Origin of the sequence: Streptomyces sp. NPDC058284, from assembly GCF_042881135.1 — a bacterium.
GTDB lineage: Bacteria > Actinomycetota > Actinomycetes > Streptomycetales > Streptomycetaceae > Streptomyces.
Genome location: NZ_JBHVYE010000009.1, coordinates 1 through 57,671 on the forward strand (window position 1 = coordinate 1; position 57,671 = coordinate 57,671).

The following is a 57,671-nucleotide window of genomic DNA, read 5'->3' on the forward strand; positions in this document are numbered from 1 at the left end:
TTTGGGGTCGCGCTGGTCAAGGGGCCCCCCCGCCGCCCCCGCCTGTCCCGCAATTTACTCCCGGCCCGGAACCGCCACACTCCGCAAAACCCCGGACGCCCCCGCCCACCCCCAACGGCACCGCCCCACCGAAACGCAGGGAGCAGGGGCGAAGCGAAGACCCGCTACTTCGACATGTTCGGCTGAGCCGGCGGTATCGGAGACGCCGCAAGCGACTGCGGGGAGGTCGCGGAGGCGTACGCGGAGGGCGCCGCGACCCCAGCCGCCGGGTCCGGGGCGTCGGCATCGGCCGGCTGGAGCGGAACGCCGCCCACGATGCGGATGCCCGCCTCGTCGAAGGCCCGCTTGATGCGCCAGCGCAGCTCCCGCTCGACGCCCAGAGCAACGCCCGGCATCGTCTTGGCGGACACGCTGAGCACCATCGAGTCGAGCAGCACGCTGTCCAGGCCGAGGATCTCCACCGGGCCCCACAGCCGCTCGTTCCACGGCTCGTCCTTGGCCATGGTCTCGCCGACCGCCGCGAGCGTCGCCCGCACCTTGTCGAGGTCCTCGTCGGGGCGGACCGTCACGTCGACGCGCGCCGTGGACCAGCCCTGGGAGAGGTTGCCTATGCGCTTGACCTCGCCGTTGCGGACGTACCAGATCGCGCCGTTCTCGCCGCGCAGCTTGGTGACGCGCAGGCCGACCTCGATGACCTCGCCGGAGGCCACGCCCGCGTCGATGGAGTCACCGACGCCGTACTGGTCCTCAAGGATCATGAAGACGCCGGAGAGGAAGTCCGTGACGAGGTTGCGCGCGCCGAAGCCGATCGCGACGCCCGCCACACCGGCGGAGGCGAGCAGCGGCGCCAGATTGATGTCGAAGGTGCCGAGGATCATGAGCCCGGCGGTGCCGAGGATCAGGAACGAGGCCACCGAGCGCAGGACCGAGCCGATCGCCTGCGAGCGCTGGCGGCGGCGCTCGACGTTCACCAGGAGGCCGCCGAGGGCCGTGCCGTCGACGGCCTGCGCCGTGCGGTTCATGCGGTCGATCAGCTTGGTTATGGCGCGGCGCACCAGAACCCGCAGGACGAGGGCTATCGCGACGATGAGCACGATGCGCAGGCCGATACCGAGCCACGTGGACCAGTTCTGCTCGACCCAGCTCGCCGCGTTCGTGGCGCTCTCCTGAGCGTCCTCGAGCGTGGGCGGCTTCGTCGTCGGCTTCGGTGTCGGCTTGTCGTCCGGGTCCGTTCCGGCGGCCGAAAGGACGGACAAGAGCACTGCGGGTACCTCCAGGTATCGCGACCTGCCCGGGGAGGAAAACGACTCGACGGAGACGAACCGGGGGAACCGGGCAGACCCACCACACTAACGGGGCAGCGTGTGTGGACCGTTGTCGTGTGCGAGGGAGAGACCGGGCTCACCTGGGGAGGAGCCGGATGATGTCCCGGTACCGCGCCCGCTGTGGTCGAAAACACTTCAAGGCCGTTACGGGGACATGCTGGCGCTACGACCAGGCATGAGGGGAGACTGACAGCCAGATCGTCCCGGCGCGAGCCACGCGCCGCCGGCGTACAAGGAGGCATCCGCCGTGCCGCATGTCTTGGTCCTCAACGCGTCGTACGAGCCCCTCGGCGTCGTACCGCTCCGCCGCGCGCTCGTCCTCGTCCTGGAGAACAAGGCTCTCTGCCTCGAGGAATCCGGCGCCTTCATGCACAGCGCAACGCGCACCGTCCCCGCACCCAGCGTGGTCCGCCTCAAGCGGTTCGTCCGGGTCCCCTACCGCGGCCCCGTCCCGCTGACCAGGCGGGCGCTGTTCGCCCGCGACGGCGGCCGGTGCATGTACTGCGGTGGCGTCGCAACCAGCGTCGACCACGTCATCCCCAAGAGCCGAGGCGGCCAGCACGCCTGGGACAACGTGGTGGCCTCGTGCCGCCGCTGCAACCACGTCAAGGCCGACCGGCACCTCATGGAGCTGGGCTGGAGGCTGCGGCACAAACCCGCGCCGCCCTCGGGCCTCGCGTGGCGCATCATCGGGACCGGACACAGGGATCCGCGCTGGCTGCCGTACTTGCAGCCGTTCGGCGCGGACGACGCGATGGCCCGGATCGACGGCATATCCGCCTAGCTCTCGATCCGGGCCTCTTCGTACGCGGAGACCGTCCTGCGGCACCTGGAGATCTTCCCGAGGGGATCGGGCGTCGCAGACGGTTTCTCCGGGCTTCGCCCACCCCCGGAGAAACACCTCCCGCGACGGGGAACCCATGTGACCCAGGACACGTTGAGGCAACGTATACGTCTGCGACCCCGCGCATTGGGTAGGGCTGCCGAGACCTGCCCCCTGACAAGGAGCTCCCACGTGGCCGCTTCCGCCAGCCTTCTGCTCTCCGCACTCTCCAAACAGGTCTCCCACCCCGACTCGGGCCTCGACGGCTCCTGCTCCTGCGGCTGCGTCGAGCCGCCCCTCACCAGCGAGCCCCCGCTCGCCGACACCGCGCCGCTGACCAGCGAGCCGCCCCTCGCCGCCGCCGCCCCGCTGACGAGCGAGCCCACCTCCGCGGGCATGGCCTCGGGCCTGGACTTCATGGGGGTCTGATGACCCTTTCCCGGCTGGCCGCCTCGTACGGAGTGGCCACCTCCTACTCCCCGTCCCCCGGGCGCACCGTCCCGGCCGTCGACGCCGCGGTGATCGCCGCGCTCGCCGCGCTGGACGTGGACGCGAGCACCCCGGAAGCGGTCGGGTCGGCCCTGGCCGCGCGCGAGGCGGAACTGTCCGGGCGCCTGCTGCCACCGACGGTGGTGACCTGGACGGACGAGCCCCCGGCCGAGCCGGACGGCCCCGCCGCCGCGCGGACCCCCACGGACCGGGCCGCACCCCTCGCCGACCTGCCGCCCGGGTCACACGTACGGGTGGAGTGGGAGGGCGGGGGCGTCGAGGAATGGGAGACGGGGGCGTCGACCGGTGGGGGTCCCCGGACCCGGATGCCGCACGGCGTGCACCGGATGCGCGTGCGCGGTCCCGACGGGCGCGAGGCGCATACCCACCTCATCGTCGCCCCCCGCCGGGTCAAGACCCCCGAGGGCCGCTCGCACGGCCTGCTCGTCCAGCTGTACTCCCTGTTGTCCCGCCGCTCCTGGGGCATGGGCGACCTCGGTGACCTCGCCGAGCTCGCCGCCTGGTCCGGCCGCGACCTGGGCACCGGCTTCGTCCAGGTCAACCCGCTCCACGCCGCCGTGCCCAACCCGCCCCACGGCCCCGGCAGCGACCCCTCGCCGTACCGCCCCTCGTCCCGCCGCTTCCCCGACCCCGTGCACCTGCGCGTCGAGGCGGTGCCGGAGTTCGCGTATCTGCGGGGCGAGGCCCGCGACCGGGTCGACGAGCTGGGCCGCCGGGCCGCCCGGCTGCGCGAAGCGGTCCTCGACGAGGGCGGGTTGATCGACCGCGACGCCGTCTGGGCCCTCAAGCGCGAAGCCCTCGAACTGCTCCATGAAGTGCCCCTCGGCCCCGGCCGCCGCGCCGCCTACAGCGACTTCCTCGCCGAACAGGGCGCCGCCCTGGACGACCACGCCACCTGGTCCGCCCTCGCCGAGGCCTACGGCCCCGACTGGCACTCCTGGCCCGCCGCCCTGCGCGACCCGTCCTCGCCGGGCACGGCCCGCGCCCGGCGCGAGCTGATGGACCGCGTCGACTTCCACAGCCGCCTCGCCTGGCTCACCGACACCCAGCTGGCCGCCGCCCAGCGCGCCGCGCGCGAGGCAGGCATGGGCATCGGCCTCGTCCACGACCTCGCGGTCGGCGTGCACCCCGGCGGCGCCGACGCCTGGGCCCAGCAGCGGCATTTCGCCCCGCGGATGAGCGTCGGGGCCCCGCCGGACGCCTTCAACGCGCGCGGCCAGGACTGGGGTCTGCCGCCCTGGCGCCCCGACCGCCTCGCCGAGTCCGGCTACGCGCCCTACCGAACCCTCCTGCGCGGCCTCCTGCGGAACGCGGGCGCGCTCCGCATCGACCACGTCATGGGCCTGTTCCGGCTCTGGTGGGTCCCGCAGGGCCGTGAGCCCACCGAGGGGACGTACGTCCATTACGACGCCGAGGCGATGCTCGCCGTCCTCGCCCTGGAAGCGCGCCGCGCGGACGCCCTCGTCATCGGCGAGGACCTCGGCACCGTCGAGCCGGGCGTCCGCGAGACCCTGCGCGAGCACGGCGTGCTCGGCACCTCGGTCCTCTGGTTCGAGCGGGACTGGACGAGCGCGGACGGGGGCGAGGGCACCGGGCGCCCGCTGGCCCCCGCCGACTGGCGCGCCGACTGCGTGGCCACCGCCACCACGCACGACCTGCCGCCGACCGCCGCCCGCCTCACCGGCGAGCACGTCCAACTCCGGTATGACCTGGGCCTGTTGACCCGCCCGCTGACCGAGGAGCGGTCCGCGGCAGCCGCCGACGTACGGGAGTGGCTCGGGCTGCTCTCCCGGCTCGGCATGCTGCCCGGCGGCATGGGCTCCGAGGAGGACGAGATCCGCGCCGTGCACCGCTTCCTGCTTGCCACCCCGGCCCGCATGATCGGCGTCTGGCTCCCGGACGCCGTCGGCGACCGCCGCCCGCAGAACCTCCCCGGCACCTGGGACCAGTACCCCAACTGGCGGCTGCCCGTCGCCGACGCCACCGGACGCCCCGTCACCCTGGAGGAACTCGCCGCATCCCCGCGCCTGCACGGGCTCATGGCCGTGTTCCGGGAAGTGGCGGTGCGGGGCGAAGGCGCCCGTACGGCACCCCCGGGCGCGCACCCCGTTTAGGAGTTCGCTACGTTGGCACCGTGGACAAGAAGAACGCACTGCGCGCCGGCGCCCTGGCCTCCGGCACGACGCTGATGATGCTGCTCATGTCGTCCCCCGCCCTCGCGGTCGTGCGTGACGACGGTGACGACCCGGGCCCCGGCCTGAGCGTCATCGACACGCTCGGCCTCTATGTCGCCGCGCCCATCGTGCTGTTCCTGGTGATCGCGGGCCTGGTGATGGTCGGCGACAAGTCCCGCAAGCAGCAGAAGCAGGGCTGACGCAGGGCTGACATAGGCCTTACGTAGGTCTGTCGCAGGGCCGAGGGCGCCCTTCGGCGACGTAACCCCGTATCGCGCGTACCACGCGTACCGGATACGGACGTCGCCGAAGGGCGCCCTCGGCGTGCTCCCACTCATGCGCCCCTCTCGCTCGCGCTCACGGCTTCTCGGCCGTCAGATAGCGCTGGAGCGTCGGCGCCAGCCAGTCCGTGACCTCCTCGCGCGTCAGCGCGGCCGACGGCGGGAACCGCAGGACGTAGCGGGTCAGGGCGAGCCCCAGTATCTGGGCGGCGCAGAGCGCGGCCCGCGCCGGTGCCTCGGCCGGATCGGGGCAGACCTCCCGCGCGACCGGCAGCATCTGCTCCTCGAAGACGCCCCGCATGCGCTCGGCCCCCGCCTGATTGGTGATGCCCACCCGGAGCAGCGCGGTGAGCACCTCGCCGCCCTCCCAGACGGCGAGGAAATGCGTCACGAGCACCCGTCCGACCTCGTCCCGCGGCACCCGGGTGAAGTCCGGAAGGCGCAGGTCGACGGAGGTCGCGGCGGCGAAGAGGCCCTCCTTGTTGCCGTAGTAGCGCATCACCATCGACGGGTCGATGCGGGCGTCCTTGGCGATGGCGCGGATCGTGGCGCGTTCGTACCCGTCCGCGGCGAACCGCTCGCGGGCCGCGGCGAGGATGCCGGCGCGGGTGGCGTCGGAGCGGCGTGCCGCCGCGTCCGCAGGTCTTTCGGTCATGTCAACAAACGTAGGCCAACAGGCGTTGACAGTCCATGGCCGCGGTTCTACGTTGGCCAACAAGCGTTGACCAACAGGTGTTGGCATCAGGAGGCAGCCATGAACGGTACGACCGGCAACATGGGCGACACGACCGGGAACATGGGCGACAGGACCGGAAGCGCGGGCGACACGGGCGCCACCGGAGACGCGGGCGAGGCCACCGCCACCACCGTCGCGGTCGTCGGCGCCGGGCCCACCGGGCTGCTCCTCGCCGGGGACCTGGCCACCGCGGGCGTCCCCGTCACGCTCGTCGAGAAGCGGGAGCACGGCATCAGCAACCTGTCGCGCGCCATGGTCCTGCACGCCCGCACCCTGGAGCAGCTGGACGCCAGGGGCCTCGCCGACGAGCTCGAGGCCAAGGGCGAGCCGCTCGACAGGCTGCGCCTCTTCGGCCGCCTCTCGCTCGACCTCGCACGGCTGCCCTCCCGCTTCCGGCACGTCCTCGTCCTCCCGCAGTACGAGGTCGAGCGGGCCCTTGAGCGGCGCGCGGTCGACGCGGGGGTGCGCTTCTCGTACGGGAGCGAGGTGAGCGGACTCACTCAGGACGCGGACGGCGTGACGCTCGAACTCCGCGGCCCCGGCGGCGAGCCGGGCTCTCTGCGCGCCGCCTACGTGGTCGGCGCCGACGGGCTGCGCAGCAAGGTGCGCGAGGCGGTCGGGCTGCCCTTCCCCGGCAGGTCCGTCATCCGCTCGCTCGTCCTCGCCGACGTCAGGCTCGCCGAGCGGCCGCAGGCGCTGCTCACCGTCAACGCCGTCGGCGACGCCTTCGCCTTCATCGCGCCCTTCGCCGACGGCTACCACCGCGTCATCGGCTGGGACCGCCGCCGCGACGTCCCCGACAGCGAGCCCCTCGGTCTCGACGAGGTCAAGGAGATCGTCCGGCAGGCGCTCGGCCGCGACTTCGGCATGCACGACGCCCGCTGGATGTCCCGCTTCCACAGCGACGAACGGCAGGCGCCCGCCTACCGGGTGGACCGTGTCTTCCTCGCCGGGGACGCCGCGCACGTCCACTCCCCGGCGGGCGGCCAGGGCATGAACACCGGCCTTCAGGACGCCGCGAACCTGAGCTGGAAACTGGCCGCGGCCGTCGAAGGGCGTGCGCCGCAGGGGCTGCTGGACAGCTACCAGGCCGAGCGGCATCCGGTCGGCAAGGCGGTGCTCCGCAGCAGCGGCGGCATCGTCAGGATGGCGATGGCCAAGCGGCCCTGGACGCGTGCGGCGCGCGCCGCGGTCGCCACCGCCGTGAACAGCGTGCCCGCGGTGCGCAGGAAGGCGGTCGGCCAGGTCACCGGCGTCGGCATCGCCTACCCGGCCCCGAAGGGCGCCCACCGCCTCGTCGGCCGCCGCGCCCCCGACATCGCACTCAAGGAGGGAAGGCTCCACGAGCTCCTGCGCGCGGGCGAGTTCGTCCTCGTCGCCCCGGTGGGTGAGGGCTTCGCGACGGGCCGCGCCGTACCGGCCCACTGGTCGAGCGACCGCCGCACGACGCTTCTGGTGCGCCCCGACGGATACGTGGCGTGGGCGGCGGACGACGCGGATGCGGGGGCGGTGGCGGAGGCGCTGGGGGAGTGGGGAGTGGGCTGAGGCGGGCGGGTCGCCGAATCGTTCGCTTCAGCTTAAAAGATGCAGCTGAAAGATTCGATGGACCTGATGGGTTCCCGAGTGTCACGGTGGTCCCGCGAACATCACCGAGACGCCCCCGCCACCCGGGGGAGAGAGGCAAGGGATACCCCGTGGCACTCCTCGACCGGACCCCCGTCCCCGCCGCGCCGACCGCTCACCCGGCCGCGCGCCCCATCGGCGTCGGCCTCGCCCTCGCGGCCCTCGCCACCGTCGTCTGGTCGGGCAGCTTCGTCACCTCGCGGGCCCTGCACGACAGCGTGCCGCCCGTCCAGCACGCGTTCTGGCGCTGGATCATCGCCGTCGCCGCGGTCGCGCCGTTCGCGGCGCGGCAGACCTGGCGGCAGCGGAAGCTGCTCCGGCGGCACCTCAAGTTCCTGCTGCTCGCCTCGCTCCTCGGCGTGACCGTCTACAACACCCTGGTGAACCAGGCCGCCATGACGACCACCGCGGGGAACATGGGCATGATCATGGCCGCCTCGCCGGTCCTGATGGCGGTCTGCGAACGGCTCGGCGGGACAAGGCTCGGCGCGCGCCGCGCGTTCGGCATGTGCGTCGCCTGCGCCGGGGTCCTCCTGCTGGTCAGCAGGGGCTCGCTCGCCATGGACTTCGCGGGCGGCGATCTGTGGATCATCGCGGGCGCGCTCTCCTTCGGCTCGTACAGCGCGCTGCTCAAGCGCAAGCCCGCGGAGATCGGCGGACTCCCCTTCCTCCTCTCGACGTTCGTGCTCGGCGCGCTGATGCTGCTGCCGGTCTTCGCGGTCAGCTACGCCGTCCAGGGCGGCTTCGAGCCCACCGTCGGCACGGTCTCGCCGCTCCTCTACGTCGGCGTGGTGTCGTCGGCGGTCGCCTTCTTCGCCTGGAACAAGGCGATATCGATCATCGGCGCGGCCCGCGCCGGGGTCGTCTACTACCTCCAGCCGGTCTGCGTCGCCCTGCTCTCCTTCGCGCTCCTCGGTGAGGCGATGGGGTGGCTCCAGGTGCTGTGCATGGGCCTGATCCTGGGCGGGGTCGTGCTGGGCGCGGCCCGCGCGAAGTAGGGGGCGCGGCCGGTGGGTTCTCCGCTGCTGACCAGTCGGTACGTTGGCCTCATGAGCGAGTGGGACATCAAGAAGCTGCAGATCCTGCGCACGTTGAGCGAACGGGGCACCGTGACGGCGACGGCGCAGACGCTGCGGATGACGCCGTCGGCCGTCTCCCAGCAGCTGTCCAACCTCGCCAGACAGTTGGGCGTACCGCTCCTGGAGGCGCACGGGCGGCGGGTCCGCCTCACCGACGCCGCCCACCTGGTGCTGCGCCACACGGAAGCCGTCTTCGCCCAACTTGAGCGGGCCGACGCCGAGTTGGCCGCGTACGCGCAGGGTGAGGCGGGGGAGGTGCGGGTCGGGGCGTTCTCGACGGCGGTGCCCGCGCTGGTCGTGCCCGCGGTCCTGGCGTTGCGCGATGCGGCGCCCGGCATCTCCGTACGGGTGCGGGAGACCGAGGCGGCGCAGGCGTACGAACTCCTCGCGGCCGGGGAGGTGGACATCGCCCTCTCCCTGGCCGTCCAGGCGCCCGCCGCGGGCGACGCCGACACCCGCTTCACCCGGGAGTCGCTGCTCGCCGACCCGCTGGACGTGGCGCTGCCCGGCGACCATCCGCTCGCTTCGGCCGAGGGGCTGCGGCTCGCGGACCTGGCGGGTGAACCGTGGATCTTCGGGGGCAGCGGCCCCTGGTCGGAGATCACGCGGGCGGCCTGCGAGGGTGCCGGTTTCGCGCCGGAGCAGGCGCACTCGGCGTCCGGCTGGACGGCGATCCTCGCGATGGTGGAGGCGGGGATGGGCGTGGCCCTGGTGCCCCGTCTCGCGGCGGTGCGGCGGGACGGCGTGGTGATGGCGGAGCTGGCCGCGGACCGCCCGCGCCGGCACGTGATCGCGGCGGTGCGGCGGGGGGCGGCCTCCGGGGCAGCGGTGGCGCGGGTCCTGACGTCACTGCGGGACGCGGTGCCGGAGCGGTCGCGGGCGTAGCGGCACGGTCTTCGCCAGGCCCGCTTTGCCAAGCGGGCATACGCTGATGCTTATGACGCAAGACGCGAACGACGGCGAACTGGACAGCCTGGTACGCAGACGGATCCGCGCCCTGCGGGTGGCGCAGGGCTGGTCGCTCGAGGAGCTGGCCGTCCGCGCGAGGATCAGCCAGTCCACGCTCAGCCGCATCGAGAACGGCCGGCGCAGGCTCGCCCTCGACCAGCTGGTCACGCTCGCCCGCGCACTGGACACGTCGCTCGACCAACTGGTCGAAACGGGCGCCGACGACGTCGTCTCCAGCCCCGTCATCGACGCCGCCCACACCCGTATGCACTGGTCGGTGAAGGCGGACCCCGGAACGACCGTCATCCGGCAGCGCATGACGGAGCCACCGCCCGACAACCCCGCCCGCATGCGCGCGCACCCGGGCCACGAGTGGTTCGTCGTCCTGTCCGGCACGGCCACCCTGCTGCTCGGCAACCGCCGCTTCCGCATCGAGACGAACCAGTCCGCCGAGTTCCCCACGATGCTGCCGCACGCGATCGGCGCGGAGGGCGGACCCTGCGAACTCCTCGGCATCTTCGACCGCGACGCACGCAGGGGCCACCAGCGCGGCGAGGAAGGCACCCGGGACTAGGGCAGGACTGGGGCAGGACTGGGGCAGGGCTGGGGCAGGACCGGGGCCTGCCCGGCGGGTCAGGGCAGCAGGAAGGCCGCGGCCGTCGCCGCACCGAGGAACGCGCCGGCCACGGTCTGGCCGACGGTGTGGTACGTCAGCGCCACTCGCGACCAGCACACCGCGAGCGTGAGCAGGTAGGCCAGCGACCACCAGGGCGAGTGCACGACGGCGAGCAGCGCGGGCACCGCGGAGGCGACCGCGGAGTCCACGCTGATCTTCCAGACCGTGTTCACGGCCAGCAGGACGACGGTCATCGCCCACAGGGCGAGCATGGCGACCAGGATGCCGGCCGGGGCGTGGCCGAGGACCATGACGAGCGATCCGATACCGATGGACGCGAGGATCACCAGGAAGATCGGGCCGCGCTTCGTGCGGTCCACGACGTGGCGGTCGCCCCAGGTGCCCCGCTTGCGCTCCCACTCGATGTACCCGGCGGGGACGAGCCCGGCGCACAGCGCGCCGAGGGCGCCCCACGGAAGGCCAGTCCAGTCGCCCGCCGCCGCCAGACCGATGCCGAGCATGCCGACGAGGAGAACGTTGCGGGGCTGGAGCATGTCGGTGACGGCACGAGCGATCGCGGTGGGCTCCCGTCCCCCACGGGAGGAGTTGATCAACAACATGAGGAGGGACTGTACAGGCCGGCGCGCGGGCCACTTCGCCGCCTCATGCCCGCGGCTTGCGCGTTCGGCAGCGTAACTGGCCATCGTCTTGCGCATCCCGGCACGGGACGGGCTTCGGGCCTCCCGCCGCCCTAGCGTGGACCGCATGACGCACCCCGCCCCGCACCCCCACGCCTCCGACGCCGACCAGGTGGACATTCTTGACCTGGACGCGGACGTCGTGGCCCAGCACATCGCGTCCATCACCGGATGGCTGCCGGTCACCGAGGCCCCGGGCCACATCGTGGATCTGGGAAGCGGCACCGGTACCGGCACGCTCGCCCTCCTGGACCGCTTCCCCGACGCGTACGTCACCGCAGTCGACGCCTCGGCCACGCACCTGGCCCGCCTGCGGGAGAAGGCGCGAGCACGCGGTGTGGACGACCGCGTCCGGACCGTTCTGGCCGATCTCGACACCGACTGGCCCGAGCTCGACACCGCATGGCCCGGCCTCGGCGCGCCCGGCCTCGTCTGGGCATCCGCCTCGATGCACCACATGGCCGACCCGGAGCGCACCCTGCGCCAGGTGCGCGGCTCGCTCGCGCCCGGCGGCCTGTTCGCCGTCGTCGAGCTGGCGGGCTTCCCCCGCTTCCTGCCCGAGGACGCCCCGGAGGAGGCGCCCGGTCTCGAAGAGCGCTGCCACGCGGCGAGCGACAGCCACCACGCCACGCACGTGCCGCATCGCGGCGCGGACTGGGGCCCCATGCTCACGGCGGCCGGATTCACCGTCGAGGACGAGCGTACGATCACCGTCGACATCAGGAACTCCCGCTCGCGGACGGTGGCCCGGTACGCCCTGGAGAGCCTGCGACGCATCCGCGACACGGCGGCCGCCACGCTCTCCCCGGCCGACCTCACCGCACTGGACCGCCTGCTGGACCCCGAAAGCCCCCACAGCATCGTGCACCGCACCGACCTCACGGTCCGCACGGAACGCAGAGTCTGGGCGGCCCGCGCATCGGCGAGCTGAGCGGGGGCCACCAGCCCCTACCCAGCGCTGCGTCGCGGGGCAACGGGCGGGCGGGCGGGAGAACGAACCTCCCCGGTCCCCCCGCCCGGCGAGGGCTACACGTCGGCGTCCCGAGCCCGAAGCGCCCTCTCCACCCCCGCCCGCGACTCCGTGATCAGCCGGCGCAGCGCCGCGGACGGCTCCGCCGAGGCGAGCCACGCGTCCGTGGCGTCCAGCGTGGCCCGGGAGATCTGGAGCGACGGGTAGAGGCCCGTGGCGATCTGCTGGGCCATCTCGTGCGAGCGGGAGTCCCACGCGCCCTTGACCGCCGCGAAGAACTTCTCCGCGTAGGGAGCGAGGAGTTCGCGCTGGTCGGTCTGGACGAAGCCGTCGATCACGGCCTCCTGGATCGCGTTCGGCAGGGTGTCGGACTCGACGACCGAGGCCCAGGCCGCGGCCTTCGCCTCCGCGGTGGGCAGCGCCGCCCGCGCGGACGCCGCGTGCCGCTCGCCCGCCGCGGTCCTGTCCCGCTCCAGCTCCGCCGCGATGCCCGCCTCGTCGAGCCGGCCGGTCGCCGCGAGCCGGGCCACGAACGCCCAGCGGAGCTCCGTGTCGACCGCGAGGCCGTCCACCGACTCCGAGCCGTCGAGCAGCCGCTCCAGGAGGGCGAGGTCGGAGTCGGTGCGGGCCGTCGCGGCGAAGGCGCGGGCCCACGCCAGCTGGTGGTCGCTGCCCGGCACGGCGGCCCGCAGGTGGGACAGGGTGGCCTCGGTCCAGCGGGTCAGCGCCGCCTCGCGGCCCGCCGGAGCCGCGTACAGCTCCAGGGAGAGCTTCACCTGGCGGTGCAGCGACTGCACGACGCCGATGTCGGACTCCTTGCCGATGCCGGAAAGGACGAGGTTCAGGTACTCCCGGGTCGGGAGTTCCGCGTCGCGCGTCATGTCCCACGCCGACGCCCAGCACAGGGCGCGCGGCAGCGACGCGTCGAAGTCGCCGATGTGGTCCGTGACGAACGCCAGCGACTCGCTGTCCAGGCGGACCTTCGCGTACGACAGGTCGTCGTCGTTGAGGAGGATCACGGCCGGGCGGCGCTTGCCCACCAGCGCGTCCACGGCGGTCAGTTCGCCGTCGACGTCCAGCTCGACGCGGTCCGTGCGCAGCAGCTTGCCGGAGGCCTCGTCCAGGTCGTAGAGGCCGATCGCGATCCGGTGCGGACGGAGCGTCGGCTCGCCCTTCGCGCCCTCGGGGAGCGCGGGCGCCTCCTGCTTGACGGCGAAGGACGTGATGACCCCGGACGTGTCGACGTCCACGACCGGACGCAGGACGTTGATGCCCGCCGTCTCCAGCCACTTCTTCGACCACGTCTTCAGATCGCGGCCGCTGGTCTCCTCAAGGGCGCCGAGCAGGTCGGACAGGCGCGTGTTGCCGAACGCGTGCCGCTTGAAGTACGCCTGCACGCCCTGGAAGAACTCGTCCTCGCCGACGTACGCGACGAGCTGCTTGAGGACGCTCGCGCCCTTCGCGTACGTGATGCCGTCGAAGTTGACCAGGACGTCGTCCAGGTCACGGATGTCGGCCATGATCGGGTGCGTGGAGGGCAGCTGGTCCTGGCGGTACGCCCACGTCTTCATGGAGTTGGCGAACGTGGTCCAGGAGTGCGGCCACTTGGACCCCGGCGCGTATGCCTGGCAGGCGGCCTCGGCGTAGGTGGCGAACGACTCGTTCAGCCACAGGTCGTTCCACCACTCCATGGTGACCAGGTCGCCGAACCACATGTGGGCCAGCTCGTGCAGGATCGTCGCGGCCCGCACCTCGTAGGCGGCGTCCGTGACCTTCGAACGGAACACGTACTGGTCGCGGATGGTCACCGCGCCCGCGTTCTCCATCGCGCCCGCGTTGAACTCCGGCACGAAGAGCTGGTCGTACTTGGCGAAGGGGTACGCGTAGTCGAACTTCTCCTGGAACCAGTCGAAGCCCTGCCGCGTCACCTCGAAGATCGCGTCCGCGTCGAGGAACTCGGCGAGCGAGGGGCGGCAGTAGATGCCGAGCGGCACGGACTGGCCGCCGGGACCCTCGTAGGAGGAGTGCACCGAGTGGTACGGGCCGGCGATCAGCGCCGTCACGTACGTGGACATGCGGGGCGTCGGCTCGAAGGACCAGACGTCGTCCTTCGGCTCGGGTGTGGGCGAGTTGGAGATCACCGTCCAGCCGCTCGGCGCCTTCACGGTGAACCGGAACGTCGCCTTCAGGTCCGGCTGCTCGAACGAGGCGAAGACGCGCCGGGCATCCGGCACCTCGAACTGCGTGTACAGGTACGCCTGCTGGTCGACGGGGTCGACGAAACGGTGCAGGCCCTCACCGGTGTTGGTGTACTCGCAGTCGGCGACGACCCGCAGCTCGTTGCGGCCCTCCCGCAGGTGCGTCAGCGCGATCCGCGAGTCACGGAAGACCGAGGCCACGTCCAGCGCGTGGCCGTTCAGGACGGCCTCGTGGACCGCGGGGGCCACCAGGTCGACGAAGGTCTCGGCGCCCGCCTCCGCGGAGTCGAAGCGCACCGTGGTCACGGACCGGTAGGTGCCGCCCTCCTGCGCGCCGGAAAGGTCGAGATCGACCTCGTACGAGTCAACGGTGAGCAGCTTCGCCCGCTGCTGCGCCTCTTCGCGGGTCAGATTGGTGCCGGGCACGCGGTCATCTCCTCGGGTACGACGTGTGGTCCTTCTTGGCACGACGCGTCGGGGGTCGGTGGGTGCGACTTGTGGTGTTTCCGGCCATCCTTCCATGCGGCTGCGGATGGCCGCCGGGCCCATTGTTCTCCCGCTGCCGTGCGGCTACGCTCCGCGCGTTCGCACCGCTCCGCCCCGGCCGCCGACCACGGCCCCGCGGACGGTCAGGGACCACAGGGGGATGCCGGAGATGCTGGGGATCGAGAGGCCGGTCACCACCGGCCCGTACGCGCGGCGGCCATGACCGACGTACTCGTGGCGGGCGCGGGCATCGGCGGACTCACCGCCGCGCTCAGCCTGCACGCCGCGGGCATCGACGTCCGCGTCGTGGACACCGCGGCGCAGCTGCGCCCCGTCGGCGTCGGCATCAACCTCCTGCCGCACGCGGTGCGGGAGTTGACCGAACTCGGGCTCGGCGGCGAGCTCGCGGCGACCGCCGTCGCCCCCGACGCGATGGTCCACTTCGACCGGCACGGCAACCGCATCTGGGCCGAGCCGCGCGGCCTCGCCCTCGGCTACCACTGGCCGCAGTACTCCATCCACCGCGGCGCGCTCCAGCTCATCCTGCTCGACGCGGTCCGCGACCGGCTCGGCGACCACGCGGTGCGCACCGGCACGGCGTTCGTCCGCCTCGCCGAGCGGGAGGGCGGCGCGCTGCGGGTGATCCTGCGGGACATGGGGCGGGCCAGGGAGTACGCCGTACGGGTGCGGGCCCTGGTCGGTGCCGACGGGCTGCACTCGACGGTGCGGGCCATGCTGCACCCCGGCGAGGGGCCGCCGCTGTGGAACGGCATCCGGATGTGGCGCGGCACCACCGACTGGCATCCCGTGCTCGGCGGCAGGACCGTCGCGGTGGCGGGCAGCAACGCCACCGCCAAACTCGTCGTCTACCCCATCTCACGGCGGGCCCAGGAGCGCGGCAGGGACCTGCTCAACTGGGTGGCGGAGGTGCGGCTGCCTTCGGCGCACCACCACGGCATGGCGGGGCCCGCCGACTGGAACCGCTCCGGACGCCTCTCCGACGTCCTGCCGCACTACGCGGGCTGGCGCATCGGCGACCTCGACGTCCCCGCGCTGTTCGCCGCCACGCGGCACATCCTGGAGTACCCGATGGTCGACAGGGACCCGCTTCCGTGGTGGGGCCGCGGTCCGGTCACCCTGCTCGGCGACGCGGCGCACCCGATGTACCCGGTGGGGTCGAACGGCGGCTCCCAGGCGATCCTCGACGCCCGCGTGCTCGCCCGCTGCCTCGCCCACACCGCGCCGGACCGGGAGGCGGGGGTGCGGGCGTACGAGGAGGTGCGGCGGGAGGCGGCCAACGCGGTCGTCCTCGCCAACCGCACGATGCCGGCCGACCGCATCCTCCAGGCGGTCGCCGTGCGCGCCCCGGACGGCTTCGACCGCATCGAGGACGTACTGACACCGCAGGAGCTCGCGGAGCTGCACGCGGCGTACCGCAGAACGACGGGCGCGGACGTGGCGGAACTGAACGGGCGGGGGTCGTGGGGGGTGGGGTGAGGCGCCGGGCCGACACCCCGCGCACGCACCCTGATCCCCAGCTCCACGTCCGAATACCGCCAGCTCGTCCCTCGCCCACGCGCGAGGCTCGACCCATGACCACCACGCGAACGCACACGACCATCCCGGACACATCCGCCCCGCACGCGCCCACCACCTACACCCCGCGCCCCATCACCCCCACCGTCCTCGCGCAGCTCCGGGACACCGACGACGCCGGGCGGCCCTGCGTCCCGTACATCGACCAGGAGGGCGGCAGCCCGCTCCGCTGCTGCCTGCGGCCCATCGCACCCGGCGAGCGCGTCGCCCTCGTCTCGTACGCGCCGCTGCGCCGCTGGGCCGCCGAGACCGGCGCCACCCCCGGCGCCTACGACGAGCAGGGGCCCGTCTTCATCCACGCCGACCCGTGCGAGGGGCCGAAGGGCGAGCGCGCGGGCTACCCCTTCTCCCGCGCCGGGGCGCTGCGGACGCTGCGCCGCTACGACGCGCGGGGGCACATCGTCGGGGGCCGCCTGCTGGAGATCCCCGAGAACGAGGAGCAGGGCTTCGACGCCGCGTTCGCCGAGGCCTTCGCCGACCCGCGGGTCGCCCTCGTACACGTCCGCGCCGTGGAGTACGGCTGCTTCCACTTCGAGGTGCGCAGGAACGGCTGACCCGGGCCCTGACCTCAGGAACCGCTAGGACGCGTCCTGGCCCGCCCCCACCGCCCGCGCGAACTCCCGTACCCGCTCCGTCTCCCCGTCCCGGTGCCACACCATCCCGAGCACCGAGTCCGGCAGCCCGTCGACCGGCACGAAGACCACGTCCTTGCGGCCGTGGTACTCCGCCGTCGGGCCGCACAGCAGCATCACGCCCCGGTCCGCCGCCACCAGGCTCAGTCCCTCCTGGAGCGTGCGGACCGCCGGTGCGGGGGCATCCGAAGGGGCGTGCGCCGCGCGCCAGTACGCGGGCGCGGGCTCCGCCGCCGCGATCAGCGGGATGCGGGTCACCTCCGCCGCCGTGAGCGAGGCCCGCCCCGCGAACGCGTGCCGCACCGACACGGCGACGGTCTGCCGCTCGCTGGAGAAGACCGGGCCGAGGACCAGGTCGGGCTCGGCGACGGGGAGCAGCACGATCGCCGCGTCCACCCCACCGGCGCGCACCGCGCCGAACGGGTCGGAGAACGGGATCTCCACGATCTCCGTGTCACAGGCCGGGTACCGCTCCTGGAAGGCCTCGACGGCGCACATCAGCCGGTCGTCGGCGGTGCCCTGGAAGCCGACCCGCAGCGTGCCCTCGACCCCGCGCGCCGCCGTCCGGGCCCGCTCGACCACCGACGCCAACTCCCGGTAGGCGGGCCGGAGTTCGGCTGCGAAGCGTTCCCCAAGGGTGGTCAGGGCGACCCGGCGGCTCGTACGCTCCACCAGGCGCGCGCCGATCCGCCGCTCCAGGGCCGCGAGCAGCTGGCTGACGCGGCTCTGCGAGACGTACAGCCGTTCGCCCGCCCGCCCGAAATGCAGCTCTTCGGCGAGCACCAGGAAGCACTCCAGCTCCCGGATCTCCAGCCCGTTCCCGCTCATGACGCGCGGTCTCTCTTCCCTGATCGTCCCGCCGGCCTTCCCGGTCGATGAATCCGGCTCATACAAGGATGAGATCTTCCGCGTTGTTCCCGTGCGGGCGCCCCCACAGGGTGGAAGCCATGTCACAGAGCACTCATATCCCCACCAGACCCAACGTGTTGCCGCGCCGGCGGGGCCGCGTCGCCGTCCTCGCGGTCGCCGCCGCCACCTTCTCGGTCGTCACCACGGAGATGCTCCCCGTCGGACTCCTCACCTCCGTCGGCTCCGGCCTGCACGTCTCGGACGGCACCGCGGGCCTCGCCGTCACCCTGCCCGGCGTCGTCGCCGGGCTCGCCGCCCCGCTGCTGCCCGTCGCGGCCCGCCGCGCAGACCGGCGTACGGTCCTCGCCCTGCTGATGGCGCTGCTCGCCGCGGCCAACGTGGCCTCCGCGCTCGCGCCCGCCTTCGGCGTCCTGCTCGCCGCGCGCGTCCTGGTGGGCGTCTGCATCGGCGGGGTCTGGGCCATCGCGGCGGGCCTCGGCGCGCGGCTGGTCCGCGAGGAGAACGCGGGACGTGCCACCGCGGTCATCTTCAGCGGGATCGCGGTGGCCTCCGTGCTCGGCGTCCCCGCGGGGACGCTCCTGGGCGAACTGGCGGGCTGGCGCTGGGGGTTCGCGGCCCTCGCCGTGCTCGCCCTCGCCGTCGCGGGGCTGCTCCGCGCGGTCATGCCGCCGCTCCCCGCGCACGAGGGGCTCGGCTTCGGCGCGTTCCCCGGCCTCCTGCGCATCGGCCGGCTGCGGGCCGGGCTCCTCGCCGTCACCCTCCTGGTCACCGGCCACTTCGCCGCGTACACCTACATACGCCCCGTCCTGGAACGGGTGCCCGGCATCGGCGCGGGCCTGATCAGCGTGCTGCTCCTCGCCTACGGGACGGCCGGCATCGTCGGCAACTTCGCGGGCGGCGCCGTGGCGGTCCGCACCCCGCGCAGGGCGCTGCTCGCCATCTGCTCCGGGCTCGCCGCCGTCGTGCTGCTCATGGTGCCCGCGGGCGCCTCGCCCGTCGCGACGGTGGCACTGCTCGTGGCGTGGGGCCTGGCGTACGGCGGGGTCTCGGTCTCCGCGCAGAACTGGGTGATGGCCGCGGCCCCGCACGCCCGTGAGGCGGCCTCCGCGCTCTTCGCCGGGGTGTTCAACGTCGCGATCGCGCTGGGCGCCTTCGCCGGAGGGCGGGTCGCGGACGGACACGGGGCGGGCGCCGTGCTGTGGCTGGGCGGCGGGTTCGCGGGGCTCGCGCTGGTGGCGGTGGCGTGCGCGAAGGGGGCGGCCACCGGTGAAAGGTGACCGCCCCCGACTGCGTACGACCGTCCCGCAACCGCGTACGGACGGGAAAGGCCGGGCTCAGCCCTTGAGCTCCGCGGCGACCAGCTCCGCGATCTGCACGGCGTTCAGCGCCGCGCCCTTGCGGAGGTTGTCGTCGGAGATGAAGAACGCCAGGCCGTTCTCGACCGTCTCGTCCTTGCGGATGCGGCCCACGAACGCGTCGTCCTTGCCCGCGGCGACCAGCGGCGTCGGCACCTCGGTGACGACGACGCCCTCGGCACCCCGAAGGATCTCGGTGGCGCGCTCGGGGCTCAGCGGCCGCGCGAAGCGGGCGTTGACCTGGAGCGAGTGGCCGGTGAAGACGGGGACACGCACACAGGTGCCCGAGACCTTCAGCTCCGGGATCTCCAGGATCTTGCGGGACTCGTGGCGGAGCTTCTGCTCCTCGTCGGTCTCGTTCAGGCCGTCGTCGACGATGGAGCCGGCCATCGGCAGGACGTTGTACGCGATCGGCGCGACGTACTTGTCGGGCTCGGGGAACTCGGCGGCCGAGCCGTCGTGGGTCAGCTTCGGAGCGTCCTCGCCGACCTTCTTGACCTGCTCGAACAGCTCGTCCACACCGGCGAGGCCGGACCCGGACACCGCCTGGTAGGTGGCGACGACCAGCGCTTCGAGGCCCGCCTCGGCGTGCAGCGGCCGCAGGACCGGCATCGCGGCCATCGTCGTGCAGTTCGGGTTGGCGATGATGCCCTTGGGGCGGTCCTTGATCGCGTGCGGGTTCACCTCGGAGACGACCAGGGGCACCTCGGGGTGGCGGCGCCAGGCCGAGGAGTTGTCGATCACGACGGCGCCCTGGGAGGCGACCTTCTCGGCGAGGGCCTTCGAGGTGGCCCCGCCCGCCGAGAACAGCACGATGTCCAGGCCCGTGTAGTCGGCCGTGGAGGCGTCCTCGACGGTCACACCGTCGATGACCGTGCCGGCGCTGCGGGCCGAGGCGAACAGACGCAGCTCCTCGGCCGGGAACTTCCGCTCGGCGAGGATCTTGCGCATGACCGTGCCGACCTGACCGGTGGCTCCGACGATTCCGACCTTCACAGGGATGTCCTCCGTTAGTGCGTGCGGCCTCGTGACCTCGGCCGGTCTGTGGGGGGTGGTTCCATGATGCGTCTCTCCAGTGCCGCGTTGTCCAATCCATTGTCCGAGGTGCGGGACGCCACATTTCGCCGGGCCCGTCGCGAACGTTCCGGGCGCCCCGGGAGTCCCAGGGGAAACGCGGGGAGGGGAAACGGAAAATCGCCGGACGGGCTCGAGTGAGCCCGTCCGGCGATCGAGGAGGACACCGTTACGGTGTGACCTTCTCCACCTTCACGCTGCCGCTGCCGGCCACCGTGCCGCCCGCGTTGAGCAGGGACACCTCGCCGAACAGCTCACGGCCGTCGGCGGCCGGGGTCTTGGCCTCGACCTTGGCGTCGACCTGCGCCGACTCGCCGTTGGCGAGCTTGAGGACCGCCGCGTCGTCGACCGTGACCCGGCCGAGTGCGTCCGAGAAGAAGACGTCCCGGTAGTCGTACGCGGTCGTGCCGGACGGCACCGAGTAGCCCGTCACCTCGATCGTGTACGTACCGGCGGCCGGCTTCGTCAGGCTGACCGACTCCTCCGAGTCGCCCTCCGCCGACGAACCGACGACGACGCCGTCCTTCTTGACCGCCAGGTCCAGGTCGGCCGCGACGTCCGCGGTCGAGCCGATGGCGACGTCGAGCCGCTCGGCACCGGCGGGCACGACGACCTCGGTGGTCTGCGTCTGACCCTGCTTGATGCTGGGCCGCGCCGACTTGGCCGAGCCCAGCGAGCCGCCCTTGAGCTTGCCGTCGACGGCCGCGAAGTTGTTCGTGACCTTCCAGGAGACGGGCGCCGGCGTGCCGACCTTCGCCTCGGGCAGGGTCTGCACGGCCGGGTCGAAGGCGACGCCGAGCGCGGCGACGTTCAGCCGGTAGGGGTTGTCGAGCATCGGCGACGTACGGCGCGACTCGACCTCGATCTCCCAGACACCGGCCTGCGGGTCCGCGTACGCACGCAGGTCCGGGCGGCAGGTGTTGGCCGGGTTCTCGTAGTTCGGGTAGCAGACGACCGACGAGGTGGAGTCGACCGGGACGCCGTAGGGGTGGATCGCGATGAAGCGGGTCTGGCTCTTGTCCTTCAGGCCGCCGAGGGAGACCTCGAGGGACTTGGCGCCCTTGGGGACCGTCACGAAGTAGGACTCGGTGCTGTTGCGCTGCGTCGAGCTCCTCTCCGAGAAGGTGTACGACGGCTTGGCGAGCGGCGTCGAGACGACGACCGTCGACATGATCTGCTGGTCGATGCCCGCGGTGCGCTGGTCGTCGACGGTGAGGATCGCGCTGTGCAGCCCGGCCGACCTGGGCTCCGCCTGCACCTTGACGGTGACCGGCTTGTTCAGCCGCAGCGTCACCTTGTCGCTGCCGAGCAGCGTGAAGGTGCGCTCGTGGTTGTTGATGAGGTCCAGCTCGTGGCTGATGCCGCGGTCCGGGCCCGAGGTGCGGGTGATCGTCACGTCGTACGTCCGCTTCTGGCCGGTCTGCAGGCCGCCCTCACGGTCGTAGATGCCGGTGCCGGGCTTCTTCAGCTCCTGGTCCAGGGCGGTGTCGACGGGCGCCTGCACCGTGTACGCGTACGCCTTCGCGCCGTCCTTGATGGCGTCCCAGGCCTCCACGACGTCGATCCGTCCGGTGCCCTGCGCGTACGCCTGCTCACCGGGGATGCGGGTCGCGGTCGAGGTCAGCGCGGTGCGCAGCTTCGCCGGGGTCAGGCCGATGTGCTCGCGCTTGGCGGCGGAGAGCAGCAGCGCCGAGGCGCCCGCGGCCTGCGGGGACGCCATGGAGGTGCCCTGCAGCATCGAGTAGCCGGCCGGGAGCTTGTAGCCCGCCTCGGCGACCGGGGAGCCCGGCAGCCAGGTCTGGGTGGTGTTGATGGCGGAGCCGGGCGCCGAGATGATCGGCGCGAAGCCGCCGTCCTCGCGCGGGCCGCGCGAGGAGAAGGGCATCATCGCGTACTTGGTCTCCACGCGGGAGCCGTAGTTGGCCGCCCAGGTCGCCTTGGAGATGGCCGCGCCGACCGAGATGACCTTGTCGGCCAGGCCGGGGTCGCCGATGGTGTTGGCGCCGGGGCCGCTGTTGCCCGCGGAGATCACCAGCTGCACGCCGTAGGTGTCGATGAGGCGCTTGTAGAGCTCGGCGCGCGCGTTGTTGCCGTCGTTGAGGGCGGGCAGGCCGCCGATCGACATGTTCACGATGTCGACGCCGCGCTTGGTGACGAGGTCGATCATGCCCTCGGTCAGCGCGACGTTGGTGCAGCCGCCGCTCCAGGTGCAGGCGCGCGAGGAGACCAGCTTGGCGCCGGGGGCGGCGCCGTTCATCTTGCCGCCGAACAGGCCGTTGGCCGCGGTGATGCCCGCGACGTGCGTGCCGTGCTCGGACTCGATGACGCCGATGTTGACGAAGTCGGCCTTCTTGCCGACCCAGTCGCCGCCGTACGGGTCGGTCGGCACGTTCTTGCGGATCTCGACGACGAACGGGACGCGCTCGACGACGTCGGTCGCCGGGTCGTCCTTGCCGAAGTAGGCGACCTCGTGGCCGTCCTTGTACGGCTTCATCGGCTTGTCGTCGGTGAAGTCGTGGTTGTCGTTCAGGTCGACGCGGACGGTGCCCTTCGCCGGGTCGTACAGGACGCCCCAGCTGTCGGTGGTGTCGCCGTCGCGGTTGAGGTCGCCCTTGGCGTCGCCGCCCGCGGTGACCGACTCGCGGAAGCGGTTGACCTGGAAGGAGCCCGCCGGGGCCTTCCACGACTCGCCGTCCCAGGTGAAGACGGGGCCGGTGACCGGGTTGGTCATCCGGCGCCAGGTGCCGTCCGCGTCCACGATCGGGTCGGTCGCCGTCACCCAGTCGGTGATCTTGCGCTCGCCGGTGGAGGTCTTCTCCAGCGCGGGGTGGCCGAGGTCGACGCCGGAGTCGAGGATGCCGATGGTGGTGCCGCGGCCGTCCGCCTTCGGGTGCTTCTTCACGAAGTCGACGGCGCCCGTCTCGAAGGACGGGTTGTACGGGTTCTTCGCCGGGGTGCTCTTGTCCGGGCCCGGGTAGGTGCCGCGCGCGCCGGCCTTCGCGCCCTTGGCGCGGTCGGCGGCGGGGGTCGGGTCGTCCAGCTTGATCTCGTGGCGCAGATCGATGGCGTGCACCGACGACAGCTTCGAGGCCGCCTTGATCGCGGCGTCGGCCTTGGCGGTCGGCACGGTCGCGCGGACGTAGCCGAGCTTGTCGTAGGTGCGGCCCACGGAGCCGCCCTTGACGGCGTCGAGCTGGCCCGCGACCTGCTCGGTGGCGCCGGGCGCGGTGGCGACCATCATCGTGACGGTCTTCTCGCCGCCCGCCTCGGCGTCGGCGAGCAGTTCGGCGTCGGCGGGACCGAGCTTGCCGGCCGCGGACTTGGGGGCCGGGGTCGGGGTGGGCGCGTCGTCCGCCGCGAAGGCGATGGGCGCGGCCCCGGTCGCGCAGAGCGCGGCGGTGATACCGGCGGCTATCGCGAGGCGGACTGATTCTCGTGAGGCCGTGCGTCTCGCGCTGGAACTGGATCTGGGCATCGGCATCCCTGTGCGTGAAGGTCGAAAAGGAGGGTCGGTTTGGTCCCGGGTTTCGGAAGGGTCCGGAAATCGGGGCCTGATGACCGCTCACCCTTACGTAAGTGACAGCTGTTTGGGGAGAGTTGTCCGAGCTGTGATCAGGGTGTGACGCAATCTCGCCATGCGCCATCGCGGACAAGGGTGTGTATAGCGGGACTTGTCACATGAGAGCGCCCTCGCGAGGTGCGCGCGGAACTTCGCGTTCAGCCACGGCGGACCCGCAGATCAGGGGGCGGGCAGCCAACGAACCGCCTAGCGTCGGTTCGTGCACAAAGAACTCCGGGTGGCGGCCTACGCCGTATGCGTACGCGACGGCCAGGTCCTGCTGGCCCGCTGGGTCGCGGGCGACGGCAGCAGACGCTGGACGCTCCCCGGCGGCGGCATGGAGCACGGCGAGGACCCGTACGACACCGTGATCCGGGAGGCCGACGAGGAGACCGGATACGTCGTCGAGCCGGTCGCGCTCCTCGGCGTCGACTCGCTGCGCCGCCGCTACCCGCGACGGCTCGGCGCCGTCGCCGACTTCCACGGAGTGCGGATCGTGTACGAGGGGCGGGTCACCGGCGGCACCCTGCGCAACGAGACCGACGGGTCCACGGACCTCGCCGCCTGGCACCCCCTGGAGTCCGTGCCGGACCTGGACCGCGTCGCGCTCGTCGACATCGGCCTGAGCCTCTGGCGCGCCCGGCCCGCCGACGGCCACGCCACGGGCCTGGCCCCCTGACCCCGTGCACGGCCTTCCCTTCCCCGGAAGGTGAACACGGAGTGACCGCCTCCTCTCCACCCGGAGAGGGGTACGTGACCGCGCAGGGTACCGGGTGATCCACGTACCGTGATCTGCGCCGCACGTTGCGTCCTCGTTCACGCGCAGGCCATCCCCGCTGCCAACGATCCAGGGAGAGCGGGCAGTTCGCAGGCCGCAGTCAGGCCCGGGCCGCCCGCGACCACTGCCGCCGCGTTCGCACCCGGGGAGACCGCGCCATGCCGCGCATACGCTCTGTCGCCACCGCAACCGCCACCACCGCGGCATCCGCCGTGGCCGGACTCGACCGCCGAGCGTTCCTCGCCGCCACCGGAGCGGTCACCCTCTCCGCGGGCCTCGGCTACGCCCTCGGGCCCGGCGCGGGCTCCGGCAACGCCGCGCCCGCGGGGCGCGCAACCGTCCCGCACTCCCGGCCCGCGCCCGCCGCGCCCCTCATGCCGTACGAGGGCAACACCACCCTGCTCACCGTCGCCGCCCCGCGGGGCTCCACCGGCTACCGGCGGCTCGGCGACGGGCCCGCCTGGCGACGTGTCGTCCGCGGTGACCTCGCGGCGGCCAAGGCGGGCCGCGAGGGCCGGCGGACCGCGCTCGCCGCCTTCGTGCAGTTCACGGACCTGCATTTGGTGGACGTGCAACACCCGCTGCGTTACGAGTACTTGCGCGCCCAGACCGCGAGCGCCTGGCGGCCGCACGAGTCCCTCTCGGTGGCGGGCGCCGTCGCCCTGGTCGAGCGGGTCAACGCCCTGCGCGGCGCGCCCGCCACCGGCGCGCCCCTGCACTGCGTCGTGACGACCGGCGACAACACCGACAACAACTCCCGCTCCGAACTCGACTGGTTCCTCAAGGTGATGAGCGGCGGCCGCATCACCCCCAACACCGGCGACCCACGCCGCTACGAAGGCGTACAGGACAGCGGCCTCGCGCTCTACTGGCACCCGGACGCCGCCCTGCGCGACGCCGACAAACGGCTCGGCTTCCCGCATCTGCACGGCTTCCTCGACGCCGCGATCCGCGAGGTCAACAGCCCCGGCCTCGGCCTGCCCTGGTACTCCACGGTCGGCAACCACGACGCCCTGCCCGGCGGCTGCTGGGCGCCCCGTGACCCCTTCTTCGCCGACTTCGCCGTGGGCGGGCGCAAGCTGATGTCCCTGGACGAGACGCGCGGAGCCGCCCTGTGGAAGGCGGTCAAGAAGGGCCACGACCCCAAGGGCGGGCAGTTCAAGGAACTCCTCAAGAGCGAGGCGCGGCGCATGCGGACCGTCACGCCGGACGCGTCACGCGCGCCCTTCACCCCCGCCGAGTACCTGCGGGCCCACCTCGACCCCGCCCACAAGGGGCCAGGGCCCGTCGGCCACGGCTACACCCAGGAGAACCTCGCCGCCACCACGCAGTACTACTCCTTCCGCATCAGCGACGACGTGCTCGGCATCAGCCTGGACACCACCGACCCCGGCGGCCACTACGAGGGCTCGCTGGGCAGCGCCCAACTGCGCTGGCTGGAGAGCGAGCTGAGCGCCAACGAGCGGCGCGCGGGCGGACCGTCGTACGTCGTCGTCCTCAGCCACCACACCAGCAAGTCCATGCGCAACCTCCGCCACGACCCGGCACGGCCCGGCGAGGCCCGGCACGGCGGCGACGAGATCGTCTCGCTGCTCGGCCGGTTCCCCTCCGTCCTCGCCTGGGTCAACGGCCACAGCCACAAGAACGCCATCACCCCGCACCGCACCCCGCACGGCTCCTTCTGGGAGGTCTCCACCGCCTCGCACGTCGACTTCCCGCAGCTCGCGAGGGTGGTGGAGCTCACCGACAACCACGACGGCACGATCTCCGTCTTCACCACCCTCATCGAATCCGCGGCCCCGCACCGCACGGACTTCACCGACCTCTCCCAGACCGGCCTCGCCGCGCTCTACCGCGAACTGTCCTTCAACGCGCCGGGCGCGAGGACCACGCTGAGCGGCGGGGCGGGCGACCGGAACACGGAACTGGTGCTCCGCAAGGGCTGAGGCGCCACAAGGCGTCCCGCCGATGATCGGCTGAATCCCGCTCAACCCTCGCATCGGCCGTCAACCTTCGCGAACGCCACCCGGTCCCCTCCATCGACCGCGATCGACGACGAAATCGACGTCAAAGGGGACAGCACATGCCGGTACGCAGAGGTGCGAGCAGGACGGTGCGCAGAAGGGCGATGGGCGCGGCGGCGTTGCTGGCCGCCACGCTGACGGCGGGCGCGCTCGCCGCCCCGGCCGTGGCGGCCTCGCCGGGGGACGGGCACGAGGAGACCAGGCGGGCGCTGGACGGGATCGTCAAGGAGGGGGTGCCCGGAGTGACCGCCCAGGTGCGGGACAAGTACGGGCCCTGGAACGCGGCTTCGGGCATCGGCGACCTGAAGCGGGGGACGCCGCGCGGCGAGCACGACCGCTTCCGCGTCGGCAGCATCACCAAGACGTTCGTGGCGACGGTGCTGCTGCAGTTGCAGGGCGAGGGACGCATCGACCTCGACGACACGGTGGGCCAGTGGCTGCCGGGCGTCGTCGAGGGGCACGGGCACGACGGGGACAGGATCACGGTCCGCCAGCTCCTCAACCACACCAGCGGCATCGCCGAGTACTCCGAGGACGAGGAGTTCGCGCGGAAGATCTTCACCAAGGGCTTCTTCGAGCACCGCTACGACACCTGGACGCCCGGCCGACTGGTGAAGCTCGCCATGCGCCACAAGCCGGTCTTCGAGCCCGGCACGAGCTGGAGCTACTCCAACACCAACTACATCGTCGCCGGCATGATCATCAAGAAGGTGACGGGCAACGCGTACGCCGACGAGATCGAGCGGCGCGTCATCGAACCCCTCCACCTGAAGTCCACCACCGTCCCCGGCACCCGCCCCACCGTGCCCCGGCCCAGCTCCCGCGGCTACGGCAAGCTCCCCGGGGACCCCGAGGCGAAGGTGTACGACGTGACGGAGCTCAACCCGTCCCTCGCGGGCTCGGCGGGCGAGATCATCTCCGACTCGGCGGACCTGAACCGCTTCTACTCGGCGCTGCTCGGCGGCAGGCTCCTGCCCAAGGCGCAGCTCGCCGAGATGAAGTCGACGGTCGCCCACGAGGGGAGCACCAGCAGGTACGGGCTCGGCATCGCCGAGCTGAAGCTGCCCTGCAACAGCACCATCTGGGGCCACGACGGCGGCATCCACGGCTCGTCGTCCCTGGCGGTGACCTCCCCGGACGGCCGCCACTCGCTGGCGCTCAACATCAACGGTGACTGGGCGGGCGACGCGGACCCGGTGGTGAAGGCGGAGTTCTGCGGCAAGTGACGTGTCCCTTCTAGGGGGGCGCCTCCGCGCCCCCCGTCCGCCCCCTCCCACACACGCGGCCCCGCACGCGTCACGCACCCGTGCTACCTGGGCAGTACGACCACATACGCCGCCGGATCCCGGTCGGCCGACGCCATCAGCGCCGTACGCACCACAGCGGCCTGCTGCTCCAGGGCGTCCCTGAGCTTCCTCGGGGTGATGTGGACGACGGTGATGCCCAGCCGCTCCAGGTGCTCGTGCTTGCGGACGTACTCCGACCAGAGGGCGCCCTCGTCCTGGCGCGGGGCCCGCGTGTCCAGCTCGACGGCGACGGCGTGGTCGGGCCAGTAGGCGTCGACACCGCCCAGGTGCGGGCCGCCGGGCAGCCGCAGGTCGACGTTCCACAGCGGGTGGGGCAGGCCGTACTCGGCGACCATCCGGTACAGCCGGTCCTCGGCGATGGCCCGTCCCTCGGCCAGCAGGGAGTCGACGGCGTCCACGACGTGCGGACGGGTGAGCAGCCGCGCCTCGTTCAACTCCCGCACGGCCGCGGCGGGTTCGCAGTGGCCGCCGCGCACCGCCTCGGTGAGCAGCCGCCGCACGGCGCCCGCGTCGGTGAGCCGCGCCACGGCGTCGGCGAGGGCGCGCGGCACCGGCGCCACCGGAACGCCCGTGATCTGCTGCGGGGTCGGCATCGCGGGACTGCGCACGAGCCGGGCGAAACCGACGGAGCGCAGTCGGCGGGTGCGGGGTACCAGGACGTCGATGTGGTCCAGGGAGAGCAGCGGCGGAGCGGACGAGAAGCGGTGCAGGGTCAGGGCGGCGAGCCCCGTGATCACCGCGTCGGCGTACGGGGCGTGCGCCTCGCCCGCGCGGGGCTGGGCGGGCACGGACTTGGCGGTACGGGCCGGCGGGCGCCCCGCGTAGAGCAGCGCGCCGTGCAGCCGTTCCTCGCTGGTCGGCGGACCTGGGTGCAACAGGTAGACGCCGGGCAGCAGTTGCTGCCAGGGGCCGCCGGGCCGGCAGTGGGCACCGGCGTCCGCGACGGAGACGCCGTGCTCGGCGAGCTGGGCGGTGCTCAGGACGCGGAGCTGGGCGTCGGCGAGGTGCTTGAGGGGGAGCGGGAAGACCGGGGTGTCGTGGTTCATGACCCGGTCGTTCCCGCCCCCGACCGCCTCGCTAACCGCTGTTACACGCCCGTCGACAAACCAGGACAAGCTCGCCCTAAAGCACGGACGTTCGACTGCCGATGAGCACCTGCGCGAAGGGGGGGAGGGTGGGCCCTTACCTGGCCGGTGAGGACCCGCCACCCGCCCTCCCACCGCTGCCTAGGCCACCTCGGCCCCCGCATCGCACGCCTGTGCCCGCAGCGACCGCGCCAGGTCGTCCCGCGCCTCAAGGACGAGGCGGCGCAGGGCCGGCGCACCGGACTCGTGCGTGGTCAGCCACTCGTCCGCCGCCGCCAGCGTCGCCTCGTCGCCCTGGAGGTGCGGGAAGAGGCCCCGCACCACGTCCATGCCGATCTGGATGGACCGCTCGGCCCACACCCGCTCGATCGCCGCGAAGTACTTGGCGGCGTACGGCGCCACCAGTTCCCGCTGCGACGGCCGCGCGAACCCGGAGATCGTCGCCTCGACCAGCGCGTTGGAGAGCGCGTCCGACTCCACCACGGCGGCCCACGCCTGCGCCTTGACCGCCGCCGAGGGGCGCGAGGCCAGACACCGCACCTGGTGCCGCTTGCCGGAAGCCGTGTCGTCGCGGGCCAGCTCGGCCGCGAGGACGTCCTCGCCCGCGACACCGTGCGAGGCCAGCGGGCTCAGGAACGCCCAGCGCAGCTCCTGGTCGACCTCAAGGCCGTCGATCCTGGCCGTGCCCGCGAGGAGGCCCTGGAGCAGCTGGAGATCGGCCGCCGACGACGCCACCGCGGCGAAGAAGCGCGCCCAGGTCAGCTGGTGCTGGCTGCCGGGCTCGGCCAGCCGCAGCTCCCGCAGAGCGCCTTCGGCGAGGTCCCGGCCGCCCTGCTCACGCCAGGCCGGGGCCGCGTAGTGCGTGAGGGCGGAGTCGGCCCAGGTGTGCAGCATCTGCAGCACGCCGATGTCGCTCTCGCGCCCGGCGAAGCGGAGCACCAGGCCGATGAAGTCACGGGCGGGCATCAGCCCGTCCCGCGTGAGGTTCCAGAGGGAGGACCAGCACAGGGCGCGGGCCAGCGGGTCGGTGATGTCACCGAGGTGGTTCCGCAGCGTGGCCAGGGAGTTGTCGTCGAAACGGATCTTGCAGTACGTCAGGTCGTCGTCGTTGACCAGGACCAGCTCGGGCGCCGCCTCACCGGCCAGCTCGGCCACGACCGTGCGCGGCCCGTGGACGTCGGTCTCCGCGCGTGCGTACCGCTCCAGGTCACCGCCTGCCGTCCTGCGGTACAGGCCGACGGCCACCCGGTGCGGACGCAGCTCGGGATGGGACTCGGCGGCCTCCTGGAGGACCGAGAGCTCGGTGATCCGGCCCTCCGCGTTCAGGATGACCTGCGGGGTGAGGGAGTTGACGCCCGCCGTCTGCAGCCAGGACCGCGACCAGGACGCCATGTCGCGCCCGGAGGTCTCCTCCAGGACCGAGAGCAGGTCGCCGAGGACCGTGTTGCCGTACGCGTGCCGCTTGAAGTAGCGCCGGGCGCCCTCCAGGAACGCGTCACGGCCGACGTACGCGACGAGTTGCTTCAGTACGCTCGCCCCCTTCGCATACGTGATCCCGTCGAAGTTGAGCTTGGCGTCCTCCAGGTCGCGGATGTCGGCCGTGACGGGGTGGGTGGAGGGCAGCTGGTCGGCGCGGTAGGCCCAGGCCTTGCGGTTGTTGGCGAAGGTGATCCAGCCGTCGGTGAAGCGGGTGGCCTCCACCATCGAGAAGGAGCCCATGAAGTCGGCGAAGGACTCCTTGAGCCACAGGTCGTCCCACCACCGCATGGTGACCAGGTCGCCGAACCACATGTGGGCCATCTCGTGCAGGATCACGTTGGCCCGGCGCTCGTATGACGCCCGGGTCACCTTGCCGCGGAAGATGAACTCCTCGCGGAAGGTCACCAGGCCCGGGTTCTCCATCGCGCCCAGGTTGTACTCCGGGACGAACGCCTGGTCGTACTTCCCGAAGGGGTAGGGGTAGTCGAAGTTGTCGTGGAAGAAGTCCAGGCCCTGCTTGGTGACGAGGAAGACGTCGTCGGCGTCGAAGTGCGGGGCGAGGCCCTTGCGGCACATGGCGCCCAGCGGGATCTCCAGGCGCGTACCGTCTTCGAGGACGCGCTCGTAGGAATCCGTCACGTAGTGGTAGGGCCCGGCCACGACCGCCGTGATGTATGTCGAGATCGGCTTCGTCTCGGCGAACCTCCAGACGCCGTCCGTCAGTTCACCCACGCCGTTGGACCACACGGTCCACCCCTCGGGCGCCTGCACCTGGAAGCGGTAGGGCGCCTTGAGGTCGGGCTGCTCGAAGTTGGCGAAGACGCGGCGGGAGTCCGCAGGCTCGTACTGCGTGTAGAGGTAGACCTCGCCGTCCTCGGGGTCGACGAAGCGGTGCATGCCCTCACCGGTGCGGCTGTAGGCGCACTGGGCGTCCACCACCAGTTCGTTCTCCTCGGCCAGCTCCTCCAGGGTGATCCTGGTGCCGTCGAAGACCTCGGAGGGGTCCAGGTCCTTGCCGTTGAGCGAGAGGGCCGTGACGCTCGGCGCGATCAGGTCCACGAAGGTCGCGGCGCCCGGCTCGGCGCTGCGGAACCGGATCGTCGTGACCGAGCGGAACGTGCGCGGCTCCTGACCGCTCTCGCCGACCGCCGAACGCAGGTCTAGGAAGACCTCGTATCCGTCGACGGAGAGCAGCGCGGCCCTCTCGCGGGCCTCGTCGCGGGACAGATTCTCACCGGGCACGGGCGGCACTCCCTTGTGACTCGCATGGCTGTGTGATTCGCATGGCTGTGTGGCTTGCGTGGCTGTGTGGCTTGCGTGGCTGTGGACTTGCGTGGTGTGGCTCCGCGTGACGCACATGACCCGCGTCACTCGTACGAATGTCTACGATCCTCGCATGTGCGCTCCGCGGCCGACATCCGGGAATGCCCCGACGCACCACCGACGTTTCCCCGGCCAGATGCGAACGGATTCCCTAGGGAGAGACATGTCCGAGAACGGCAGCAAGACCCCCGTCGACTTCTGGTTCGACCCGCTGTGCCCCTGGGCCTGGATGACGTCGCGCTGGATGCTCGAGGTCGAGAAGGTCCGCGACGTGGAGGTCCGCTGGCACGTGATGAGCCTCGCCGTCCTGAACGAGGACAAGCTCGACCAGCTGCCCGACGAGTACCGCGAGATGCTGGAGACGAAGGCCTGGGGCCCGGTACGCGTCGTCATCGCCGCCCAGCAGGAGCACGGCGAGGAGATCACCGGAGCCCTCTACACCGCGCTCGGCACCCGCTTCCACAACCGGGGCGAGGGCGCCACCCGCGAGGCCGTCATCGGTGCCCTGGAGGACGTCGGCCTGCCCGCCGGGCTCGTCGACCACATGGACTCGGACGCGTACGACGCGCAGCTGCGCGCCTCCCACAAGGAGGGCATCGACAAGGTCGGCCAGGAGGTCGGCACGCCGGTCATCGCCGTTCCCGGTGCCGACGGCGGACAGGTCGCCTTCTTCGGACCCGTCGTGACCCCGGCGCCCAAGGGCGAGGCCGCGGCGCGGCTCTGGGACGGCACGCTGCTCGTGGCCTCCACGCCGGGCTTCTACGAGATCAAGCGCACCCGGACCGAGGGCCCCAACTTCGAGTGAGTCCACAGGGCCCGAAGGACTCGAAGGACTCGAAGGACCCGAAGGACCTTCAACGCCGGAAAGACCCGAAGCGCCCGAAAGGCCCCCGTGAGTCACGTCCTCACGGGGGCCTTTCCTCTATCCGCCTGCCTCGGCGAAGGTTGAGAAGACGATCACGAGGCAGGACGTCCGGCGGTCGTCGCCGGGGGTAGCTCGGCGACGACCGCGGCTCAGGGAGCCAGCAGCAGGCTGTTGACCCGCTCCTTGGCGGCGGCGTAGCGCTTGGCCACGTCCTGCCAGTTGACGACCTGCCACATGGCCTCGATGAAGTCGACCTTCTGGTTCTTGTACTGCAGGTAGAAGGCGTGCTCCCAGGCGTCGAAGACGAGGATCGGCGTGGAGCCCTGGCCGATGTTGCCCTGGTGGTCGTAGACCTGCTCGACGATGAGGCGGTTGCTGAGCGGCTCATAGGCGAGCACGCCCCAGCCCGAACCCTGCGTCGTCGCCGAGGCCTTGGTCAGCTGGGCCTTGAACTTGGCGAAGGAGCCGAAGGACTCGGTGATGGCATCCGCCAGGTCACCGACACCGTCGGCGGCCAGCGGCTCGCCGCCACCGCCGTCCTTGGGGCTGTTCATGTTGTGCCAGTAAATGCTGTGCAGGATGTGGCCGGAGAGGTGGAAGGCCAGGTTCTTCTCCAGGCCGTTGATGGCGCCCCAGGTCTCCTTGTCGCGAGCCTCCTCCAGCTGCTCAAGGGTGTCGTTCGCGCCCTTCACATACGCCGCGTGGTGCTTGTCGTGGTGCAGCTCGATGATCTGCGGGTTGATGACGGGTTCGAGCGCCGCGTAGTCGTACGGAAGTTCTGGAAGCGTGTAAATGGCCATAGTCCGAGCCCTCCGACTGCTGCTCTGCTGTGGTGCGCTGTTGTGTTGCTCAACTTATTGCAAGTCTTTCGCAAGTGCAGGCTAACAGCAGGAGACCCGCGAAGTTGATCAGCCCTTCGTCCTAGGTCCGCACGGGAATACGTCCGCTTCGGGCCGCCTCCTGGGCGCACGAAAAAGTCCCGGACCACAGGTCCGGGACTTCCTCGTGCGAGTCGAGGGCTCTAGACGGCCGCCGTCGCCGCCCGCTTCTCCGCCATCTTCTGCCGCACGATGCCGATCACTGCGAGAGCCAGCGTCAGCGCGCCGGTGGCGAGGAGCTGCTTGCGCGTGTCCGGCTGGTCCGTCATCAGGTAGAAGACGTACGCCATGGCGGCCAGCGCCACCCAGGTCAGGAACGGGAACGCCCACATCTTGATGACCAGCGACTCGGGCGCATCGCGCTCGGTGCGGCGGCGCAGGATCAGCTGCGAGACGGCGATGAAGACCCAGACCATGAGGATCATCGCGCCGATCATGTTGAGCAGCCAGGGGAAGACGTCGTCCGGGCGCCAGTAGCTGAGCAGTACGCAGACGAAGCCGAAGACCGAGGAGGCGAGCACCGCGAGGCGCGGCACGCCGCCCGAGACCTTGCCGAGCGCCCGGGGGCCCTGGCCGCGCTCGATCAGGGAGTACGACATGCGCGAGGCGCCGTAGATGTTGGCGTTCATCGCGGAGAGCAGGGCGACCAGGACGATGACGTTCATGATCTCGCCCGCGGCGGGGATGCCCAGGTGGTCAAGCGTGGCGACATACGGGCCCTTGGCGACGACCTCCTTGTTGTCCCACGGCAGCAGCGTGACGACGACGAGCATCGAGCCGACGTAGAAGACGGCGATGCGCCACATCGCGGTGCGCACGGCCTTGGCGACGCTCTTGACCGGGTTCTCGGACTCGGCGGCGGCGATCGTGACGGTCTCCAGGCCGCCGTACGCGAAGACGGAGGCGAGGAGGCCGATGATCAGGCCGTCCGTGCCGTTCGGCATGAAGCCGCCCTCACCGGTGAGGTTCTCCAGGCCGGGGGCGGAGGTGTCGGAGCCGGGCAGGATGCCGAGGATCGCGAGGACGCCGATGCCGAGGAAGAGCGTGATGGCGCCGACCTTGAGGGCGGCGAACCAGAACTCGAACTCGCCGAAGTTCTTCACGGCCGTCAGGTTCGCGCCGCAGAACACCAGCATGAAGAGGGCGACCCACGCCCACTCCGGGCTGTCGGGGAACCAGCCGACCATGATCTTCGCGGCGCCGATGCCCTCCAGGCCGACGGCGACGCAGAGCAGGAACCAGAAGCCCCACCCCGCGGTGAAGCCCGCCCAGGGGCCGATGGCCCGCTCGGCGTGGACGGAGAACGAGCCCGACGCGGGGTTCGCCGCCGACATCTCGCCCAGCATGCGCATCACGAGCATGACGAGCGCGCCGGAGACGGCGTAGGCGAGGACGATCGAGGGTCCTGCCGCGGCGATGCCCGCCCCGGAACCCACGAAGAGCCCTGCGCCGATCACGCCACCAAGGGCGATCATGGAAAGATGGCGCTGCTTGAGGCCGTGCACGAGCGGGGAGTCGGCCTTCGGTGCTGCGTCGGGTGCTGCGTCCTCAGAGGTGGACGTCCGAGCCATGGGCGTGCCCTGTTCAGTAGCCGAGACGGGGGAGAGAGCGGCCCACAGTTTGAGGTCCGGTACCGCTGACAGGGAACAGCTGACCGCTATACGGACACGACGCTCACACGTTGTGAAGATTTGTGCACATCACGTTCATGTGTTGTTCACGCGGCCCGCGCGCCACTCCCGCAGCCCCGCGACCGCGAGGACGAGCCCCGTCGCCCCCGCCGACCACAGCAGCTGCGGCCGCGCCCCGTCGTCCGTCAGCATCAGCACGAGCACGGCGGCCATCGCGGTCAGCGCCGCCCACGTCAGGTACGGGAACGCCCACATCCGCAGCACGAGCCGCTCCGGAGCCTCCCGCTCGATGCGCCGGCGAAGGCGCAGCTGCGACACCGCGATCAGCGCCCAGACGAAGAGCAGCACCGCGCCGACCGAGTTGAGCATGTAGAGGAAGACGGAGTCCGGCCACTTCAGATTGAGGACGACCGACACGAACCCGAAGGCGACGGACGCGAGGACCGCCCGGCGCGGCACCCCGCCACCACCCGTCCTGAGCAGGGCCTTCGGCGCCTCGCCGCGCTCGGCGAGGGAGAAGACCATGCGGGAGGAGCCGTAGAGGTTGGCGTTGAGCGCCGAGAGCAGCGCCACGAACACCACGATGTTCATGATGGTCCCGGCGGACGGCACGCCGATCGAGTCGAGGACCGTGACGTACGGGCTGGCCCCGGCCTTCTGCGCCGTCCACGGCAGCACGGTCACGATGACCAGCATCGAGCCGACGTAGAAGAAGAGGATGCGGTAGACCGCGCTGCGCACCGCGCGGGCCACCGAGCGCACCGGGTCGTCGGACTCGGCCGCGGCGATCGTCACGACCTCCAGGCCGCCGAACGCGAAGACGACGGCGAGCACCCCGGAGACCACGCCCGACCAGCCGTTGGGCAGGAAGCCGCCCTGCCCGGTGAGGTTCGTGAGGCCGACCGGATCCGTGTCGGGGAGCACGCCGAAGGCCGCGAGCAGGCCGAGGACGAGGAACGCGACGATCGCGAAGACCTTCAGGGCCGCGAACCAGAACTCGAACTCGCCGAAGTTCTTCACCGAGGCGAGGTTGGCGGCGGTGAACACCACCATGAAGATCAGTACCCAGGCCCACTGCGGCACCGCGGGCGCCCAGCCGTTGGCGATCTGCGCGGCGCCGGTCGCCTCCACGGCGAGCACCACCACCAGCAGGAACCAGTAGAGCCAGCCGACGCTGAAACCGGCCCAGCGGCCGAGCGCGCGCTCCGCGTGCACGGAGAAGGAGCCCGACGCGGGCATCGCGGCCGACATCTCGCCGAGCATCCGCATCACGCACATCGCGAGCGCGCCCGCGATCAGGTACGAGACGACGATGCCGGGGCCCGCGACCGAGATCCCCGCGCCCGAACCCACGAAGAGCCCGGCGCCGATGACGCCGCCGAGGCCGAGCATGGTGAGGTGGCGCTGTTTCAGGCCGCCGGCGAGCGGTTCGCTCCGCACGTCCCCGGTGCCGGGTGCCGATCCGTCGGGCGGTGCGTCGTGCATGTCGCTCAGGCTGCTCTCGGGGTCACAGGACTTTGGGGGGACTCCACAGTCTCCCCGGGGGGTGGCCCCTCGCGCAAAACGGGCCCCTACCCCGCCGACCTCCGTGACGAGCGTCACGCCGCCCGAGGTGTACGCGGCTCTCTTTGTGCGGAGCCCACCAAGGCCCGGCCCCCGGGTTGTCACCCGGAGACCGTGTTGCCGCGCCGGGGCCTGGGATAGCGTCGACGCGTCCTCACCTGCCCACATCCCCGCGGAGTCCCCGATGAGCATCGCCGCCGCTGCCACCACCCGCCCAGGCCAGGTCCTCGCCGACCTGCTGCCCGCGTCCCGCGTGAAGGACGCGGCGCTCGTGCTCGGCGGCGCCGCGCTCACCGGCATCGCCGCCCAGATCGCGGTGCCCGTGCCGGGCTCCCCGGTGCCGGTGACCGGACAGACCTTCGCCGCGCTGCTCGTCGGCACCGCGCTCGGCGCCCGCCGCGGCTTCCTCTCGCTCGCGCTGTACGCCCTGGTGGGCGTGGCCGGCATGCCGTGGTTCGCGCAGACCGGCTCCGGCGTCGCGGCGCCCTCCCTCGGCTACGTGTTCGGCATGCTGCTCGCCGCCACGGTGGTCGGCGCGCTCGCCCGCCGCGGCGGCGACCGCTCCGTGCTGCGCACCGCGGGCACCATGGTCCTCGGCTCCGCGATCATCTACGCGGTCGGCGTCCCGTACCTGGCCGCCGCCACCGGCATGTCGCTCACCCAGGCCGTCGCCGCCGGGCTCACGCCGTTCCTGATCGGCGACGCACTCAAGGCCGCGCTCGCGATGGGCGCGCTGCCGACGGCGTGGAAGCTCCTCGACCGCTGAGGCCCGGTCGCTTCGGTCTTCTTCCTCTTCGAGAGTCGCTTTCCTCTTCGAGAGTCGCTGAAGCTCGACCGTCAGACCGTCACAGAACGTTGTAGTTGCGCCTGAAGAGGTTCGCCGGGTCGTACGTGGCCTTCAACGCGGCGAGCCTCTTCAGCGTTTCCGGGTCGTACAGCCCCTCGGTCCTGTCGTTGCCGCCGTAGAGGAAGTTGAGCGAGCGCCCCAGCGTCCGCGGCGCCACCCGCCCGAACGCCTCCGCGTGCAGCTCCCGCAGAGCCGCGACGTCCGTGCCGTCCAGCGGCGACAGGATCCGGATCAGCCACTGGGCCTCGCGGTGGGGCACCGCGTTCGGCGCGGGCCGGGACAGCGCCCCGCCCAGGTGGTTGATCTGCAAGATCTGCATGGAGGGGGCGGCGCGGCCGGTCAGCGCGAGGATCTCGCCGGCCGCCGCGACGTCGAGGCCGCTCAGGAGCCGGTTGTCGCCGTAGTAGGCGTGCGGGAAGTCGGGGTCGCCGTGGATGGTCGGGCTCTCGGTGTACGGCATCTCCCGCAGCGTGTCCGACACGGTGGGCCCGAGCCCGCGCAGCGGCGCCACGAGCCGTTCGCCCTCGGCCGCCGAGCCGGTGGACGCCACCCGGATCTGGACGAGGTGGCGGCCCTTCAGGTGCGGCGGGAGGCCGGGCAGGTCCGGGTAGACGAGCGCCGCGAGCGACGAGGTCACCTCGTCGGGCAGGGTCCGCGTCCACTCCTCGTAACCACGCAGGACGGCGGCCGGGTCGACCTCGTCGCCGTCGAACGCGAGGGCGCCCCCGTACAGCCGGGCCACCGGCACCAGACCGATCTCCAGCTCCGTGACCACCCCGAGGTTCGCACCGCCGCCGAGCAGGCCCCAGAAGAGCTCTGGGTCGCCGTCCGCCGTCACGTGGCGCGGGACGCTGTCCGCGGTGACGACGTCGAGGGAGCGGACGTGGTCGGCCGCGTACCCGAACTCGCGGCCGAGGATGCCGAGTCCGCCGCCGAGGGTGTAGGAGACGGCGCCCACGGACGGCGCCGAGCCGTTCAGCGGGGCGAGGCCGTGCGCCGCCGCGGCCTCTGCGACCTGGCCCCAGCGGGCGCCCGCGGCGATGGTCGCGGTACGCGCCCCGGGGTCGATCCGGACGGCGGCCATCCGCCGCGTGACGATCAGCACGCCGCCCTCCGAGGACCCCGGTACGCCGTGCCCGGTGGCCTGCACGCCGACGGGCAGACCGGCCTCGGCGGCGTACGACACCACGGAGACCACGTCGTCGGTGCTCGCGGCGTCGAAGACGATGGCGGGCCGCGTCGCGAAGCCGGTCTGCATTCCGGCGACCCGTTCCTCGTAGCCGATGTCGCTCGGCAGGAAGGCGAGTCGCTGTGCGGTGTGGTCCACGGGAGCCTCCGTCAGGTGTCCGGTCCGACGGGTCCTCCGTCCGACGAGACGGAGCATCCCGCAATAACCTGACACCTGCCGTCAGCTTTTCCGGCAGGGCTGGGTCAGGCGTCGACCTGGTCCCGCGGAGCCTTCGTGGCCGGGTCCGTGCCCGCCGCGTCCCGGGGCCGCACCTTCTCCCGCACCAGCGAGAACGCCACCACGAACGCGGCGGCGAGGAGCGAGAGCAGCACCTGCTTGCGGCCGGCCTCGTCGGTCAGCATGTAGACGAGCACGAACGAGATCATCGCGATCGTGACCCACGTCAGGTACGGGAAGAGCCACATCTTCACGACGAGCTTCTCCGGCTCCTCGCGCAGGATGATCCCGCGCATCCGCAGCTGAGTGAAGCTGATCATCAGCCAGACGAAGAGGGCCACCGCGCCCGAGGAGTTGAGCAGGAAGTCGAAGACGGTGTCCTTCCACTGGTAGTTGAACCAGACGGCGACGAAACCGAAGACGACGGAGCCGAGGATGGCGGCCTGCGGCACGCCGCGGGAGTTGGTGCGCGCGAACGCCTTGGGCGCGTCACCGCGCTGCCCGAGCGAGAACGCCATGCGCGATGCCGTGTAGAGCCCGGAGTTGAGGCAGGAGAGCACGGCGGTGAGGACGATGACGTTCATGACCTGGCCGGCGTGCGGGATGCCGATCGAGTTGAGCGCGGCGACGTACGAACCGTCGTCGGTGATCGACTTGGCGTTCCACGGGAGCAGCGTGATCACGACGAAGATCGAGCCCAGGTAGAAGACGCCGATGCGCCAGATGACGCTGTTCGTCGCCTTGGTGACCGCTCGCTGCGGGTCCTCGGACTCACCGGCGGCCAGTGTGACGATCTCGCTGCCCATGAAGGAGAAGACGACCATCAGCACACCGGTGAGGATGGCGCCCGCGCCCTTGGGCATGAAGCCGCCCGCGTCGGTGAGGTGCGCGAATCCGTCGCCGGGGTTGTCGGAGCCGGGCAGCACGCCGAAGACGGCGAGCAGGCCGATGATCACGAAGCCGCCGATGGCGACGACCTTGATGCCGGCGAACCAGAACTCGAACTCGCCGTAGGAGCCCACCGAGACGAGGTTGGTCGCGGTGAGCACGACCATCACGATGAGCGCCCAGCCCCACTGCGGGACGGCCGGCACCCAGCCGTTGAGGATCACCGCGCCCGCGGTGGCCTCCACCGCGAGGACGACGACCCAGAAGAACCAGTACAGCCAGCCGATGGAGAAGCCGGCCCAGCGGCCGAGCGCCTGGTCGGCGTAGGTGGAGAAGGAGCCGGAGGCGGGCCGTGCGGCGGCCATCTCGCCGAGCATCCGCATCACGAGGACGACCATCGTGCCGACGAGGGCGTACGAGATGAGGATGGCGGGCCCGGCGGCGGCGATGCCGGAACTGGAACCGACGAAGAGGCCCGCACCGATCACGCCACCGATGGCGATCATGGAGAGGTGGCGGTTCTTGAGACCCGCTTTCAGGCCGTCGCCGGTGTCACCGCTGCCGCCAGACCGCGGTTCCCCAGGGGATGAGGGGGTGCTGTCTGCCTTCGCAAGGGAGGGTTGCGAGGTCATGAACGAATCCTTAAGTTCTCGGGTCGCGAGCCCCCGCATTCAAACTCAGGGGCGAACGGGACGGAAGTCCTGAATCCGTATCGTTGTATTCCGGCCAAAGGCCTGGACCAAGGTCCCGACCTGGGACATCAAGGACCCGCCCCGGTCGCGGCTACCCGGCGCCCGGCGTGCCACACTCGGACCCATGCGCGTGTACCTCGGCTCGGATCATGCCGGCTACGAACTCAAGAACCACTTGGTCGAATGGCTCAAGAGCCACGGCCACGAGCCCGTCGACTGCGGGCCCCACATCTATGACGCCCAGGACGACTACCCGCCGTTCTGCCTCCGCGCCGCGGAGAAGACGGCGGCGGACCCCGAGTCGCTCGGCATCGTGATCGGCGGCTCCGGCAACGGCGAGCAGATCGCCGCGAACAAGGTGAAGGGCGTGCGGGCGGCTCTCGCCTGGAGCGAGCAGACCGCGGCGCTCGGGCGCGAGCACAACGACGCCAACGTGATCTCCATCGGTGGCCGGATGCACACGCGGGAAGAGGCGACCAAGTTCGTCGAGATCTTCCTCGCGACGCCGTACTCGGGTGAGGAGCGTCACACCCGCCGCATCGAGATGCTCTCGGCGTACGAGGAGACGGGCGAGCTGCCCGCGATCCCCGCTCACCACCCCCAGCCGTAGCGAGGCCACGGGGCTCCGCCCCGAACCCCGCTCCCCAAACGCCGGAGGGGCTGATTCCGCAGCCCCTCCGCACTCCCGGAGGAACACCGTGCCTGAGGGGCACACCATTCACCGGCTCGCTCAGGACCACCTCGCACGGTTCGCCGGGCGCCCCGCGACGGTCCACAGCCCGCAGGGCAAGTTCAGCGACAGCGCCGCCCTCCTCACCGGCCAGGTGATGGACACCGCGGAGGCCCACGGCAAGCACCTCTTCCTCGGCTTCGCCGACACCGGCTGGATCCACATCCACCTCGGCCTCTTCGGCAAGTACACCCTCGGCGAGACCCCCGCCCCGCCCCCCACGGACACCGTCCGCCTGCGCCTCCTGAACGACGCGTACCACTCCGACCTGCGCGGCCCCACCACCTGCGCCCTCATCACGGACGACGAGAAGCGCGCGATACACGACCGGCTCGGCCCCGACCCGCTCCGGGCGGCCGACGGCCCCGGGAAGGCCTACCGCCGCGTCTCCCGCAGCCGCACCACCATCGCCGCACTCCTTATGGACCAGAAGGTCATCGCGGGCGTCGGCAACGTCTACCGCGCGGAGGTCCTCTTCCGGCACGGCATCGACCCGTATACCCCGGGCAAGGACATCACCGAGGCGCAGTGGAACGCGATCTGGGCGGACCTCGTCGAGCTGATGCGCGAGGGCGTCAGGCTCAACCGCATCGACACCGTCAAGCCCGAGCACACGCCCGAGGCGATGGGCCGCCCGCCGCGCGTCGACGACCACGGCGGCGAGGTGTACGTCTACCGCAGGGCGAACCAGCCCTGCCATCTCTGCGGCGGCGAGATCCGCACCGCAGGCCTCGCGGCACGCAACCTCTTCTGGTGCCCGAACTGCCAGCGCCCGGCCGTGCAATGAGCAAGAGCCGCCACGCAGGCCCTGGCTAGAACCCGTGCGGCAGCCAAGGCGCCACGTCCGAGCCGAAGGCCACCGACGCCTCGGTCAGCGCCCCCTGCCGCAGCTCCCGCACCCGGCCCGCCGCCGCCAGCGACGTGAGGGGCACACCGCCGAGGTAGGCGGCGCCCAACTCCTGTATGGACAGGGCGAGCTCGGCCGCGTCCTCGGTGCGCTCGCAGGAGGCGCCCTTGGCGTCGCCGGTGAGCCGCCAACGGCCCTCGTTCCAGGGGCAGAAGGCGTCCTCGACCTCGAACACCACGTCCAGGGGCGTCTGGTACGTACGGGCCTCCAGCGCCGCGCCCACGTCCACGAGCCGCACGTGCAGCGAGTCCCGCACCGTGACGTCGCAGCGGCGGATGTCGGAGACCAGCCACAGCAGCGCGTCGTCCACCGGACGGTTGCGGACGACGACCGACGTCGTCAGGTCGATGCCGAACAGGAACCGCCACAGCGCCGCGTTGGCCGCCGGATCCAGGGCCTCGAGATCGCGCAGCTGGACCACGCCCTTGGGGCCCTTCCACTCCCACTCGGGCTTCACGGCGAACCGCGCGTATCCGACGAGTTCACCGGCCCGTTCGGCGACCACGCACTGCAGCGGTGAGGCGCCGCCCCGCTCGCTCGGCGGGTCGAGGAGCCCGAGGCGCTCCCAGCCCGGCTGCCGGGCCAGCATGCCCGGACGCTCCGTCACCCGGCGTGCGTAGAGCGCCTCGCACGCGTCGTGGACGTCGGCGGGCTTCGCGTACCGAAGATGTACGTCGTCCACGCCCGCGGGGAGGGACAGACCGACCCGGGTCGTGTCGATGTCGGCCTTCATCTGGCGGGTGGCCGCGCCGTACCCGAACCGGCCGTAGATGGCCGGCTCCGACGCGGTGAGCACGGCCACCGACTCGCCCCGCGCGCGTACGTCGTCCAGCTGCCGCCGCATCATCGACGTCAGGATCCCGCGCCGCCGGTGCGTGGCACTGACGCCGACCATCGTCACGCCCGCCGCGTCCACCAGGGCGCCTCCCGGCACCGCGAGACGGAAGGAGAACGCCCCCGCCGTCCCCACGCACGTCTCCCCGTCCCACACACCGAGCGACCGGTCGAACTCGGCGAGCGTGCGCCACAGTTCCTGCTCCTCGCGCGATTCGGCGACACCGCCGAACGCGAGCTCCAGCGCCTCGTACCACGTCTCCCAGTCGGCCTCGCCAAGGACCCGTACGTCTGTTGTCATATGCCATGACTACCAGGGCGATACGCCGGTCGCGACAGGATTTCCGGGCTCCGCGCGGCCCGTCGCCCGCCGTCCCCGCGATGCCTCTGACGGGGGACAAGTGGGACCTCCCGTGCGAAGTGCGCGGCCCGCTGGATAAGGTCCACGAGCAATGGCGGTACGAAGAGAAGGGCGCGCACGGCGCGAGCGGGGCGAGCGGCGTGCGGAAGCCGATACGTTCACGGCCCGGATGAAGAAGCGGCTGCACCGGGTCCGTATCGTGCTGCGCAAATCCGGGGTCGACTACTTCCGCGGCGACGGCTCCGACTGGGTCGCCCTCGCCGGTCTCCTCCTGACCGTCCCTGTCATCACCGTCTGCACGATCGTCAACAACGTCTGGTGCTCACCGGCCGCGCTCGTCCTGCCGATCGTCGCGGGCGGCCTGCTCCTGCGCCCCGCCAGCCTCCTCGGCCTGTACGCGGCGTCGGCGGTGGCCCTCATCGTGGAGTCGGTCCAGCTCGGCCCGTACCCGGAAGGCGTCTCCCGGGTCACGCCGGGCACCGTCCTCGTGGTCGCCGCCTGCGGCTTCTTCGGCCTGCTCATCGCCCAGTTCCGCAGCCGGGTCGGCGTGCCCTGGCGCGGCGGCGGCACGATGCTCTTCGACCTGCGCGAACGCATCCGCGTCCAGAGCAAGTTGCCGAGGCTGCCGCGCGGCTGGCACCGCGAGATGGCGCTGCGCCCGGCCGGCGGCCAGTCCTTCTCCGGTGACTTCGTGGTCGCCGCCCGGACGAACGGCGGGCGCACCCTGGAGGCCGTGCTCACCGACGTCTCGGGCAAGGGCATGGACGCGGGGTCGCGGGCGCTGCTGCTCTCGGGGGCGTTCGGCGGCCTGCTCGGCTCCCTGCCCCCGCACGCCTTCCTGCCCGCCGCCAACGGCTATCTGCTCCGCCAGGACTGGGACGAGGGCTTCGCGACCTCCATCCACCTCGTCCTCGACCTGGAGACCGGCGACTACGAACTCTTCTCGGCCGGCCACCCGCCGGGCCTCCAGCTCAGCGCGGGCAGCGGCTGCTGGGAGGAGAAGACGGGCCAGGGCCCGCTCCTCGGGGTGTACGACGGTGCGCAGTTCGACCCCGTCAAGGGCGTCCTGCGCCCCGGCGACGTCCTCATGCTCTTCACGGACGGCCTCGTCGAGACCTCCGACCGCGACATCGCCGAGGGCATGGACCGGCTGACCGGAGAGGCCGACAGGTACGTCGCCGGGGGCTTCCACGGCGCGGCCTGGCACCTCATCGAGGCGGTCGCGAAGGACGTGAACGACGACAGGGCGCTGCTGTTGATCTGCCGGGAGGCGTGAGCGGACCGGCTTGTGCGGAGCCGGGGCCCGACGGCACCGGCTCCGACACCGCATGAGCACCGCCGCCCGGCAGGACCCGCGCCAGCCACTCCGACCGTCCCGCCGCCAGCGGTCCGAGGACCGCGAGGAGCAGTACGTATCCCGCGATGAAGGGGGAGAGCCGCTCGTCGAGGCCCGCGCCCGCCGCCATCGTCGCGAGGATCAGGGCGAACTCGCCGCGGGCGAGCAGCGTGGTGGAGATGTTCGCCGCGGGGCCCGCACCGAAGCCGTACACGCGCGCCGCGCCAAGACCGGCGAGGACGTTCATCGCCAGCGTCACCGCGACCGCGGCGAGTACCGGCCACACCACCACCGGCAGGTCACCGGGGTCGATGGAGAGTCCGAACGCGAAGAAGAAGATCGCCCCGAAGGCGTCCCGCAGCGGATGCACCAGCTTGCGGACGCGCTCGCCGGACGCCGTGCTGCCGACCATCAGGCCGACCATGAACGCGCCGATCGCGTCGGCGACGCCGAACCACTCCGAGACCCCGGCGACGAAGACCGCCGCTCCGAGGAAGGAGATGACGAGGAGTTCGTCGTCCCGGGTGTCCATGAGCCGCCCGACGACCTTCGTGCCGAAGCGGGCGACGAGGGCGAGCAGCAGCAGGAAACCGAACGCCTTGCCGCCGTCCATGACGGCCGCCGCGAGGCTGTCGGCGCCGGACAGAACGGGCTGCAGGGCCGCCAGGTAGAGCGCGAGGAAGATGTCCTCGACGACGATGATGCCGAGGATCGGCTTGGTCTCGGGGTTGCCGAGCCGGCCCGTGTCGACCAGGACCTTCGTGACGATCGCGGAGGACGAGATGCCGAGCACCCCGGCGAGGACCAGTGCTTCGGAGGTGCCCCAGCCGAGCGCGAATCCGAAGCCAAGGCCTGCGCCGACGTTCAGGGCGAGGTAGGTGCCTCCGGCGAGCGCCATCCTGCGGCCGCCCGTCTTGAGGTCGTCCAGGTGGAACTCGAGGCCCAGGTAGAAGAGCAGCAGGACCAGGCCGAGCGCCGAGAGCATCTCCAGGTCGTGCGGGTCGGAGACCAGGACGACGCCGGGGGTGTGGGGGCCGAGGAGGATCCCGGCCAGGATGAAGAGGGGGATGGTGGGGAGTCCGATGCGGCCGCCGAGGCGGGCGAGGACGGCGGCGGCGAGGAAGGCGCCGCCCATGGCTATCAAGGTGTCTGCGTGTCCGATGGGCCCGTTCCTCCTGTGGGGTCGGTGCGAGTCGGCAGGGCGAAATAGGCGCTCTTGGCAAAGGAATCGTCAAGAACGCGTCAATACTTAGGTTACCAAACGACCGACGCGGCCCTTTTCCGTACGACCGGGGTGGGGTTCTCCCCACCCCGCGTTCGCCAGCCGTCCTCATGGTCGCGAGGGCCCCCGGATCCGTACGTTCGAGACATCGATCAGGACGTACGAACGGAAGGCGGGCACAGCCATGGGGCTGCGACGGAAGTACCGGGCCGAACAGGGCACGAAGGCGGCCACGATGCCTCCGATGCCGAGCGGCCGGCCCGGTGACTGGGCCGTCGAACTGCGCGGAGTCCGCCGGCAGTACGGCCGCGGCCCGGGTGCCGTGCACGCCCTCGCCGGTATCGACCTCGCCCTGCCCCGCGGCAGCTTCACCGCCGTCATGGGCCCCTCGGGATCCGGCAAGTCCACCTTCCTGCAGTGCGCGGCGGGCCTGGACCGGCCGAGCGCCGGCACCGTCCACCTCGGCGGCACCGAGATCACCGGCATGAGCGAGAACAAGCTCACCGCCCTGCGCCGCACCCGCCTCGGCTTCGTCTTCCAGGCCTTCAACCTGCTGCCTTCGCTGACCGTCGAGCAGAACGTCGTCCTGCCGATGCGCCTCGCGGGCCACCGCCCCGACCGCCGCAAGGCCGCCGAGATGCTGGCCCGCGTCGGCCTCGGCGACAAGGGGCGCCGCCGCCCCGGACAGCTCTCCGGCGGCCAGCAGCAGCGCGTCGCCATCGCCCGCGCCCTGGTCACCGAACCCGACGTGATCTTCGCCGACGAACCGACCGGCGCCCTGGACACCACCACCGCCACCGAGATCCTCGGCCTGCTCCGCTCGGCCGTCGACGGGATGAACGCCACCGTCGTCATGGTCACCCACGACCCGGCCGCCGCGGCCTACGCCGACCGCGTCCTCTTCCTCGCCGACGGCTCCATCGTCGACCACCTGGAGCGTGCCTCCGCCGCGCGGATCGCCGACCGGATGACGACCCTGACCGTCCCGGCGTACGCGGGGGTGGCCGCGTAATGGCGTACGCGCCCAACGGACTCGCCCGCGCGGCCGTCCGCTTCAAACCCGCCGCCTTCGCGGGCACCTTCGTCGCCCTGATGATGGCCTCGCTGATCGTGGCCGCCTGCGGCATCCTCCTGGAGACGGGGGTGCGCGCCTCCGTGCCGCCCACCCGCTACGCGGGCGCCCCCGTGGTCGCCGCCGCCGACCAGTCCGCCCACTTCGTCACCGGCAGCGGCGACAGCAAGTCCGAGACGGACACACCGCTGCCCGACCGGGCGCGGATCGACGGCTCCCTGGTCGCCGAGGCCGGTGCGGTGCCCGGCGCACGTACCGCCGTCCCCGACGTCACCTTCCCCGTCCGCTCCGGCGACAAGGGCGTCACCGCGCACGGCTGGGGCGCCACCGCCTTCACCGGCGAGAAGCTGACGGCGGGCCGCGCCCCGCACCCCGGCGAGGTCGTCCTCGCCGCGCCCGGCGCCGCCGTCGGCGACCGCACCACGCTCACCACGGCGGACGGGCCGCGCGACTTCCGGGTCTCCGGCACCGTGCGCACCGCGGACGCCCCGCCCACCGCCTGGTTCGCCGACTCCGAGGCCGTCCGCCTCTCCGGCCACCCCGGCCGCATCGACGCCATCGCCGTCCTGCCCAAGGCGGGCGTCTCGCCGGACACCCTGAAGGCGCAGGTGGCAAAGGCGCTCGGCGACAGGGCCACCGTCCACACCGGCGACGACCGCAGCGCCGCCGAAGGCTCCGAACTCGCCTACGCCAAGGACATGCTGACCGGCCTCGGCGGCTCCTTCGGCGGCATCGCCGCCCTGACCGCCGTGTTCACCGCCGCGGGCACCGTCGCCCTCTCCGTCGGCCAGCGCGCCCGCGAGTACGCGCTCCTGCGCGCCATCGGCACCACCCCGCGCCAGATCCGCCGCACCATCGCCACCGAGACCCTGCTCGTCGCGCCCTTCGCGGGAGCGATCGGCGTGCTCCCCGGGATCGCCCTGGCCAACTGGTGGTTCGGCCGGCTCAAGGAGAAGGGCGCGATCCCCGAGGCCGTGAACCTGTCGGTCTCCTTCGTCCCGCTCGTCTCCGCCATCGGCGTCGCCGTCCTCACGGCGCTCGGCGCCGGATACCTCGCCGCCCGCCGCCCCTCCCGCATCAAGCCCGGCCAGGCACTGAGCGAGGCCTCCGTGGAGCGGGCGGGCCCCGGCTGGATCCGTACACCGCTCGGCGTCGCCGCGGCGGTCGGCGGCGTCGTCTTCGCCGGGTTCGCCGCGAACAACACCGGCGAGGACGCGGCGAACGCGGCGCTCGGCGTCATCATGCTCTTCATGCTCGCCGTGGCCCTGCTCGGCCCGCTGGTGGCCCGCGGCTGCGCCGCCCTGTTCGGGCTCCCGCTGCGCGGCGCGGGCGCGTCCGCCTCGCTCGCGGCCGCCAACTCCCGTACGAACGCCCGGCGGCTGGCCTCCGCCATCACCCCCATCGTGCTCGCCATGGCCTTCTCCTCCGTCCTCGTCTTCATGCACACCAGCGAGGACCGCGTCGCCGCCGACCAGCAGCGCGCGGGCATCACCGCGGACCACATCGTCAGCCGCGAGGCGGGACTCGCCCCGGGCGAGGTGACGAAGGCGGCCCACGCCGACGGCGTCACCGCGGCCGTCGGCCTGCTCAAGACGTCCGTCCTCGTCCCGGTGGGCTCGGGCGGCGACCGCTGGCTGGAGTCCGCGTCGGCGCAGGGCGTCACCGGCTCCGCCGCCGACCTCGCAGAGGTCCAGGACCTGAAGGTCGAGACGGGCGCCCTCGCGCTCGGCAGGGGCGAGGTCGCCGTCGACACCCGCCTCGCCGACTCCGCGCACGTGAAGACCGGCGAGCGCATCGACGTCCGCCTGCCCGACGGCACCAAGGCGTCGCCGAAGGTCGTGGCGACGTACGGCAGGGGTCTTGGCCTCTCCCAGGTGACCATGGCCGCCGCCGACCTGAAGCAGCACGTCACCTCGTCCTTCACCCAGGAGATCTGGGCGAAGGGGGGCTCCGCGCAGGCCCTCGCGGGACTCGGCACCCTGCGGGACCGCGACGGTTACGCCACCGCCCAGTCCATGGACCGCGAACTCAACGCCTGGGCCAACACCACGATGGCGGCCGTGCTCGGCGGCTTCGCGGCCGTCGCCGTCGTCAACACCCTGGTGATGACGGTCCTCGACCGCCGCCGCGAACTCGGCACGCTCCGCCTGATCGGCTCCACCCGCCGCCAGGTCATGCGGATGATCCGCTGGGAGGCGCTGCTCGTCGCCTGCGCGGGCATCGTCATCGGCTCGGCCATCGCCCTGGCGACCCTCGTCCCGATGATGAACGGCCTGACCGGCCAGGCCCCGTACATCCCCCCGCTGGTCTACGGCTCGTTCGTGGCCGCGATCCTGACCCTGGGCCTGGCCTCGGCGACGATCCCGGCGAGGGCGGCGTTGCGGGCCAGGTGATGCAGCTCTTGGGGGTCCCCAGGAAGCCGAGCAATGACAAGGGCGCGCCTGACGGAGAAGTACACCGTCAGGCGCGCCCTGTTGCGGCTGCAGCGCGTCGCGCTACGTGGCCCTGGTCCGCTCCCTGGCCAGCGCCGCCGCGTCCCGCTTGAACGCCCACTCCATCTTGGGCTCCATCGCGAAACGGAACATCCGCTGTACCGGTGGCGTGCACAGGAGGGTCACCACGGTCGCGGCGACCACGGTCACGAAGATCTCGCCGGCCGGCCGGTGCAGCCAGTCGTAGGTGTCGAACCAGCCCCAGAAGCGGGAGCCCTTGGCGAGGAAGCCGTGCAGCAGGTAGCCGTACAGCGTGCCGGCGCCGAGGACCGTGAACCACATCTTGCGGCGCGGCACCCACGCGAAGAAGCACGCGGTGAGCACCACCGAGCAACCGAAGAGCGCCAGCGTCATCACGATGCCGACCCACCACGGGACGCCCAACTCCTGGGCGCTGTCCCGGCGGTAGAACCACACGGAGGTCATCCGGGGCGCCGCCCAGTACGCGAGGACGAGCGCGGCGGCGAAGACCGGCACCGACAGGATCCGCACCTCACGGCGGCGCACCAGCTGGAAGTACTCGGGCTTCATGAAGAGGCCGAGTACGAAGAACGGCATGAACTGCAGTACGCGCTGCAGGTCGAGGTCGTCGCCGATGTCGGGTGAGATCACGGCGAGCATGGCGATGGCCAGGGCGAGCGGCACGGGCCAGCGCACGATCTTCCACAGTGGCACGGTGAGCCGCCACACGAAGAGCGCCACCAGGAACCAGGTGAGGTACCAGGGGTCGAGCAGACTGATCGGCTGGCCGGGGTCGTCGTCCGCCCAGCGCTTGAACAGGGAGTACGCGACCTCGAAGATGACGTACGGCACGGCCACGCCGGTGACGAGCCGCTTGAGGCGGTCGGGCCGCATGTCGAAGCTGCGCGAGAAGTAGCCGGAGATCAGGATGAACGCGGGCATGTGGAAGGTGTAGACGGTCATGTACAGCGCCTCGGCGGCGCGGCTGTGATCCGTCAGGGGTTCCCATGCGTGGGCCATCGCCACGAGGACGATCGCCAGGTACTTGGCGTTGTCGAAGAACGCGTCGCGCTGCTTGGCGGGCTTCGATCCGCTCGGGGTGGTGCGGTGGCCGCTCGTGGTGGGGGTCGTGGCGGCCTGCGGGATCGGATGGTGGGCGCGGGGAGTCGGGACTCCGGCCGCCGGCACCTGGGCCGGGGGGAGCGGCGCCCGGTGGCGTCCGTGCGGGTGCACCGAGTTGGTCACAGGCCCTCCCACCAAGAGCTCGGTGGGACGACCCGGGACCGCACTGCGCCTGCGGGGGTGGTGGCAGTGTGGAACATCTGAGGCACCCTAGCCGCGCCCCGGCGATTTCGTAAAACCCTCGTCACTAACGGCATCGCAATCTCTGTCAATGACGGAGCGGAATCCCGTTTAAGGGCTGTGGAGCACTCGGGATTCGCCCGAGTCGACAAAGAGATGCGGCGATGTTCTGCCCTGTACGTCACAACTCATCCGGTTTAAATGGTGCATAACGTCTGCGGGCGACTCCGGTGGAATGTCCGGTTGGCCGGAGAGTTCGACGGAGTTACGCGTCGGCGGTGTGCGTCTGGCGACAATTCGAATTTCCTGCGAACGCCGTGTGTGGCGATGGCAACGATCACGTCGAATTCCGGCTGCCCGCGCGCTGCCGAATTGCCGCGCGCGGACGCGCCGTTCATACGCCCCTAGGGCGGCCCCGCCCGCCGGGCCCGCAAAGCGTTGGCCGACGATGTGTCACCGCCCGCATAAGGGGGCCGCGTTGGTGGCACGATGGTCCCTGGCGGGGGTGTGCGGGGCCGTACCCCCCGGGCCGGGAGAGTGACCGACCTAGGGTGTGATCAGTGTGGCCATTTCGCTGTCAGTGGTACTGCTGTTGGCGATCATCCTTGTGGTGCTGATCCGCGGGGGATCGCTCAAGGCGGGCCCCGCGATCGTCGCGGTGCTCTTCGGCTTCTTCCTCGCCTCGACCGGCATGGCGCCCTCCATAAACCGCTTCCTGAACCAACTGGCGGAGACCATCAACTCGATCAGCTTCTGAGGCCGGCGCCGCCGGAGCCGTCCGCTCGGGACGCTCCCTGCAACGCCCGGAGCGACGCCACCAGTTGGTCCACGTCCTGTGACGTGTTGTAGAGCGACAGCGAGGCCCTGGCCGCCGATTCCAGGCCGTAGTGCGCGAGCGCGGGCTGCGCGCAGTGGTGGCCCGCGCGGACGGCGATCCCGTCGCGGTCCAGCCAGTCGGCCACCGTGGCCGGATCCCGGCCCGCGAGCGTGAAGGTCAGCACCGCGATCCGGTCGGGCGCTGAGCCCAGCACGGACAGCCCCGGAACCGTGGCCATCGCCTGCTGCGCGTACGCCATCAGCGCGTTCTCGTACGAGGCGATGGCCTCCCTGTCGAAGCCGGACAGCCAGTCCAGCGCGGCCAGCAGGCCGACCACGCCGGAGATGTGCCCGGTGCCCGCCTCCAGGAGGTGCGGCGGGGGAGCGAACGCCGTCCGCTCGAAGGAGACGGACTCGATCATGTTGCCGCCGCCCTGCCACGGCTTCAGCGCCGCCATGACCTCCGGCTTCGCGTAGAGGGCGCCGATACCGGTGGGCGCGAACAGCTTGTGCCCGGAGAACGCGTAGAAGTCGGCTCCCAAATCCTGTACGTCGACGGGCATATGGGCGACCGCCTGGGCGCCGTCCACGAGCACCTTGGCGTCGTAGCGGTGGGCGAGCGCGGCCATCTCCCTGACCGGCGGCACGGTGCCGAGCACGTTCGACGCCTGGCTGACCGCGACCAGCCGGGTGCGGTAGGAGAGCAGGTCCGCGAAGGCGTTCTGGTCGATCTGCCCGTCGGCGTCCAGCGGGACAGGGACCACCCTGGCCCGGGTCTCCTTCGCGATCATCTGCCAGGGGACGATGTCCGAGTGGTGCTCGAGGACGGGGACGAGGATGTCGTCGCCGGGGCCGAGGTTGGCCCGCCCCCAGGTCTGCGCGACCAGGTTGATCGCCTCGGTCGTCCCGCGCGTGAACGCGACGGTCTCCGGCGACTCGGCCCCCAGGAACGAGGCCACCGCCGCGCGCCCGCCCTCGTACAGCTCCGTCGCCTCGCGCGCCATGGTGTGGGCGCCGCGGTGGATGTTGGAGTTGGCGGTGGTGTAGTACGCGGTGAGGGCCTCGATGACCTGGCGCGGCTTCTGGGTGGTGGCGGCGTTGTCGAGCCACACCAGCGGATGGCCGTTCACCGTGCGGTGCAGGATCGGGAAGTCCTGCCGCACCGCTTCGGCGGAGAAGGCGCCGGGCGCGGCGGGCTCCACGACCTGTGGCGCGGCGGCGGGCTGTGCGAGCTGCGGAGCGGCGGCGGGCTGTGCCACCTGAGGAGCGGCGGCGGGTGAGGCGGCCGTGCCCACAAGGTCACGAATAGTCATGGTAGTTGCCCACCTCGACGTTCTGGAGGACCGCGATGGCGTCCTCCACGAGCACCGCCGTGTTGAAGTACGCCGTCATGAGGTGCGAGGTGATGCCCTTGTTGTCGACGCCCATGTTCCGCATGGACAGACCGGGCTCGACCTCGTCGGGCACCTCGGTGGGCCGCAGCCCCACCACGCCCTGCTCGGCCTCGCCCATCCGCATCAGCAGGATCTCCGTGGTACCCGTGTGGGCGCCCACGCCGTTGCTGAACCGCACCTTGTCGGACGGCAGCAGCGGCACCCCGCGCCAGGTCAGCAGCGGACTGCCGAACCGGTTGTCCGTCACCGGGGGCACACCCCGCCGCGTACATTCCCGCCCGAAGGCCGCTATCGCCCTGGGGTGCGCGACGAAGCAGCCGGGCTGCTTCCACACCTTCGCGAGCAGCTCGTCCAGGTCGTCGGGGGTGGGCGCGCCGGTGCGGGCCTGTACGCGCTGCCCGGCGCTGACGCTGTTGAAGAGGCCGAACTCCGGGTGGTTCAGGAGCGAGGCCTCCTGCCGCTCCCGCAGCGCCGCGATGGTCAGGTTGGCCTGGGCCCGGGTCTGGTCGATGGGGCCGTTGTAGAGGTCGGCGACGCGGGTGTGCACGCGCAGCACGGTCTGGGCGAGCGTCATGTGGTACTCGCGGGGCGCGTCCTCGTAGTCCACGAAGGTCCCCGGCAGGTCGGGCTCGCCGACGTGCCCCGAGGCCAGGTCCACCGGCACCTCGCCGCCCGGCAGTGACCCGTCGTCGGCGGTGTAGGCGGCGATCGCCGTGCACGTCGCCCCGTCCCGCTCGGCGATCGCCGTGAGGGCCGCGCGGTCGGCGCAGAGCGCGGTGCCGCGGGTGAGGGCCTGCACGCGGTACGGCATCGGCTCCTCGCCGGTCCACGCGCAGAGGTCGAAGAACTGTCCGTCGCCGACGACGTCGAGCAGCGCGTCCTCGCCGTACCGCCCGGTGACCCGCTTCTCGGCCCGCCCCTGCACGAGCACCCACAGCCGGTCCGCCCGGTCGCCCTCCTGGACGAGCACCTGACCGGGCTCGAACGTCACCTCGGTGAAGGCGTCGGCCAGCTCGGCCACGGTGGCGTCGTCGGCCTCGCGCAGGTAGGGCACCTCACGTAAGTCGCCGGGCACCACGCGCGTGGTGCCGTTCTCGTCGTACGTGGTGATGCGGTCGTCGCCGAGCACGTAGGTGCGGCGGCGGTTGACGCGGTAGACGCCGGAGTCCACGTCGACCCAGGGCAGGGCCCGCAGCAGGTACCGCGGCGTGATGCCCCGCATCTGGGGAACCGTCTTGGTGGCGGTCGCCAGCTGCCGTGCGGCATCCGGTCCGAGAGACAGGCGATCGGTCATCGGATTCCTCCTGGAAGTACGGGTGGGAGGGACCGATCGTCCGAGAGTGATCCGCGGACCCACAAGGGTTCATTTGTCACGATTGAGCGTGACAGGCCGGAAACAGCCGGTGACGGCGAAGCTCCCGGTCCGCTGAGCGGCGCGGCAGCCGCGGAGCGCCCGGACTCCGGCGGACCGGCGGGCCGGTATGGGGCGCGATACGTCCCTGAGGGCGCGCTATGCGCCTCCCCTACAACCCGTTATGGGGCGGGGCGCAAAGACCCCTCACGGACCCGCGCCCTCCGGTGCTGCGCGCCGGAGCGCGGGCGGCCCGGCGGGCCGCCCGGAACGCAGAAAACCCCAGACCGTTCCCGGCCTGGGGTTTTCTCGTGAGAGCGGGCGACGGGAATCGAACCCGCGTAGCTAGTTTGGAAGACTAGGGCTCTACCATTGAGCTACGCCCGCACAGTTCGCGCCACGACGCGGAAGCCGCGGCACGACAGGCATCGTAGCGGGTCATGGGCCCTCGCCGCACGCCCCCCTCACCCGGTCCCGTTCAACCGGGGGCCGCACTGCCTGCGGGCATGTACCCTACGTGTCGCACCGACGGGGTGTGGCGCAGCTTGGTAGCGCGTCCGCTTTGGGAGCGGAAGGCCGTGGGTTCAAATCCCGCCACCCCGACCACCTTGTTCCTCCCCACCTCCCCCTCCGTGGGACGCCCTGCAAGATCGCATTGTGGCTCGGCTCCTGCATGCCGTTACTATGCAAGCTGTGTGCCCGTGTGTCTCTGAGCCGGGCTCAATCCCAAGAAGTCAGCCCCAAGGAGACCGAACCGTGAAGAGCGCCGTGGAGACCCTGAACCCGACCCGGGTTCGGCTCACTGTTGAGGTGCCCTTCGAGGAGCTCAAGGACAGCCTCGACGCGGCCTACAAGAAGATCAACCAGCAGGTCACGGTGAAGGGCTTCCGCAAGGGCAAGATCCCGGCCCGTGTCATCGACCAGCGGTTCGGCCGCGGCGCCGTCCTCGAAGAGGCCGTCAACGACGCGCTCCCGAAGTTCTACACCGAGGCCGTGAACGAGGCCGAGCTCAACGTCCTGGGCCAGCCCGAGGTGGACATCACCGAGCTGAAGGACAACGAGACCCTCAACTTCACCGCTGAGGTCGACATCCGTCCCGCGATCGAGATCCCGGACTACTCCGGCATCGAGGTCGAGGTCGACGCGGTCGAGGTCAGCGACGAGGACGTCGACAAGGCCGTCGAGGAGCTGCGCGAGCGCTTCGCCTCCACGTCCCCGGTCGAGCGTGCCGCCGAGGACGGCGACGTCGTGACGATCGACCTGGAGGCCAAGGTCGAGGGCGAGGTCCTGGAGGACGGCGTCGCGTCCGGCGTCTCCTACACGATCGGCTCCGGCGAGCTCCTCGAGGGCATCGACGACGCCGTGAAGGGCCTGGAGGCCGGTGGCGAGGCCACCTTCACCTCCGAGCTCAAGGGCGGCTCCGCGGCCGGCAAGGAGTCCGAGGTCACCGTCAAGGTCACCCAGGTCGCCAAGCGCGAACTGCCGGAGCTGGACGACGACTTCGCGCAGCTCGCCTCCGAGTTCGACACCCTCGACGAGCTGAAGGCCGACAGCCGCAAGCGCCTCGAGAACATGAAGCAGTACGACCAGGCCACGCAGGCCCAGGAGCGCGTCCTGGAGAAGCTGCTCGAGCTGGTCGAGGTCCCCGTCCCCGAGAAGCTCCTCGCGGACGAGATCCAGACCCGCAAGCACAACCTGGTGAACCACCAGCTCGGCCAGATGGGCCTCGACCTCGCGAAGTACCTGGAGATCCAGGGCAAGACCGAGGAAGAGTTCGACGCCGAGACCAAGGACCAGGCCGAGAAGGGCATCAAGACGCAGTTCGTCCTCGACGAGCTCGTCAACAAGGAGAAGCTGAACGTGAACCAGGAGGAGCTCACCGAGCACCTCATGCGTCGCGCGCAGTCCTCCGGCATGTCCCCCGACCAGTTCGCCCAGGCCGTCGTCGAGGGCGGCCAGGTCCCGATGCTGGTCGGCGAGGTCGCCCGCGGCAAGGCCCTCGCGGTCGTCGTCGAGGCGGCGTCGGTCAAGGACACGAACGGCGAGGTCGTCGACCTGGACGACGAGGACGAGACGGCTGCCGCCGAGGGTGAGCAGACCGAGGCGACCTCCGACGCCTCCGAGGAGAAGACCGAGGCCTGAGCCTCGCTCTGACGCTCGCACACCGGGCCCCCAGGACTTCTCGGTCCCGGGGGCCCGGTGTCTTTGGGGGCGCGGGGAACCGCGCGATCAGCCCCTACGGGGCCGCAGGCGCGTCTGCCGCGGCGAGCCCCATGGCGGGTGCGGCTCGTGGGGGTTGCTCGCGCAGTTCCCCGCGCCCCTTACGGGGCACGACCGGCACTGGTCAAGGCGCCCCCGCCAGAACCTGCGCTCACAGCGAACAGTTGGTTCTCCGGGATTCCCGGAGGGACCCCGCGCGTTAGGGTCCATGAATACGAGGGCAGGGGAGTCCCCGAAGCCGCCCCGGAGCGGCGAGCACGCGGGGTCCCAGGTCCCAAAAAGACGTGAGACGGCCCGGCGCCGTCGCAAGACGAGCAGGTGGATACGTGACGAATCTGATGCCCTCCGCCGCCGGCGACCCCTCCATCGGTGGTGGCCTCGGCGACCAGGTCTACAACCGGCTGCTCGGTGAGCGGATCATCTTCCTCGGCCAGCCGGTCGACGACGATATTGCCAACAAGATCACCGCACAGTTGCTGCTCCTTGCCTCCGACCCGGACAAGGACATCTACCTCTACATCAACAGCCCGGGCGGCTCGATCACGGCCGGCATGGCGATCTACGACACCATGCAGTACATCAAGAACGACGTGGTGACGATCGCGATGGGCATGGCGGCGTCGATGGGCCAGTTCCTGCTCAGCGCCGGTACGCCGGGCAAGCGCTTCGCCCTGCCGAACGCCGAGATCCTGATCCACCAGCCGTCCGCGGGCCTCGCGGGCTCCGCGTCGGACATCAAGATCCACGCCGAGCGCCTCCTTCTCACCAAGAAGAAGATGGCCGAGCTCACGGCGCACCACACCGGTCAGACCGTCGAGCAGGTCACGCGCGACTCGGACCGCGACCGCTGGTTCGACCCGCAGGAGGCCAAGGAGTACGGCCTCATCGACGACATCATGTCCAGCGCCGCCGGTATGCCGGGCGGGGGCGGCACCGGAGCCTGAGCCCCGTGCTCAGCGCCCCGAAGCCAGTACCCAAGCCCCTCCCCTCTCAGGAGAAACCAGAGATGAACAACTTCCCCGGCAGCGGCCTCCTCGGGCGCGCGCAGGCCGAGAGCGGCCAGGCCGAGTTCACCGGCGCCAGCGCCGAGTCCCGTTACGTCATCCCGCGCTTCGTCGAGCGCACCTCGCAGGGCGTGCGCGAGTACGACCCGTACGCGAAGCTCTTCGAGGAGCGCGTGATCTTCCTCGGCGTGCAGATCGACGACGCCTCCGCCAACGACGTCATGGCGCAGCTCCTGTGCCTGGAGTCGATGGACCCGGACCGCGACATCTCGATCTACATCAACAGCCCGGGCGGCTCGTTCACGGCCCTCACGGCCATCTACGACACGATGCAGTTCGTGAAGCCCGACG

General features: G+C 71.6%; 45 protein-coding genes and 2 tRNA genes (1 of these 47 running past the window's edge). 27 read left to right on the plus strand and 20 right to left on the minus strand.

The features are described from left to right. Window positions 1-164: 164 nt before the first annotated feature. Entirely contained in the window at window positions 165-1,262 is a 1,098-nt protein-coding gene (locus ACFVYR_RS14840; RefSeq protein WP_384257390.1) for a mechanosensitive ion channel family protein, read from the minus strand. 310 nt (window positions 1,263-1,572) lie between these two features. Here ACFVYR_RS14840 and ACFVYR_RS14845 point away from each other — a divergent pair, with 310 nt between their 5' ends. The 4 genes from ACFVYR_RS14845 to ACFVYR_RS14860 all read left to right on the plus strand — a co-directional run bounded on the left by ACFVYR_RS14845 (window position 1,573) and on the right by ACFVYR_RS14860 (window position 5,032). Then, window positions 1,573-2,109, plus strand: a complete 537-nt coding sequence (locus ACFVYR_RS14845; RefSeq protein WP_150184145.1) for an HNH endonuclease — start codon at window positions 1,573-1,575, stop codon at window positions 2,107-2,109. 231 nt (window positions 2,110-2,340) lie between these two features. Continuing rightward, window positions 2,341-2,577, plus strand: coding sequence for a hypothetical protein (locus ACFVYR_RS14850; RefSeq protein ID WP_384257392.1), 237 nt, complete (start codon window positions 2,341-2,343; stop codon window positions 2,575-2,577). Beyond that, window positions 2,577-4,772 (plus strand): 4-alpha-glucanotransferase, encoded by a 2,196-nt coding sequence (malQ, locus tag ACFVYR_RS14855; protein ID WP_384257395.1) that lies wholly within the window; start codon window positions 2,577-2,579, stop codon window positions 4,770-4,772. Before ACFVYR_RS14850 ends, malQ begins: the two co-directional genes overlap by 1 nt. A gap of 20 nt (window positions 4,773-4,792) precedes the next feature. Continuing rightward, window positions 4,793-5,032 (plus strand): hypothetical protein, encoded by a 240-nt coding sequence (locus ACFVYR_RS14860; protein ID WP_384257397.1) that lies wholly within the window; start codon window positions 4,793-4,795, stop codon window positions 5,030-5,032. A 157-nt stretch (window positions 5,033-5,189) separates the two neighbouring features. On the opposite strand, the gene ACFVYR_RS14865 is transcribed toward ACFVYR_RS14860, so the two are convergent. Next, window positions 5,190-5,768: a TetR family transcriptional regulator gene (locus ACFVYR_RS14865; protein WP_384257399.1), complete on the minus strand. Its 579-nt coding sequence runs from the start codon at window positions 5,766-5,768 to the stop codon at window positions 5,190-5,192. A 141-nt stretch (window positions 5,769-5,909) separates the two neighbouring features. Between ACFVYR_RS14865 and ACFVYR_RS14870 the strand changes: the two genes are divergently transcribed. The 4 genes from ACFVYR_RS14870 to ACFVYR_RS14885 all read left to right on the plus strand — a co-directional run bounded on the left by ACFVYR_RS14870 (window position 5,910) and on the right by ACFVYR_RS14885 (window position 10,073). Further along, a complete protein-coding gene (locus tag ACFVYR_RS14870; RefSeq protein ID WP_384257556.1) occupies window positions 5,910-7,394 on the plus strand; it encodes an FAD-dependent monooxygenase in 1,485 nt (494 codons plus the stop codon). 149 nt (window positions 7,395-7,543) lie between these two features. Beyond that, complete coding sequence (locus tag ACFVYR_RS14875; RefSeq protein WP_384257402.1) at window positions 7,544-8,470, plus strand: DMT family transporter; 927 nt, start codon at window positions 7,544-7,546, stop codon at window positions 8,468-8,470. Window positions 8,471-8,521: 51 nt separating this feature from the next. Then, on the plus strand, window positions 8,522-9,436 hold the full coding sequence (locus tag ACFVYR_RS14880) for a LysR family transcriptional regulator (protein ID WP_384257404.1): 915 nt from the start codon (window positions 8,522-8,524) through the stop codon (window positions 9,434-9,436). A gap of 52 nt (window positions 9,437-9,488) precedes the next feature. Beyond that, on the plus strand, window positions 9,489-10,073 hold the full coding sequence (locus ACFVYR_RS14885; protein WP_384257407.1) for a helix-turn-helix domain-containing protein: 585 nt from the start codon (window positions 9,489-9,491) through the stop codon (window positions 10,071-10,073). A gap of 59 nt (window positions 10,074-10,132) precedes the next feature. Here the strand turns inward: ACFVYR_RS14885 and ACFVYR_RS14890 are convergent, their stop codons facing one another. Continuing rightward, window positions 10,133-10,735 carry a hypothetical protein gene (locus tag ACFVYR_RS14890; protein ID WP_384257409.1) on the minus strand — a complete coding sequence of 201 codons (603 nt, stop codon included), beginning with the start codon at window positions 10,733-10,735 and terminating at the stop codon, window positions 10,133-10,135. A 145-nt stretch (window positions 10,736-10,880) separates the two neighbouring features. Here ACFVYR_RS14890 and ACFVYR_RS14895 point away from each other — a divergent pair, with 145 nt between their 5' ends. Then, window positions 10,881-11,744 carry a class I SAM-dependent methyltransferase gene (locus tag ACFVYR_RS14895; protein WP_384257412.1) on the plus strand — a complete coding sequence of 288 codons (864 nt, stop codon included), beginning with the start codon at window positions 10,881-10,883 and terminating at the stop codon, window positions 11,742-11,744. Window positions 11,745-11,839: 95 nt separating this feature from the next. Here the strand turns inward: ACFVYR_RS14895 and pepN (ACFVYR_RS14900) are convergent, their stop codons facing one another. After that, a complete protein-coding gene (pepN, locus tag ACFVYR_RS14900; protein WP_384257415.1) occupies window positions 11,840-14,407 on the minus strand; it encodes an aminopeptidase N in 2,568 nt (855 codons plus the stop codon). A gap of 279 nt (window positions 14,408-14,686) precedes the next feature. Here pepN (ACFVYR_RS14900) and ACFVYR_RS14905 point away from each other — a divergent pair, with 279 nt between their 5' ends. Next, window positions 14,687-15,964, plus strand: a complete 1,278-nt coding sequence (locus ACFVYR_RS14905; protein WP_384257417.1) for a flavin-dependent oxidoreductase — start codon at window positions 14,687-14,689, stop codon at window positions 15,962-15,964. A 95-nt stretch (window positions 15,965-16,059) separates the two neighbouring features. Next, a complete protein-coding gene (locus ACFVYR_RS14910; protein ID WP_384257420.1) occupies window positions 16,060-16,617 on the plus strand; it encodes a DUF1203 domain-containing protein in 558 nt (185 codons plus the stop codon). 24 nt (window positions 16,618-16,641) lie between these two features. Here the strand turns inward: ACFVYR_RS14910 and ACFVYR_RS14915 are convergent, their stop codons facing one another. Next, window positions 16,642-17,523 (minus strand): LysR family transcriptional regulator, encoded by an 882-nt coding sequence (locus tag ACFVYR_RS14915; RefSeq protein ID WP_384257422.1) that lies wholly within the window; start codon window positions 17,521-17,523, stop codon window positions 16,642-16,644. Between the two features lie 119 nt (window positions 17,524-17,642). On the opposite strand from ACFVYR_RS14915, the gene ACFVYR_RS14920 reads away from it, so the two are divergent. Continuing rightward, complete coding sequence (locus ACFVYR_RS14920; protein ID WP_384257425.1) at window positions 17,643-18,842, plus strand: MFS transporter; 1,200 nt, start codon at window positions 17,643-17,645, stop codon at window positions 18,840-18,842. A 57-nt stretch (window positions 18,843-18,899) separates the two neighbouring features. Here ACFVYR_RS14920 and ACFVYR_RS14925 read toward each other — a convergent pair whose 3' ends face one another. Further along, a complete protein-coding gene (locus ACFVYR_RS14925) occupies window positions 18,900-19,916 on the minus strand; it encodes an aspartate-semialdehyde dehydrogenase (RefSeq protein WP_384257428.1) in 1,017 nt (338 codons plus the stop codon). Window positions 19,917-20,163: 247 nt separating this feature from the next. Further along, window positions 20,164-23,469 carry a S8 family serine peptidase gene (locus tag ACFVYR_RS14930; protein ID WP_384257431.1) on the minus strand — a complete coding sequence of 1,102 codons (3,306 nt, stop codon included), beginning with the start codon at window positions 23,467-23,469 and terminating at the stop codon, window positions 20,164-20,166. A gap of 304 nt (window positions 23,470-23,773) precedes the next feature. Here ACFVYR_RS14930 and ACFVYR_RS14935 point away from each other — a divergent pair, with 304 nt between their 5' ends. The 3 genes from ACFVYR_RS14935 (at window position 23,774) to ACFVYR_RS14945 (ending at window position 27,581) form a co-directional block, all read left to right on the plus strand. Then, complete coding sequence (locus tag ACFVYR_RS14935; protein ID WP_384257434.1) at window positions 23,774-24,232, plus strand: NUDIX hydrolase; 459 nt, start codon at window positions 23,774-23,776, stop codon at window positions 24,230-24,232. A gap of 257 nt (window positions 24,233-24,489) precedes the next feature. Next, entirely contained in the window at window positions 24,490-26,277 is a 1,788-nt protein-coding gene (locus tag ACFVYR_RS14940; protein ID WP_384257437.1) for a TIGR03767 family metallophosphoesterase, read from the plus strand. A gap of 137 nt (window positions 26,278-26,414) precedes the next feature. Further along, window positions 26,415-27,581 (plus strand): serine hydrolase domain-containing protein, encoded by a 1,167-nt coding sequence (locus ACFVYR_RS14945; RefSeq protein ID WP_384257440.1) that lies wholly within the window; start codon window positions 26,415-26,417, stop codon window positions 27,579-27,581. An 83-nt stretch (window positions 27,582-27,664) separates the two neighbouring features. Here the strand turns inward: ACFVYR_RS14945 and ACFVYR_RS14950 are convergent, their stop codons facing one another. Both ACFVYR_RS14950 and pepN (ACFVYR_RS14955) read right to left on the minus strand, forming a co-directional pair. After that, window positions 27,665-28,708 (minus strand): hypothetical protein, encoded by a 1,044-nt coding sequence (locus ACFVYR_RS14950; protein WP_384257443.1) that lies wholly within the window; start codon window positions 28,706-28,708, stop codon window positions 27,665-27,667. A 180-nt stretch (window positions 28,709-28,888) separates the two neighbouring features. Then, entirely contained in the window at window positions 28,889-31,468 is a 2,580-nt protein-coding gene (gene pepN / locus ACFVYR_RS14955) for an aminopeptidase N (protein ID WP_384257445.1), read from the minus strand. A gap of 244 nt (window positions 31,469-31,712) precedes the next feature. Between pepN (ACFVYR_RS14955) and ACFVYR_RS14960 the strand changes: the two genes are divergently transcribed. Further along, window positions 31,713-32,354: a DsbA family protein gene (locus tag ACFVYR_RS14960; RefSeq protein ID WP_384257447.1), complete on the plus strand. Its 642-nt coding sequence runs from the start codon at window positions 31,713-31,715 to the stop codon at window positions 32,352-32,354. A gap of 209 nt (window positions 32,355-32,563) precedes the next feature. Here the strand turns inward: ACFVYR_RS14960 and ACFVYR_RS14965 are convergent, their stop codons facing one another. From ACFVYR_RS14965 to ACFVYR_RS14975, 3 genes are all read right to left on the minus strand, one after another. After that, window positions 32,564-33,214: a superoxide dismutase gene (locus ACFVYR_RS14965; RefSeq protein WP_365132273.1), complete on the minus strand. Its 651-nt coding sequence runs from the start codon at window positions 33,212-33,214 to the stop codon at window positions 32,564-32,566. 221 nt (window positions 33,215-33,435) lie between these two features. After that, complete coding sequence (locus tag ACFVYR_RS14970) at window positions 33,436-34,863, minus strand: amino acid permease (protein ID WP_384257450.1); 1,428 nt, start codon at window positions 34,861-34,863, stop codon at window positions 33,436-33,438. A gap of 135 nt (window positions 34,864-34,998) precedes the next feature. Next, window positions 34,999-36,408, minus strand: a complete 1,410-nt coding sequence (locus ACFVYR_RS14975) for an amino acid permease (protein ID WP_384257452.1) — start codon at window positions 36,406-36,408, stop codon at window positions 34,999-35,001. A gap of 262 nt (window positions 36,409-36,670) precedes the next feature. On the opposite strand from ACFVYR_RS14975, the gene ACFVYR_RS14980 reads away from it, so the two are divergent. Then, window positions 36,671-37,252 (plus strand): biotin transporter BioY, encoded by a 582-nt coding sequence (locus ACFVYR_RS14980; protein WP_384257455.1) that lies wholly within the window; start codon window positions 36,671-36,673, stop codon window positions 37,250-37,252. 79 nt (window positions 37,253-37,331) lie between these two features. Here ACFVYR_RS14980 and ACFVYR_RS14985 read toward each other — a convergent pair whose 3' ends face one another. Further along, entirely contained in the window at window positions 37,332-38,591 is a 1,260-nt protein-coding gene (locus ACFVYR_RS14985; protein WP_384257558.1) for an FAD-binding oxidoreductase, read from the minus strand. 173 nt (window positions 38,592-38,764) lie between these two features. After that, window positions 38,765-40,258, minus strand: a complete 1,494-nt coding sequence (locus ACFVYR_RS14990) for an amino acid permease (protein ID WP_384257458.1) — start codon at window positions 40,256-40,258, stop codon at window positions 38,765-38,767. A 184-nt stretch (window positions 40,259-40,442) separates the two neighbouring features. On the opposite strand from ACFVYR_RS14990, the gene ACFVYR_RS14995 reads away from it, so the two are divergent. Further along, complete coding sequence (locus tag ACFVYR_RS14995; RefSeq protein WP_384257461.1) at window positions 40,443-40,928, plus strand: ribose-5-phosphate isomerase; 486 nt, start codon at window positions 40,443-40,445, stop codon at window positions 40,926-40,928. An 88-nt stretch (window positions 40,929-41,016) separates the two neighbouring features. Then, on the plus strand, window positions 41,017-41,835 hold the full coding sequence (locus tag ACFVYR_RS15000) for an Fpg/Nei family DNA glycosylase (protein WP_384257464.1): 819 nt from the start codon (window positions 41,017-41,019) through the stop codon (window positions 41,833-41,835). Window positions 41,836-41,860: 25 nt separating this feature from the next. Here the strand turns inward: ACFVYR_RS15000 and ACFVYR_RS15005 are convergent, their stop codons facing one another. Further along, window positions 41,861-43,090 (minus strand): GNAT family N-acetyltransferase, encoded by a 1,230-nt coding sequence (locus ACFVYR_RS15005; protein ID WP_384257467.1) that lies wholly within the window; start codon window positions 43,088-43,090, stop codon window positions 41,861-41,863. A 151-nt stretch (window positions 43,091-43,241) separates the two neighbouring features. Here ACFVYR_RS15005 and ACFVYR_RS15010 point away from each other — a divergent pair, with 151 nt between their 5' ends. Beyond that, on the plus strand, window positions 43,242-44,426 hold the full coding sequence (locus tag ACFVYR_RS15010; RefSeq protein ID WP_384257470.1) for a PP2C family protein-serine/threonine phosphatase: 1,185 nt from the start codon (window positions 43,242-43,244) through the stop codon (window positions 44,424-44,426). On the opposite strand, the gene ACFVYR_RS15015 is transcribed toward ACFVYR_RS15010, so the two are convergent. Beyond that, window positions 44,359-45,621, minus strand: a complete 1,263-nt coding sequence (locus ACFVYR_RS15015) for a cation:proton antiporter (protein WP_384257473.1) — start codon at window positions 45,619-45,621, stop codon at window positions 44,359-44,361. The genes ACFVYR_RS15010 and ACFVYR_RS15015 overlap by 68 nt on opposite strands. A gap of 322 nt (window positions 45,622-45,943) precedes the next feature. On the opposite strand from ACFVYR_RS15015, the gene ACFVYR_RS15020 reads away from it, so the two are divergent. Then, window positions 45,944-46,720 (plus strand): ABC transporter ATP-binding protein, encoded by a 777-nt coding sequence (locus tag ACFVYR_RS15020; protein WP_384257561.1) that lies wholly within the window; start codon window positions 45,944-45,946, stop codon window positions 46,718-46,720. Beyond that, the gene (locus ACFVYR_RS15025) at window positions 46,720-49,173 is read left to right on the plus strand and encodes an ABC transporter permease (protein ID WP_384257476.1); all 2,454 of its coding nucleotides are present in this window, start codon (window positions 46,720-46,722) and stop codon (window positions 49,171-49,173) included. The genes ACFVYR_RS15020 and ACFVYR_RS15025 overlap by 1 nt, the downstream gene beginning before the upstream one ends. Window positions 49,174-49,275: 102 nt before the next feature. Here ACFVYR_RS15025 and ACFVYR_RS15030 read toward each other — a convergent pair whose 3' ends face one another. Next, window positions 49,276-50,478, minus strand: coding sequence for an acyltransferase family protein (locus ACFVYR_RS15030; protein WP_384257479.1), 1,203 nt, complete (start codon window positions 50,476-50,478; stop codon window positions 49,276-49,278). Window positions 50,479-51,097: 619 nt separating this feature from the next. On the opposite strand from ACFVYR_RS15030, the gene ACFVYR_RS15035 reads away from it, so the two are divergent. After that, window positions 51,098-51,292, plus strand: a complete 195-nt coding sequence (locus ACFVYR_RS15035; RefSeq protein WP_030783273.1) for a hypothetical protein — start codon at window positions 51,098-51,100, stop codon at window positions 51,290-51,292. Here the strand turns inward: ACFVYR_RS15035 and ACFVYR_RS15040 are convergent. The 3 genes from ACFVYR_RS15040 to ACFVYR_RS15050 form a co-directional block, all read right to left on the minus strand. Continuing rightward, complete coding sequence (locus tag ACFVYR_RS15040) at window positions 51,282-52,664, minus strand: SufS family cysteine desulfurase (protein WP_384257482.1); 1,383 nt, start codon at window positions 52,662-52,664, stop codon at window positions 51,282-51,284. The genes ACFVYR_RS15035 and ACFVYR_RS15040 overlap by 11 nt on opposite strands. Then, window positions 52,651-54,039 carry a family 2B encapsulin nanocompartment shell protein gene (locus ACFVYR_RS15045; RefSeq protein ID WP_384257485.1) on the minus strand — a complete coding sequence of 463 codons (1,389 nt, stop codon included), beginning with the start codon at window positions 54,037-54,039 and terminating at the stop codon, window positions 52,651-52,653. The genes ACFVYR_RS15040 and ACFVYR_RS15045 overlap by 14 nt, the downstream gene beginning before the upstream one ends. A 373-nt stretch (window positions 54,040-54,412) precedes the next feature. After that, window positions 54,413-54,483, minus strand: a tRNA-Gly gene (locus ACFVYR_RS15050). Window positions 54,484-54,625: 142 nt separating this feature from the next. Between ACFVYR_RS15050 and ACFVYR_RS15055 the strand changes: the two genes are divergently transcribed. From ACFVYR_RS15055 to ACFVYR_RS15070, 4 genes are all read left to right on the plus strand, one after another. Then, window positions 54,626-54,702, plus strand: a tRNA-Pro gene (locus ACFVYR_RS15055). 150 nt (window positions 54,703-54,852) lie between these two features. Then, complete coding sequence (gene tig, locus ACFVYR_RS15060; protein WP_384257488.1) at window positions 54,853-56,238, plus strand: trigger factor; 1,386 nt, start codon at window positions 54,853-54,855, stop codon at window positions 56,236-56,238. Window positions 56,239-56,654: 416 nt separating this feature from the next. Beyond that, window positions 56,655-57,260 (plus strand): ATP-dependent Clp protease proteolytic subunit, encoded by a 606-nt coding sequence (locus ACFVYR_RS15065; protein WP_190538051.1) that lies wholly within the window; start codon window positions 56,655-56,657, stop codon window positions 57,258-57,260. A gap of 62 nt (window positions 57,261-57,322) precedes the next feature. Then, window positions 57,323-57,671: the 5' portion of an ATP-dependent Clp protease proteolytic subunit gene (locus ACFVYR_RS15070; RefSeq protein ID WP_384257491.1), read on the plus strand. Its footprint extends 347 nt past the window's final position; only the first 349 of its 696 coding nucleotides appear in the window; it begins with the start codon at window positions 57,323-57,325; the stop codon falls past the right edge of the window.

Coding starts and splice junctions, on each gene's coding strand:
- malQ (WP_384257395.1), top strand. CDS start 2,577: ATGACCCTTTCCCGGCTGGCCGCCTCGTACGGAGTGGCCACCTCCTAC.
- ACFVYR_RS14865 (WP_384257399.1), bottom strand. CDS start 5,768: ATGACCGAAAGACCTGCGGACGCGGCGGCACGCCGCTCCGACGCCACC.
- ACFVYR_RS14870 (WP_384257556.1), top strand. CDS start 5,910: ATGGGCGACAGGACCGGAAGCGCGGGCGACACGGGCGCCACCGGAGAC.
- ACFVYR_RS14880 (WP_384257404.1), top strand. CDS start 8,522: ATGAGCGAGTGGGACATCAAGAAGCTGCAGATCCTGCGCACGTTGAGC.
- ACFVYR_RS14885 (WP_384257407.1), top strand. CDS start 9,489: ATGACGCAAGACGCGAACGACGGCGAACTGGACAGCCTGGTACGCAGA.
- ACFVYR_RS14890 (WP_384257409.1), bottom strand. CDS start 10,735: ATGTTGTTGATCAACTCCTCCCGTGGGGGACGGGAGCCCACCGCGATC.
- ACFVYR_RS14895 (WP_384257412.1), top strand. CDS start 10,881: ATGACGCACCCCGCCCCGCACCCCCACGCCTCCGACGCCGACCAGGTG.
- ACFVYR_RS14905 (WP_384257417.1), top strand. CDS start 14,687: ATGACCGACGTACTCGTGGCGGGCGCGGGCATCGGCGGACTCACCGCC.
- ACFVYR_RS14910 (WP_384257420.1), top strand. CDS start 16,060: ATGACCACCACGCGAACGCACACGACCATCCCGGACACATCCGCCCCG.
- ACFVYR_RS14915 (WP_384257422.1), bottom strand. CDS start 17,523: ATGAGCGGGAACGGGCTGGAGATCCGGGAGCTGGAGTGCTTCCTGGTG.
- ACFVYR_RS14920 (WP_384257425.1), top strand. CDS start 17,643: ATGTCACAGAGCACTCATATCCCCACCAGACCCAACGTGTTGCCGCGC.
- ACFVYR_RS14930 (WP_384257431.1), bottom strand. CDS start 23,469: ATGCCCAGATCCAGTTCCAGCGCGAGACGCACGGCCTCACGAGAATCA.
- ACFVYR_RS14940 (WP_384257437.1), top strand. CDS start 24,490: ATGCCGCGCATACGCTCTGTCGCCACCGCAACCGCCACCACCGCGGCA.
- ACFVYR_RS14945 (WP_384257440.1), top strand. CDS start 26,415: ATGCCGGTACGCAGAGGTGCGAGCAGGACGGTGCGCAGAAGGGCGATG.
- ACFVYR_RS14950 (WP_384257443.1), bottom strand. CDS start 28,708: ATGAACCACGACACCCCGGTCTTCCCGCTCCCCCTCAAGCACCTCGCC.
- ACFVYR_RS14960 (WP_384257447.1), top strand. CDS start 31,713: ATGTCCGAGAACGGCAGCAAGACCCCCGTCGACTTCTGGTTCGACCCG.
- ACFVYR_RS14965 (WP_365132273.1), bottom strand. CDS start 33,214: ATGGCCATTTACACGCTTCCAGAACTTCCGTACGACTACGCGGCGCTC.
- ACFVYR_RS14970 (WP_384257450.1), bottom strand. CDS start 34,863: ATGGCTCGGACGTCCACCTCTGAGGACGCAGCACCCGACGCAGCACCG.
- ACFVYR_RS14975 (WP_384257452.1), bottom strand. CDS start 36,408: ATGCACGACGCACCGCCCGACGGATCGGCACCCGGCACCGGGGACGTG.
- ACFVYR_RS14980 (WP_384257455.1), top strand. CDS start 36,671: ATGAGCATCGCCGCCGCTGCCACCACCCGCCCAGGCCAGGTCCTCGCC.
- ACFVYR_RS14985 (WP_384257558.1), bottom strand. CDS start 38,591: ATGCAGACCGGCTTCGCGACGCGGCCCGCCATCGTCTTCGACGCCGCG.
- ACFVYR_RS14990 (WP_384257458.1), bottom strand. CDS start 40,258: ATGACCTCGCAACCCTCCCTTGCGAAGGCAGACAGCACCCCCTCATCC.
- ACFVYR_RS14995 (WP_384257461.1), top strand. CDS start 40,443: ATGCGCGTGTACCTCGGCTCGGATCATGCCGGCTACGAACTCAAGAAC.
- ACFVYR_RS15005 (WP_384257467.1), bottom strand. CDS start 43,090: ATGACAACAGACGTACGGGTCCTTGGCGAGGCCGACTGGGAGACGTGG.
- ACFVYR_RS15010 (WP_384257470.1), top strand. CDS start 43,242: ATGGCGGTACGAAGAGAAGGGCGCGCACGGCGCGAGCGGGGCGAGCGG.
- ACFVYR_RS15015 (WP_384257473.1), bottom strand. CDS start 45,621: ATGGGCGGCGCCTTCCTCGCCGCCGCCGTCCTCGCCCGCCTCGGCGGC.
- ACFVYR_RS15020 (WP_384257561.1), top strand. CDS start 45,944: ATGCCTCCGATGCCGAGCGGCCGGCCCGGTGACTGGGCCGTCGAACTG.
- ACFVYR_RS15025 (WP_384257476.1), top strand. CDS start 46,720: ATGGCGTACGCGCCCAACGGACTCGCCCGCGCGGCCGTCCGCTTCAAA.
- ACFVYR_RS15040 (WP_384257482.1), bottom strand. CDS start 52,664: ATGACTATTCGTGACCTTGTGGGCACGGCCGCCTCACCCGCCGCCGCT.
- ACFVYR_RS15045 (WP_384257485.1), bottom strand. CDS start 54,039: ATGACCGATCGCCTGTCTCTCGGACCGGATGCCGCACGGCAGCTGGCG.
- ACFVYR_RS15065 (WP_190538051.1), top strand. CDS start 56,655: ATGCCCTCCGCCGCCGGCGACCCCTCCATCGGTGGTGGCCTCGGCGAC.